Source organism: Rhodococcus sp. BP-349 (genome assembly GCF_019835845.1).
Classification (GTDB): domain Bacteria; phylum Actinomycetota; class Actinomycetes; order Mycobacteriales; family Mycobacteriaceae; genus Rhodococcoides.
Genome location: NZ_JABUDR010000003.1, coordinates 1 through 57,671, shown reverse-complemented (window position 1 = coordinate 57,671; position 57,671 = coordinate 1). Strand labels below are relative to the sequence as shown.

The 57,671-nt window shown below is 67.3% G+C and carries 48 protein-coding genes and 2 tRNA genes; 19 read left to right on the top strand and 31 right to left on the bottom strand.

Features of this window, described 5'->3' with window-relative positions; translation table 11 throughout:
• Nucleotides 1-591: 591 nt before the first annotated feature.
• Nucleotides 592-1,137, top strand: a complete 546-nt coding sequence (locus tag HQ325_RS16610; RefSeq protein WP_222631211.1) for a hypothetical protein — start codon at nucleotides 592-594, stop codon at nucleotides 1,135-1,137.
• Between the two features lie 76 nt (nucleotides 1,138-1,213).
• Here HQ325_RS16610 and HQ325_RS16605 read toward each other — a convergent pair whose 3' ends face one another.
• Nucleotides 1,214-1,816, bottom strand: coding sequence for an SMI1/KNR4 family protein (locus HQ325_RS16605; RefSeq protein ID WP_222631210.1), 603 nt, complete (start codon nucleotides 1,814-1,816; stop codon nucleotides 1,214-1,216).
• Nucleotides 1,817-2,133: 317 nt separating this feature from the next.
• Between HQ325_RS16605 and HQ325_RS16600 the strand changes: the two genes are divergently transcribed.
• Both HQ325_RS16600 and HQ325_RS16595 read left to right on the top strand, forming a co-directional pair.
• Entirely contained in the window at nucleotides 2,134-2,394 is a 261-nt protein-coding gene (locus HQ325_RS16600) for a hypothetical protein (protein ID WP_222631208.1), read from the top strand.
• A 476-nt stretch (nucleotides 2,395-2,870) separates the two neighbouring features.
• Complete coding sequence (locus tag HQ325_RS16595) at nucleotides 2,871-3,338, top strand: hypothetical protein (protein WP_222631206.1); 468 nt, start codon at nucleotides 2,871-2,873, stop codon at nucleotides 3,336-3,338.
• A gap of 824 nt (nucleotides 3,339-4,162) precedes the next feature.
• Here HQ325_RS16595 and HQ325_RS16590 read toward each other — a convergent pair.
• The 3 genes from HQ325_RS16590 to HQ325_RS16580 all read right to left on the bottom strand — a co-directional run bounded on the left by HQ325_RS16590 (nucleotide 4,163) and on the right by HQ325_RS16580 (nucleotide 7,209).
• Nucleotides 4,163-5,398 (bottom strand): SMI1/KNR4 family protein, encoded by a 1,236-nt coding sequence (locus tag HQ325_RS16590; protein ID WP_222631205.1) that lies wholly within the window; start codon nucleotides 5,396-5,398, stop codon nucleotides 4,163-4,165.
• Between the two features lie 844 nt (nucleotides 5,399-6,242).
• The gene (locus HQ325_RS16585; protein ID WP_222631204.1) at nucleotides 6,243-6,752 is read right to left on the bottom strand and encodes a hypothetical protein; all 510 of its coding nucleotides are present in this window, start codon (nucleotides 6,750-6,752) and stop codon (nucleotides 6,243-6,245) included.
• Nucleotides 6,745-7,209, bottom strand: a complete 465-nt coding sequence (locus HQ325_RS16580; RefSeq protein ID WP_222631203.1) for a hypothetical protein — start codon at nucleotides 7,207-7,209, stop codon at nucleotides 6,745-6,747. The genes HQ325_RS16585 and HQ325_RS16580 overlap by 8 nt, the downstream gene beginning before the upstream one ends.
• A gap of 360 nt (nucleotides 7,210-7,569) precedes the next feature.
• On the opposite strand from HQ325_RS16580, the gene HQ325_RS16575 reads away from it, so the two are divergent.
• Nucleotides 7,570-8,691 (top strand): hypothetical protein, encoded by a 1,122-nt coding sequence (locus HQ325_RS16575; RefSeq protein WP_222631202.1) that lies wholly within the window; start codon nucleotides 7,570-7,572, stop codon nucleotides 8,689-8,691.
• A gap of 757 nt (nucleotides 8,692-9,448) precedes the next feature.
• Here the strand turns inward: HQ325_RS16575 and HQ325_RS16565 are convergent.
• Nucleotides 9,449-9,652, bottom strand: coding sequence for a hypothetical protein (locus HQ325_RS16565; RefSeq protein WP_222631201.1), 204 nt, complete (start codon nucleotides 9,650-9,652; stop codon nucleotides 9,449-9,451).
• A 188-nt stretch (nucleotides 9,653-9,840) separates the two neighbouring features.
• The gene (locus HQ325_RS16560) at nucleotides 9,841-10,833 is read right to left on the bottom strand and encodes a barstar family protein (protein ID WP_222631200.1); all 993 of its coding nucleotides are present in this window, start codon (nucleotides 10,831-10,833) and stop codon (nucleotides 9,841-9,843) included.
• Between the two features lie 175 nt (nucleotides 10,834-11,008).
• On the opposite strand from HQ325_RS16560, the gene HQ325_RS16555 reads away from it, so the two are divergent.
• Both HQ325_RS16555 and HQ325_RS16550 read left to right on the top strand, forming a co-directional pair.
• A complete protein-coding gene (locus HQ325_RS16555) occupies nucleotides 11,009-11,632 on the top strand; it encodes a hypothetical protein (protein ID WP_261778467.1) in 624 nt (207 codons plus the stop codon).
• 126 nt (nucleotides 11,633-11,758) lie between these two features.
• Nucleotides 11,759-12,364: a hypothetical protein gene (locus tag HQ325_RS16550; protein ID WP_222632724.1), complete on the top strand. Its 606-nt coding sequence runs from the start codon at nucleotides 11,759-11,761 to the stop codon at nucleotides 12,362-12,364.
• A 22-nt stretch (nucleotides 12,365-12,386) separates the two neighbouring features.
• Here HQ325_RS16550 and HQ325_RS16545 read toward each other — a convergent pair whose 3' ends face one another.
• The 8 genes from HQ325_RS16545 to HQ325_RS16515 all read right to left on the bottom strand — a co-directional run bounded on the left by HQ325_RS16545 (nucleotide 12,387) and on the right by HQ325_RS16515 (nucleotide 18,635).
• On the bottom strand, nucleotides 12,387-13,403 hold the full coding sequence (locus HQ325_RS16545) for a hypothetical protein (RefSeq protein ID WP_222631199.1): 1,017 nt from the start codon (nucleotides 13,401-13,403) through the stop codon (nucleotides 12,387-12,389).
• Nucleotides 13,404-13,548: 145 nt separating this feature from the next.
• Nucleotides 13,549-13,977 carry a hypothetical protein gene (locus HQ325_RS16540; RefSeq protein WP_222631198.1) on the bottom strand — a complete coding sequence of 143 codons (429 nt, stop codon included), beginning with the start codon at nucleotides 13,975-13,977 and terminating at the stop codon, nucleotides 13,549-13,551.
• Between the two features lie 119 nt (nucleotides 13,978-14,096).
• Nucleotides 14,097-15,728, bottom strand: coding sequence for a hypothetical protein (locus HQ325_RS16535; RefSeq protein ID WP_222631196.1), 1,632 nt, complete (start codon nucleotides 15,726-15,728; stop codon nucleotides 14,097-14,099).
• Nucleotides 15,721-16,794, bottom strand: a complete 1,074-nt coding sequence (locus HQ325_RS16530; RefSeq protein ID WP_222631194.1) for a hypothetical protein — start codon at nucleotides 16,792-16,794, stop codon at nucleotides 15,721-15,723. The genes HQ325_RS16535 and HQ325_RS16530 overlap by 8 nt, the downstream gene beginning before the upstream one ends.
• Nucleotides 16,795-17,352: 558 nt before the next feature.
• Complete coding sequence (locus HQ325_RS22585) at nucleotides 17,353-17,484, bottom strand: hypothetical protein (protein WP_261778466.1); 132 nt, start codon at nucleotides 17,482-17,484, stop codon at nucleotides 17,353-17,355.
• A gap of 62 nt (nucleotides 17,485-17,546) precedes the next feature.
• Nucleotides 17,547-18,032 (bottom strand): hypothetical protein, encoded by a 486-nt coding sequence (locus HQ325_RS16525; protein WP_222631192.1) that lies wholly within the window; start codon nucleotides 18,030-18,032, stop codon nucleotides 17,547-17,549.
• Between the two features lie 216 nt (nucleotides 18,033-18,248).
• A tRNA-Lys gene (locus HQ325_RS16520) sits at nucleotides 18,249-18,321 on the bottom strand.
• 92 nt (nucleotides 18,322-18,413) lie between these two features.
• On the bottom strand, nucleotides 18,414-18,635 hold the full coding sequence (locus HQ325_RS16515) for a DUF3618 domain-containing protein (RefSeq protein WP_027505503.1): 222 nt from the start codon (nucleotides 18,633-18,635) through the stop codon (nucleotides 18,414-18,416).
• Between the two features lie 112 nt (nucleotides 18,636-18,747).
• Here HQ325_RS16515 and bcp point away from each other — a divergent pair, with 112 nt between their 5' ends.
• Nucleotides 18,748-19,221: a thioredoxin-dependent thiol peroxidase gene (gene bcp, locus HQ325_RS16510; protein WP_222631191.1), complete on the top strand. Its 474-nt coding sequence runs from the start codon at nucleotides 18,748-18,750 to the stop codon at nucleotides 19,219-19,221.
• Here bcp and HQ325_RS16505 read toward each other — a convergent pair.
• Together HQ325_RS16505 and HQ325_RS16500 are read right to left on the bottom strand one after the other, a co-directional pair.
• Complete coding sequence (locus HQ325_RS16505) at nucleotides 19,199-20,590, bottom strand: dipeptidase (protein ID WP_222631190.1); 1,392 nt, start codon at nucleotides 20,588-20,590, stop codon at nucleotides 19,199-19,201. The two genes, bcp and HQ325_RS16505, sit on opposite strands and share 23 nt — an antisense overlap.
• 31 nt (nucleotides 20,591-20,621) lie before the next feature.
• Nucleotides 20,622-21,911, bottom strand: coding sequence for a hypothetical protein (locus HQ325_RS16500; RefSeq protein WP_222631189.1), 1,290 nt, complete (start codon nucleotides 21,909-21,911; stop codon nucleotides 20,622-20,624).
• Between the two features lie 207 nt (nucleotides 21,912-22,118).
• Here HQ325_RS16500 and HQ325_RS16495 point away from each other — a divergent pair, with 207 nt between their 5' ends.
• A complete protein-coding gene (locus tag HQ325_RS16495) occupies nucleotides 22,119-22,871 on the top strand; it encodes a TetR/AcrR family transcriptional regulator (RefSeq protein ID WP_374107234.1) in 753 nt (250 codons plus the stop codon).
• 38 nt (nucleotides 22,872-22,909) lie between these two features.
• Here the strand turns inward: HQ325_RS16495 and HQ325_RS16490 are convergent, their stop codons facing one another.
• Together HQ325_RS16490 and HQ325_RS16485 are read right to left on the bottom strand one after the other, a co-directional pair.
• Nucleotides 22,910-23,302 carry a holo-ACP synthase gene (locus HQ325_RS16490; protein ID WP_027505498.1) on the bottom strand — a complete coding sequence of 131 codons (393 nt, stop codon included), beginning with the start codon at nucleotides 23,300-23,302 and terminating at the stop codon, nucleotides 22,910-22,912.
• Nucleotides 23,299-32,496, bottom strand: a complete 9,198-nt coding sequence (locus HQ325_RS16485; RefSeq protein WP_308014744.1) for a polyketide synthase — start codon at nucleotides 32,494-32,496, stop codon at nucleotides 23,299-23,301. Before HQ325_RS16485 ends, HQ325_RS16490 begins: the two co-directional genes overlap by 4 nt.
• A gap of 871 nt (nucleotides 32,497-33,367) precedes the next feature.
• Here HQ325_RS16485 and HQ325_RS16475 point away from each other — a divergent pair.
• The 3 genes from HQ325_RS16475 to HQ325_RS16465 all read left to right on the top strand — a co-directional run bounded on the left by HQ325_RS16475 (nucleotide 33,368) and on the right by HQ325_RS16465 (nucleotide 34,310).
• Nucleotides 33,368-33,452: transfer RNA gene (locus HQ325_RS16475), tRNA-Leu, on the top strand.
• Between the two features lie 70 nt (nucleotides 33,453-33,522).
• Complete coding sequence (locus tag HQ325_RS16470; protein ID WP_222631186.1) at nucleotides 33,523-33,936, top strand: transcriptional regulator; 414 nt, start codon at nucleotides 33,523-33,525, stop codon at nucleotides 33,934-33,936.
• Between the two features lie 59 nt (nucleotides 33,937-33,995).
• On the top strand, nucleotides 33,996-34,310 hold the full coding sequence (locus HQ325_RS16465; RefSeq protein ID WP_374107253.1) for a DUF3817 domain-containing protein: 315 nt from the start codon (nucleotides 33,996-33,998) through the stop codon (nucleotides 34,308-34,310).
• On the opposite strand, the gene rdgB is transcribed toward HQ325_RS16465, so the two are convergent.
• The 7 genes from rdgB to clpS form a co-directional block, all read right to left on the bottom strand.
• Nucleotides 34,300-34,911, bottom strand: coding sequence for an RdgB/HAM1 family non-canonical purine NTP pyrophosphatase (gene rdgB, locus HQ325_RS16460; protein WP_308014746.1), 612 nt, complete (start codon nucleotides 34,909-34,911; stop codon nucleotides 34,300-34,302). The genes HQ325_RS16465 and rdgB overlap by 11 nt on opposite strands.
• On the bottom strand, nucleotides 34,904-35,656 hold the full coding sequence (gene rph / locus HQ325_RS16455) for a ribonuclease PH (RefSeq protein ID WP_027505493.1): 753 nt from the start codon (nucleotides 35,654-35,656) through the stop codon (nucleotides 34,904-34,906). Before rph ends, rdgB begins: the two co-directional genes overlap by 8 nt.
• A 74-nt stretch (nucleotides 35,657-35,730) precedes the next feature.
• The gene (locus HQ325_RS16450; RefSeq protein WP_222631182.1) at nucleotides 35,731-36,489 is read right to left on the bottom strand and encodes a cyclic nucleotide-degrading phosphodiesterase; all 759 of its coding nucleotides are present in this window, start codon (nucleotides 36,487-36,489) and stop codon (nucleotides 35,731-35,733) included.
• A gap of 91 nt (nucleotides 36,490-36,580) precedes the next feature.
• The gene (locus HQ325_RS16445) at nucleotides 36,581-37,225 is read right to left on the bottom strand and encodes a rhomboid family intramembrane serine protease (RefSeq protein ID WP_222631179.1); all 645 of its coding nucleotides are present in this window, start codon (nucleotides 37,223-37,225) and stop codon (nucleotides 36,581-36,583) included.
• Nucleotides 37,226-37,292: 67 nt separating this feature from the next.
• Nucleotides 37,293-38,351: a P1 family peptidase gene (locus HQ325_RS16440; RefSeq protein ID WP_222631178.1), complete on the bottom strand. Its 1,059-nt coding sequence runs from the start codon at nucleotides 38,349-38,351 to the stop codon at nucleotides 37,293-37,295.
• Nucleotides 38,351-38,935, bottom strand: a complete 585-nt coding sequence (locus tag HQ325_RS16435; protein WP_056448931.1) for a DUF2017 domain-containing protein — start codon at nucleotides 38,933-38,935, stop codon at nucleotides 38,351-38,353. Before HQ325_RS16435 ends, HQ325_RS16440 begins: the two co-directional genes overlap by 1 nt.
• A 43-nt stretch (nucleotides 38,936-38,978) precedes the next feature.
• Nucleotides 38,979-39,290: an ATP-dependent Clp protease adapter ClpS gene (gene clpS / locus HQ325_RS16430; RefSeq protein WP_261778464.1), complete on the bottom strand. Its 312-nt coding sequence runs from the start codon at nucleotides 39,288-39,290 to the stop codon at nucleotides 38,979-38,981.
• 60 nt (nucleotides 39,291-39,350) lie between these two features.
• On the opposite strand from clpS, the gene HQ325_RS16425 reads away from it, so the two are divergent.
• From HQ325_RS16425 to HQ325_RS16415, 3 genes are read left to right on the top strand one after another with little or no spacing between them, the layout of a single operon-like run.
• Nucleotides 39,351-40,640, top strand: a complete 1,290-nt coding sequence (locus tag HQ325_RS16425; protein ID WP_307806248.1) for a nicotinate phosphoribosyltransferase — start codon at nucleotides 39,351-39,353, stop codon at nucleotides 40,638-40,640.
• A gap of 2 nt (nucleotides 40,641-40,642) precedes the next feature.
• Nucleotides 40,643-41,197: an isochorismatase family protein gene (locus tag HQ325_RS16420; protein WP_308014747.1), complete on the top strand. Its 555-nt coding sequence runs from the start codon at nucleotides 40,643-40,645 to the stop codon at nucleotides 41,195-41,197.
• Between the two features lie 42 nt (nucleotides 41,198-41,239).
• Complete coding sequence (locus HQ325_RS16415) at nucleotides 41,240-43,291, top strand: ATP-dependent DNA helicase (protein WP_308014748.1); 2,052 nt, start codon at nucleotides 41,240-41,242, stop codon at nucleotides 43,289-43,291.
• A gap of 36 nt (nucleotides 43,292-43,327) precedes the next feature.
• On the opposite strand, the gene glgP is transcribed toward HQ325_RS16415, so the two are convergent.
• Complete coding sequence (gene glgP, locus HQ325_RS16410) at nucleotides 43,328-45,907, bottom strand: alpha-glucan family phosphorylase (protein WP_222631177.1); 2,580 nt, start codon at nucleotides 45,905-45,907, stop codon at nucleotides 43,328-43,330.
• Nucleotides 45,908-46,145: 238 nt separating this feature from the next.
• Between glgP and HQ325_RS16405 the strand changes: the two genes are divergently transcribed.
• From HQ325_RS16405 to HQ325_RS16395, 3 genes are read left to right on the top strand one after another with little or no spacing between them, the layout of a single operon-like run.
• Entirely contained in the window at nucleotides 46,146-48,152 is a 2,007-nt protein-coding gene (locus HQ325_RS16405; RefSeq protein ID WP_222631176.1) for a maltotransferase domain-containing protein, read from the top strand.
• Nucleotides 48,149-50,365, top strand: coding sequence for a 1,4-alpha-glucan branching protein GlgB (gene glgB, locus HQ325_RS16400; RefSeq protein WP_222631175.1), 2,217 nt, complete (start codon nucleotides 48,149-48,151; stop codon nucleotides 50,363-50,365). The genes HQ325_RS16405 and glgB overlap by 4 nt, the downstream gene beginning before the upstream one ends.
• The gene (locus tag HQ325_RS16395; protein ID WP_308014749.1) at nucleotides 50,362-51,825 is read left to right on the top strand and encodes a metallopeptidase; all 1,464 of its coding nucleotides are present in this window, start codon (nucleotides 50,362-50,364) and stop codon (nucleotides 51,823-51,825) included. The genes glgB and HQ325_RS16395 overlap by 4 nt, the downstream gene beginning before the upstream one ends.
• Here the strand turns inward: HQ325_RS16395 and HQ325_RS16390 are convergent.
• Together HQ325_RS16390 and HQ325_RS16385 are read right to left on the bottom strand one after the other, a co-directional pair.
• Entirely contained in the window at nucleotides 51,822-52,703 is an 882-nt protein-coding gene (locus HQ325_RS16390) for a tetratricopeptide repeat protein (protein ID WP_222632480.1), read from the bottom strand. The two genes, HQ325_RS16395 and HQ325_RS16390, sit on opposite strands and share 4 nt — an antisense overlap.
• 69 nt (nucleotides 52,704-52,772) lie before the next feature.
• Entirely contained in the window at nucleotides 52,773-53,165 is a 393-nt protein-coding gene (locus tag HQ325_RS16385; protein ID WP_222631174.1) for a DUF3817 domain-containing protein, read from the bottom strand.
• A gap of 150 nt (nucleotides 53,166-53,315) precedes the next feature.
• Between HQ325_RS16385 and mce the strand changes: the two genes are divergently transcribed.
• Nucleotides 53,316-53,792, top strand: a complete 477-nt coding sequence (gene mce, locus HQ325_RS16380) for a methylmalonyl-CoA epimerase (RefSeq protein WP_222631173.1) — start codon at nucleotides 53,316-53,318, stop codon at nucleotides 53,790-53,792.
• A gap of 70 nt (nucleotides 53,793-53,862) precedes the next feature.
• Nucleotides 53,863-54,831 (top strand): hypothetical protein, encoded by a 969-nt coding sequence (locus HQ325_RS16375; protein WP_261778462.1) that lies wholly within the window; start codon nucleotides 53,863-53,865, stop codon nucleotides 54,829-54,831.
• A 3-nt stretch (nucleotides 54,832-54,834) separates the two neighbouring features.
• Here HQ325_RS16375 and HQ325_RS16370 read toward each other — a convergent pair whose 3' ends face one another.
• From HQ325_RS16370 to HQ325_RS16360, 3 genes are read right to left on the bottom strand one after another with little or no spacing between them, the layout of a single operon-like run.
• The gene (locus HQ325_RS16370; RefSeq protein ID WP_222631172.1) at nucleotides 54,835-55,155 is read right to left on the bottom strand and encodes an ATP/GTP-binding protein; all 321 of its coding nucleotides are present in this window, start codon (nucleotides 55,153-55,155) and stop codon (nucleotides 54,835-54,837) included.
• A gap of 23 nt (nucleotides 55,156-55,178) precedes the next feature.
• Nucleotides 55,179-55,883 carry an endonuclease NucS gene (gene nucS, locus HQ325_RS16365; RefSeq protein ID WP_222631171.1) on the bottom strand — a complete coding sequence of 235 codons (705 nt, stop codon included), beginning with the start codon at nucleotides 55,881-55,883 and terminating at the stop codon, nucleotides 55,179-55,181.
• A gap of 31 nt (nucleotides 55,884-55,914) precedes the next feature.
• Nucleotides 55,915-57,465 (bottom strand): adenylate/guanylate cyclase domain-containing protein, encoded by a 1,551-nt coding sequence (locus tag HQ325_RS16360; RefSeq protein ID WP_222631169.1) that lies wholly within the window; start codon nucleotides 57,463-57,465, stop codon nucleotides 55,915-55,917.
• Nucleotides 57,466-57,671: the final 206 nt, after the last annotated feature.

Genomic DNA, 57,671 nt, shown 5'->3' with positions numbered 1-57,671 from the left:
CGGCCGGGAACAGTACATAGGTAGTCGGAGCCGCACGCGGGTTGAGACATGACGCAAGGGTGCGAGACCAGGAGCCAAAATCGTTCCCGGCTCGACACGACGAATACGGCCACCTCACGAGGTGGGAAGGCCACCACAATCCTCCGCAGCGCCGTTCTGTGCCGTGACGATGCAGGCAGCGTGCTTGACTTGTGCGATGGTGCTGCAGCATTCGGTGGATTCGGCCCCGGCGGCCTTCATCACCGGGTAGAGCCGACGTCATGTGGGCTCTGGTTCGACGCACACGGCCATGACGGCGATCCCTTCGCGTCCGGCTCGCAGGAAGCGATTGTGGTGCATGTCGACCAAGATGAACTGCCGGGTTCCACGGGTGTCGTGTCACCGAGGGTGTATCGGGCGGCACACCACTGTCCATCTGCATTGCCGCCAAAAACGACGTCCAGCGAGCGCAGAACCGACTACTGAGGAAGCACAGACCTGTAGGCGTCCATAACATCGACATTGCAAAGTTGAAAGAAAGATCGTCGCGTGGTTGAGTGGCAGGAAAGGGGCGTAACAATCATTACTGGAAACGTTTGGATAGTTGACGCAATGATGACGGTTATCGACTCACCCGAAGTAGTCGACTATGACTTACCGCCCTTGCCGGGCGATGGTTTCTCGCTCGGAGCCACCCAGCCTGGTCTGCTGATCGTAAGGACCGGGATCCTGATGGGCCCGGTCGAACTCGAGATCCAGGTGTACACATCAACGCCGCCATTGGACTCGGGACCGTGGGAGGACGTTGAGGAACTGACAATGGAAACGTTGACAGGGGTGTTCACCGTATTCGATACGAACGGCCCCCCTTCAAATGACTTCGCACCGGTCCGGTTCGGTGCACCTTCCGAAGCGGTGCGCGTTCGGGTATCCAGCGCCGGCAGAGATGAGCGATCTCAAGAAATTGTCGACGAGGTGAAAGAGCGCTACCTGATTGAGGTGTGGCCGGGAAATCTGGATGAACAGCCGACGGTACTCCGTCACTCCAGTGAGTACGTGGCGACGACCTCGTTATCACCTGCGAATAAAGGCGGCTGGGCGTTAGTGACTGAAGACGGTGCGGTCCCGCAGCACGACCGGACACCGAACAGGGGCTGAACGAGTTGCGCGGGTAGTCGATAGCCGATCTTGCCGACGGCCTCGAACAGCGCCCTTCTGTCGTAATCAAGACACGTTACGGAGTGTCGAAAAGCCAGGTCAGCCGGCCCTCGACGACGGTGGGAACCTCCTCGAAAGCGTCCTCCCCGTCGACGACGGCGCTCACGATGCGCGAAAGCAGATCGTCAATCGAGTCCCAAACAGGCGTACCCACGGCGTCGCGCTCGACGGTCGTCCACGTCCGAACGCACCCTCTACTGTCGCCGGGTCGGCAGTCGACGAAGAGGAATCCGCCGTCGCCGTCACGCGCGACCGGGAGAAAAGACTGGAGCCATGACAGTGCCGGAGCGCCTGCCACATCTGGATCGCCCGCCGCCTCTACCGCGTGGCGAAGGGTGTCGGTGCGTTGGTTCGACTCGAACCTGTTCGTGTAAAAACGCCATTCATCCAGCAGCTCGGCGATCGACATGAACTGGTACCCGAGAAGTAGTCCCCACTGATCGTTACCGTCGGCTGAACGATACAACTGGACGAGTTGTGCGGGCCAGCCGAAGGCGGTTGCCTCCTGAGCGGCATCCAACTCGTCGGACGTCGCCGCCGATCGAAATCCCGCCGCTGTCGCGGGCGCTCTGGACACACACCACTGACGGATTCGTTCCAAGTTGCGCTCAACGGCCATGCGTTCAACGTTAGCGTGAGAGATCCGAGCGCGGCGTTGCGTAGGATCGGACGATGCGTCGGCGGGGTTTGGCAATCGCGTCGGTCCTCTTGGTTGTCGGTATCGTAGGCGTCCTGCACTGGCCAGGTCCGCGAGCGCCTGCGGCGCGGCTGTCCGAGCCGACATGCGTCGAGTCCCTGAACGGCGTTCCCGTGTATCCGGTTCTGGATCCCCAGCAGGGCACGGGCAGCCGCCCACCCGGTTTCGAGGCAGTCGCTGTCGTGCGGTGCCAACCGGTAGGCCAATCGATCCCATTGCAGGAGGTGTCCCTGGTGAGAATGACCACCTACACCGGGGACGTCGCAGCCCTGCAGTCGGCGGTCGACCGGCGGTCTCCCAAGGCCACATTCGACCGATTCTTCTTCTGCTCAGGCGATTACCCGGTGCCAGCGGTCGCTTTGTGGTTCGTCAACGACGACGGACTGGGATACCGGCCCGCACTACCACGTAACCGTTGCGGCAGAACGGATTACACCGTACTCGACACCGTCGACACGCTGGTCGTCGCCGACACCGTCGACATGGCGGTTCAGCAATGAGGGGTGAGGCGATTACACAACTCTGGTTCGTCCGTAGGGCGTTCTCGGTTCGATGTTCGCGGGCCACGGAAGGCTGGGGCGATGGCCCACGATGACCTCGACGCAGCATCGATAACGACCATTGTGACCCATGCTCGTGGAAGCGATGTCGACAATTTGCTGCCGTCGCCGGCTCCCACCTCGGTGGACGGCAATGGGCCAGCGTGTCATCCATCCTCGAAGCGAACCCGGGCATCACAGTCGTGGGCCGACAGGCGCGGACATCGCCGCATCCGAGAGGACGACGTGCCCCCGTGTACCCAAGAGCTGCCGGGATCTGTACCGCTGCGTCGAGCTGACCGTCGCGCAACGCGGTGTCGCTCTGATGCCACCCGGTTTTGAGCTTTTGGGACTGAATCAGTCGATGAGCAATCACCGACTGTGGGGCGGCTTCAACGCCAACCCGGCATTCGGGGGGCGATCTGAAGAGGTGCCCCGTGCCGACGTATACGAATCGGACTTCACTACTGAATGAGGAGGTGGGTGGCGTTCTTTACCCGATCGATGAGGTTTTCAGCGAGGGAACGCCGTCGGTGATTGCACGTGCATGTTGCACGGTAGGTCGAGATCTCATGGCCCGTCCACCCCTTTCCGGGGAGGACATCCTCCGGTGGGATGTAACCGAAGCTCCGGAAATCGGTGGCTGGATGGTTGGCCTGCGCATCAACAACACAGGACACTCAATCGGAATGAATGTGGATCAGGTAACAGCCTCTGAAGCAATCGTGAGGGTCGCCGAAGCCGCCCAGGATCTGCTCTTAGACGAGCGTGTGGAATGGCCGAACGAGGATGGCACATTCTTGGTTGCAAGCGGCATGAAGGACGTGAAAGGGGCATTCTGGACGGACAGGAGAACGGGACGCGCAGTCGCCGAGGTCGGTCACCTCGCACCTACTCCTGACTAATCGCAGAGGGTCAGTGCCGTCGGGTTGGAGCTGCGTTCAGGTCCTCTCGTTCGACCGTCACTTCGCACCGGCGCAGAGGGCATCGACAAAGGGGGTCCACGGTCGCGCTCTGCGTATCGACGAGGTGGCGTTACTGTCGCGGGTCCGCCCCATGGGGTGGCCCCGGCCGACTGGCCGGGTGCTTCTCTCGTTTCCGGGCACCACCGACTGAAGTCGGGGGCGGTGCGCATCTCCACCCGGCTGGTGGAGTGGGTTCGCTTTCAGACGTCGGGTGGTCGTCGTGCGGATACTCGGGCTCGTTCCGCCCTTCGTTCCTGACCCAGTCGTCGTCCTGGTCCTGGCCGTCGTCGGCCGGCCGCACACGTTCGGCCGGTATCGGCTGCTCGGCGTTGTCCGGTGAGGACTGAGATCATGGGTGCTTCTGCGAATCGAGTCGATGAATGCGGGACGCGCCGACAACGGAACGAAGCCGTCGGCCACAATGCGTCTGCACACGTCGAGTTCGACGTGAATCCGCTGGTGACGTACTCATCACCGATCGTGGACTTTGGAGAAGTGGTCGCCGGCGATTCTGCTTGCGCGCCGTAGGGTCCTGCGGGTTCGAGGCCCGTTCACTCCGGGGCGCCCATGAGAATTGCCAGCGTCGAGGCAATGTCGACCACCTGGTCCAAGGTCAGCACGTCGTTATCGGCGTTCACACGAGCCTAACCACTTGTGGACGGCCGCGAACGCGCTGACCGCGCAGAGCCCACTGTCGGAGGCGACGGGACATTGCACTCGCACCGCGCGCTCGACACCCGCTGCAGGTGAGGCGGTGCCCGACATCAACAGTCCCACTGCAGTCGACTGTCGACGACTGCGTGACGCCACCTCCCATCGAACGGATTTCCTGTTTCGAGACTGGTGGCGAGATCGTCGAGCAGTGCGCTGATGGACAGCCATTGCGGCCCAGCGTCGTCGGAGTCCACTTTGTCGAAGGTGGTGACGCAACCGTTCATCTCGCCAGGCCGAGTGTCGACGAACAGGTAGTTACCGTCCATTCCTGCAATCGGAATGAACTCGTCCAGGAAGGTCCACGCGGCTTCGCCGGCAGTCCGGGCGATCACCCGGTCCGGATCGTTCTCGGCATCGCTGGTCTGCCAGATGCCGGTCATCCGCGTCCGCTCGTCGAGCATCGCATCGACACCGAACAGTTCGTACATCGGGAACAGAGCCGTCCATGGCTCATGTGGAAGTCCGTCGACGCAGCGGAAGAGTTCGACGAGCTCGTTGGGCCATGCGACGCCGCTCCGGCTTTCGGCATCAGCGACGCGGGCCGCGTCCGCGCCGCGAATGACGACGTTCGGCAGATTGTTCTCGAACCACGCAGCGATCCGGCTCCATTGCTGCGTGACGCTCGACGGTCGCGTCGCATGCTTGACCGGCAGGCGTAATGCACCAGTGGCGGCAGCCGCCGCGCGCTCGACGGCAGTGCGCCGCTCACCCTCGATCGCCTCGAGGACCACCTGCTCGAGGTTCGATCTCGACAATGCCGGATCACCGAAACCCCTGACCCAGGCGAACTCCGCACCCAGCGACACGAAGATCGGCGACAGTGGCCCCGCGTCGGGAGTCTCACGTCGCAGGAGGCTCACGCCGGTGTCGACCACTGCGCGCAACGGCCCGGCCCTATCCGCCCCGTGCCCGTTGACCGTGACGGACGCGCCGAGTGTCGACGTGGGGCACGCGACTTCCCACTTCGAGGCATCGCCGGGGTTCGGTTCGGCGTTCTCCGTCCGGTCGATGCGCGCGGGCCGCCCTTTCGGGTCGAGCATCATCGCCGGCGTGAGTTCGAAGAGATGCTGTTCCAGGCCGGTATCGTCGCGAAACTTCCGAAGCATTCGGTACGTGATCTCGGAGGGAAGGATGATCTGTTCGAGATCGACGAATTCGTCGTGCGAGAGGCCGTCCGGGGTCTGCAGGCGCAATAGCGCTGCAGCAGTGAATGTCCCGGACGCCTCGAGCGTCCACCCATTCGGAACGTGATCGGTCGGCGGGCGATATACGACTTCGATGGACACTGTGACCTGACCGGGGCGCGCAGCACTGACGTTGACACCGAAATCCGATGCCGCCACGACTGATGACGGACTCGGAACTGCCCGCACCGAGCGGCCAGTCGACACAAGCGTGTACCAACCATCGGGAACAGCAACGTTTGCCGTGTTCACCCAGACCTCCCGTTCAGCCCGTTCATGCAGACGCCTGAGAATAGCCGGACATGAAACGAACCTCCGAGCCGAGCGTGAGTCGCAACAAACTCAGTAGACGTTTCGAATTCTGGGGGAGCATGCCTAGAAACCCGTCTCCGGAGTGCTCGGCGACCACCGCTCCGGATCGTGCGTCGACAACGAGAATCATTGACGGTTCCGGCACCCTGACGCCGTGGCGGGGTGCAAGCTCTACCGTGGACCGCGTTGGTCGTTGAAACGCAACACAATAGTCGCCCGCGGGACAGGCCGGGGCGCCGCCATCGGTTACCAGTGTCAGGCGGGTTCCCGGGGTCGAGTGTGTTTGACGTGAGCCAAGCGCCGGGGAGATGTGTTCGCCGGCCTCGCCCCCAGTACGTATCGCGTCGCCGGTGAGCCAGCAAATGGCGTTCGGGCACAATCCGGAACAGGCGGTACTTACTGTCGATTTTTCCTTGTCAGGTATCGACCCAAGCCGTATCCCAGAAGCAGTCCCAGGAAGGGAAAGGTAATGGCGAGCGCAAGGAAGCGCTCAGTAAGCGTCTCGCCGAGGTCGGTACTCGAAGAGCTGTCCTGCCCCGAGAAAGCATACGTCTCGCGAGACGGCCAGCTGATGATGGTGATCAACAGAAACGTCCACAACAAGCCGATTGTGCCTCCGAACAATGTCAGTGTCTTAGTGATGTGGTCCTCCTGGCAATGTGCGGAAATGGAGTGCGTGCGGCGGCGCCGCGCCGTCCAGAGCTTCGTTCAGTACGACACATTCAGCCGTGTCCCCTTGTCCGACACGGTCCAAGCGGATGCTGACATCGCCGCGCTTCGGAAGCGGGCTGAGGAACATGACGGCGACGGTCTCGGGATGCACGAACGTTGCCGCTTTCACCGCGAGTATGAGCGCAGAATCGGGCACCCGTGGGTCGCGCGGGTCTCCGCAGTTGTCCGACTGCCCGTCATCGGTCGTTATCGTCACTCTGATCAGGTGAGCATGGTTCGCGTCTTCGAAGCCGTCGAGAACCACCGGATCAGACACTTCTGACACCGCGTGAACCGTCAACTCTAACCCGCTCTCGTAGACCCGGACCGGCTCGGTCCACACCATCAGATCGGACGCTTCCACTACGAAGGCAGAGTTTTCGACGTACCGGGGCATCTCGGACGGCGACGACGGACCGTAGGGATCACGCATGGTCCCCGCCTCCGACGGTACGAACCAGGGCGCGATGCGCGGCGACCGATCCGGTGTCGATCGAATGGGTTGTCAGCGGGATCCCCATCTCGCGGTAGGAGTAAGACACGGTGAATTGCTCGGCATCGAGCGGAAATTCGATGGCGAAGTAGTTCGTCACTCGGCCGCCGTAATTGAATGACCGAATCGGGGCCACTGTTGCATTGAGTACGGTTTCCGAGCCGCGGACCGTAGCTGTGCAGAGAAGAGTCATGTGGGCTTCCGTGGCTCTACGCGTGGGTGCGAGAAACGGGCGATTCCTGCGGGTACTCGACAGGTCCGCCGCCTCGAAACGGAGAACGACGCAGTCGCTGTACACCTGAATCGGACCCAGGCTGATCGCCAGTTGCTCGGAGCTGGCAACCGGCAGATCGAGATGCAGGTGCGCGGGGATCTGATCGTGCGGAACGGTTGGCATCTGCCCTTCCCTCGCTATTGGGGTTCGGCGCTTCACCGTACAGGTGCGTTCTCCGGAGCCCGTCCGATGGAACGGCGATGGCAGCGTTCCGGTGACGAGCGTCGGATCCAACTCGACGGCGATCCGATCAGATTCGCCCGTCGGCGTACGAGTGACGCTCGACCGTCCTGCAGTCCGCTCGGTTGTCGGTGGGTCGTGTGGACGCCGACGTGACTCACGATGCACCCAGGGTTTCCGGTTCGACTCTGGCCGGCGGTTTCCGGCCCAACCACCTACGCGTCGACGAATGCGTGCCGGGTCATCAGCACCGCCACCAGATCCGGGACGGTTCGGTTCGGTTCGGTTCGTATACTCCCGTTCATGACGCATCCGACGAATGTGAATCAGGAATGCGACGGCATCGTGCAGGTCGATCACGACCAGTTTCTGTTCGCCGAAGAGGCTGCGGACACTCTGGACGTCGCCGCAAAGGGCTCACTGATCGAGGTGGGCCCGGGGTTTGTCTCGACCTTCACGGGTGTGTCCTACGGTCCGGCCCGAGTGAGCGTGCAGCTTCTTCGAGATGTGCCCGGCGAAGCGGCCGAGCACTGGGAAGTTGTCGAGCAGACAATGCTCGTGGCTAGCGGTCCGATCACAACACGCAATCTCGATGGCGAACCGGTCGCGGAGATGAGCGAACTGGAACCCAGGACGTATCACCTTCGGGCGTCCGCTCGCGGGCGTGATATCGCGACATCAACTGAAGTCTTCGAGCCGACTGAGGACTACCTGTTCGAGCTGTGGCCGGCCACAGAGGGAGAAGCTTCGGCAGAACCATTGGTCAGGACTATTCGCAAGAACGATCGAGCCTGGTCTGACGAGCTGGTGGACGAACCTGTCGCTCTCAAACCCGACTACTCGACGATCTGCGTCCGAGACGTCGGCGGTAACATTCTTCGGGTGGCGCCACAGTCGGATCTCGGACAGGCAGCGATCAGGATCACAAAGGAACATGGTGGGCGCCCGCTGGATGGTGCTCTCGCCGACCAGGTCTACGCGATGCAGGTTGCGTACGTGGACCGCCCGTTGGTCGACTGGTTGGCCATTCAAAGTCCGGGGCTTCTCAGTGACTTCAAAGCAGCCTGCGTCGAGTTGGCCTTCACCCGTGCAGGGTTGGATCAGTACTCCTGGTTGAACGAACTCGCGCAGAAGGCGGTCCGAGATCGGAGGTTGGACTACGACGAATGTCTCGACCTGCTGACTCGGGCGCACGACGACCCGGCTATCCGCCGGCGACTCGTTCCCGGAATCCCTGGTCGGTTCGAGTCGCTAGAACAATTCGAGGCAATCAACACTCTGAACGGATTCTTGGAACCCGCTGGCAGCGATGCCCTGTACCGCGCCCTGGAGACCTATTTATATGCGCTGAAAACCTTCGGAATGGAGGGTTACGAGGGCCTCGTCGCCACATTACGGCAGCGGTTCGCCATTCCGGCGAATTAACGCACAGGTGCCTGAACGCACCCGGTACTGGCGAGCGGCGGCCCCCGAACCCCTCTCCTGAGGCGAAGGCGACTTTGATGTTTGTCCGCTGAAGTTCTCGTCTTTGAGTCGGTACTGCAGCAGTGGGCGACGTCGGCTGTACCGCTTTCTCCGTCCAGGGCATCGCGTCGGTGATCGTGAGCCCGATCTCGTCTTTTGGACGAGTGAGGTCGATTCCTCGGCGGCCGAGGCCCGGTCGCGAAGGAGACGGCGTCGGCAGTTCGGTCTTGCATCCGCGAAGCCTCGAACCTTCAACTAACAGAACACGATTTATCGGCCTTGCTCAACGTTGTTTTCACCGTCAACTCGCAGGCGCGCGGCAAACTACGTGGTTGTGCCGAGCGTGTTCATCAGGCGCGGCCCGAACACGCAGTGTTTGTTCTCCATCAGGTGTCCGAATGTGCCTTCGCTGAGATCTGGCAGTAAGAAGGTGAGTAGTCACCGTCCGGATACACCGGAACTGCTAGGTGCTTTCGAAGGCGAGTTGCCTGGACCTGCCTAGCCCTTGGCTCAGGCCTGACGTTCCCCGCCTCAACCGTGGAGATCTTTCGAAACTCGGGCCGCACTGGCGCGACCCGCTGCCTCCTGGGGCGCTCGGTTCAATCAAGAACCTCGGATGGTAAGCCACGCACCTGGCGGTGAGCACGTCACGACGACGAAAGCGCCGACTCGGCCACGGTGATGAGTTCACCGTGGCCGAGAGCTGGCTGTTGGGCGACTAGGAACCAGACATCCATCCACCCTCGGTGACGGACACATCGGGGTCAACCGCGAACTCTTCGTCGGGATCTACACCAACCTGTGAGTCACGCACGTAGTCCTGTGCTGTCCGTGGTTCATCGCCTTCAATGATCGGCTCTTCAAGCTCGGCAATGCCGTCCAAGTTGGTGGGGTCAGGGTCATCCGGAATTTGCTCTGTCACGAAAGGCTCCTGAGTCTTGGTAGGTGCCACAGGCGACCCGGCAGCGATAGCGTTAGCGACACCCAAATTGACAGCAACGAACATGACGAACGAAGTCAGAGCAGCAGCATGGTGTCGGTTGAAGGAGGCACTCTTGTCGCGGCGTCCCGGTCATCGCTCGTTCCACGCTAGTCCTAGCGCCCGGACGATTACGCCTGGTGTGTGCTTCTGATGACGATCCCGTCGTCAACGGCTTCCGACAGGTTGAGCGCTGGGAACCGTGTCAGCGCGTCCTCGAGGTACTCGGTGCCGGCCGCGTGAACCAACATTCCCAGTTGCTCGAAGCGCACCCCCGCCTCATATGTCGCGGCAGCGAGTCGGGAGTCGAGGTCGTTGAGGTCGCCGGCACCGCGGATCCCGATACCGATCTCCCAGAGGCGCGTTCCCTCCTGTGGCGGTTTGGGTCGTTGCTCGGCCTTGATCGCCGCAGCTCGTTCAGATGCGGCGACGGGGGTGAGCATCTGCCATCGACCGAAAGTGGTCAGCATGTCGGCAAGGACGTCTCGCAGGGCGGCGGCGAACGCCGAGGCACCGGTGTCGTCGGCGTAGAACTGGTACGTCAGTTCGACCAGATCCCTCTCGCTGAAGGGGCACGGCGGGTCGGGTTCGGTGTCCCAGACGGGCCCTGAATACACCGAGCGGCCACCGACAGGGGGATAGTCCGTCACGATGGACTCGACCAGGCACAGCATCGGGTGCGCGTACAGCGCGGCCAGGCGTGCCTGGTGGGCGAAGACGTCGAGCATCAGATCGGCCGTGCGCCGATCGAGCCGAGTGACGGTGTCGTAGCCGGCGATCGCCACGACCGTGCCGGAACTGGCAGGGTCACTGCCGTACGCGAACTGGGCGACGTAGCTGAGAACGTCATCGAACGCGGGGACGCTACCTCCGTAGTAATCGGGGAACGACATCGCCGTAGCCAGAGCGGCATGCATATCGGCAACGGTCGACCAGTTCGCGGCGTCGAGGCGGTGCACGAGGTACCCGAGATCCCGGAGGCGGGCGCAGGCGCTGTCAAGTCCGAACGCGGTGTCGTACCGGTAGACGCAGCCGTTCTGCAGCATTGCCCAGTCGAAACGTTGTCTCTGTTGGTCGAACAGTTCGCGGTCCGTCGGATCGAATACTCCCCTGCTGCGCGGCATACCCCTGAGCGTAAGTCGTATCAGCACGACGAGTGAAGTGCGACCATTTCGCCGAGGCGCCGTGGTGGACATCCGGTCGATACGACGCCAAGGACACCGCGTGACGGAGTGACAGTTCTGTGGTGCGCTCGAGGAGGAACGATCGCACCGGGACCGAAGCACCTAGATTGTACGAATGGACTTCCCGCCATTTCCTCGCGAATCGGTGTACGCGGCACTCGTGGCTCCGCCGACCGTCGACGGGACCCGACCCCGCCGTCCCTCGGCCTGGTGGGAATCGTCGATCATCATCGTGACCGCGTTGGCAACCGCCGCTTGCGCCGTCATGCTGTACTCGTCCACTCCACCGGCGGTGATGATCCTGCTCTTCGCTGGAACAGTCTGGGCGCTCGGCATACTCGGTGCCGCCTGGCTCGTTCTCACCGTCGTCGGGTGGATCAAGTATCGAGCGTGGAAGTTAGCGTCCATCGCCGTTGCAATCGTCGCGGCGACCGCTGTCCTGGTGGTGTTGTCGGTTCCCTTCCGCGTGGCGTTCGCCGTCTCGAAAGGACCCCTCACGGATATTGCGACGGCCTGCAGCGCGACCCCGGCCGGCGGGTGGGCCGGGGCGTACGAACTCGACGGAGTAAGCGCAGTCGACGGCGGATGCCTGATCTACGTCGAGGGCGGATTCCTCGACCAAGTCGGATTCGCTTACATGCCGGACGGTGCACCCAAGTTGGGGCCGCCCGACGGTGAGCAACAGATCGGCTACGCCGGACTCGACGGTGACTGGTACACCTTCGTACACCGATTTTGACCACGAACCGCGGTGCCCGGGCTGCATTCGAGCGGTAATTTCAGCTGACGTGCTGACAACGCGGTCGGTAGCGTGTCGACAGTTGCAGCAAGGATTCATGATTCGGGACAGGACGTGAGGTCGGTGTTGACACTGATCAGAGACCCGGACGCTGCACTCTGGTTGGTGTCGCAGAATCGGGATTGGTGGGATCTGGTCGTACGCGGACCGTTGGGTTTCGCGGATTACGGCCGATTGCTGTTCATCCCCGACCCCGTCCGCCCGCACATGCGTGAAAGCGACGTCGCTGGCGTCCCCGGCCCGTCCGAAACCGAACAGATCGCAGGAGCGGTCCGGACGCTCGCTGCTCACACCACCACACCGGACGAGTGCTTCTTCCTGGTGTGGAACGGCTGGGGGAACAGCCCGGCGGCCGCACCGTACTCGGCGCCGCCGGTACGGGTTGTGCACCCGCCGTCCGGAAGTGCAGCCCGGGAGTACTACGTGCTGTCCGGCACTCTCGACGACATGTCCGCGTGGCACACCGCCGGAAGTGCATGGACCGACGCGCACGATGCACCGATCCCCGCGTACATCTGGCCCGCAGATCGGGCATGGTGCGTCACCAACGATGTCGACCCGCATTTCGCCACCATCGCAGGCACGACCGATGCGATCGACGAACTCATCGCTGCGCCAGGTTTCACCGTCGTGCGTGACGATCCGGACGAGGATCCCCCGCGTTACGAGTGACACTCGACTCCTGCAAACATGCTCAGTGACGTTTCGGGTTCAACGGCGGCGTACCGACCACTTCCTGGCCTGGATGAAGCAGGTTCTGCAGGTGCGCCACTGTTGCGTCCGTCAGACTGCCCGGTCCGAGATCCACAGCGCATGCCCAGTCGAACTCCTGCGTCGACCACGCTCGAATCGGAGTCGGGTATTGCCGTGTCCAGTTCACGGGAAGCAACCAGTCTTCGGAAGACCGCTCGCGCCGCCACAGCCGACCGGCGCCCTTCTCGAAGTCGGCCTCGAAGCTGCCGGGGTATTCGGGATGGCGTCGCACCTCTGTCGGCGTGAAGTCGACGAGGACATCAGCCTGAATACGCTCCGAGGTGATGGTGTCGCGAAACCATTGCATGGTGCGGTGCGATCGTTCCACCATGCGCGCTTGGTCTTCGGCGAACACGTTCCGGGGTCTTCTTACCGCGCCGGTCCACACGAAGGTCGAGTCGGGCACGTCCTCCGACACGACACAGTGGACGTACGCCGCACTACCTTCCTCGCCGCTTTGTCCCAGCACGGCTCCGGTCTCGCGGTCAATCGTCAGCACCATCGGTGAGCCACCGGCTCCGGTCTTCAATTCCACTCTCCAGGCACGCCGCCCGATGAACTCGGTTTCCTCGATGGGGCGTGTGGGGCGGGTAAATCCGGGCCGCGCCCAATGCTCGACCGGCCGCGACACGATCAGGTCCCGGCCAGGGTCGTGTATCCGAGTGTTGAGTTCGTTCGTCTCGATCGGATCGTCCTGACCTGCTTGAAACACCCAACACTTCTCGCCGTCGGCAATGAACAGCGGCTTCCCGTCGAGAGACTCCATGCGGGTCTTGCGGCCGAGCCGGAGCAGGCGGACCTCAGCGAGCCCGAAACCCACATACGACGGAACGATGCCGTAGTGCGCGTCGTAGACATGTCGCGGACCGGTGTCCGCGTGGATTGCGCGTACGACACCCGATACCGGCCGTTGCGGGCCGTCGACGATCTTCAGCAACACCTCGACCCAGTGCGTCATCAGGTCGAACGACCGGCGATACTCTCGCCGCTGTCTGCGTCGTTCTGACTGTTTGTCATCCTCGATGCCTCCTCATAGTCGGGTTCTGTTGCACTGCAAACTGAACGCCGCCTATGCGCAGCGATGGTCACCACGAATGCCCTCGTCATGGCCGGTGACGGGACGGTGACGGCTCAGGCGAATCGACCGCAATGACGTGGAGACTCCCGGCGGCTTGGGCACCGTGGTGCCAGTTCTTCTTCATCAGGAACGCTTCCACTCTGATCGTGCACTTCTCGGCGGTCAGACGTGCTCCGTCCAGAACCAGCGCGTACGACTTTGCGGGGGCGGAAAGTGCGGTATCGCCCGTCCAGCGGAAGGTCACGATGACGGCGGGTGGTGCGTACGCCACGTGCACGTCCGACACCCCGATCCAGGGCGGACTCGCAACCCGTGGTGCGGACGGGGAATGTACGTACCAACCGTCACCGTCCGGCAAGTCCGCATCCGGTGGTGCCGGCAGGTCGGACATGGACCGGAAATACGACTCGACCTCATCGATGAAGGCGCTCGCCGAGAGGTCGAGTTCATCCATGCTGGACACAGTCCTTCGCTGACGTAACCGGGCACGCTCCGCGACGACGGTGCGATCGTCGCCACCGGCCCCCCTCACCGGGCCCTTGTCCCGTATCTGTTCTACAGGTTGATCTGTGGTCATTCGCGTACATCCTTCTGTGTTGGTTGATCATTCACATCGGCAATAGGACGCAGCTCCTCGCGCGAACGATCAAGCAGCGCTGCCACATCGAGCGTTGCCGGCGATGTCATCACCGGAAGATCTGTGGGGAACGTCGTGATGCCGCGGTCGACGACGAGGACGGTGCCCGAGTCGTCGATAGTCACACTCGGCTCCGGGTCGTGCATGGGCACGCTCGTGAGCGGGGTGAGCGTGCGAGAGTCGTACAGCGTGAACACTGTTCGAGGTGATCGCAGCATCTCGGTGGCCCGATCGAAGGCCGACCGATCGGGTAACGGCCACCAGTCGCGCGGCGATGAAGCGTCGTGGCCGAGGAAGCCCAGGCTCCACCCGTAATCACCGACCGTTCCGCCGTGAAACTGGCGGCGACCGAGACGTTCGCCGTCGTCGCGGACACCAAGGTCGGGCTCGATGACACCGACGTCGACGTGACTGATCAGGCGCAGCGGATCGCCGGCCAAGAAGAAGTCGCGCCACCACCGTCTACGTTGTCCCGGTTCGGGATCCGCGGAGATGTCGGGCCCGACCTGCGCTGTCCCGACCAGAGGGACCCGCACCAGTCGTGTTCCCGACCCGTGCCGGCGGACCACCGCTACGAAACCGTCATCGTGCGCGACGACGGCGAAGGTGTGACCCGCTGCCGGGGACACATCGACATCGACCGGTTCGGTGCCGGGCCGGTACATCCGCCACAGGGAATCGTCGGTGCATCCGAGAAGAACGTCCCCGTGCACGGCGCCCGCGTGCACAGAGCGGTCATCGACCCGAACGGGGTTCCCGCCGTGGGGGATCCAGAAGGTTCCGTCCTCGCCGGCGACCCAGCACCCACCGGGAGTCGCCCACAGCAACCGTGACACTCCGGTCCTGCCGGGCAGAAGATATTCGGTGACGGTGTCGCCGCCGGAGACGGCTACCACCAGGGGCAGTTCGGAGTCGATCACCCACACCGTTGCCGCTGCTGCGGACACTCCACCGGGGACGATGCTCGGACGCGGCGGTAGCGGCGGGACGTCGTCGAGGTCGAGATCGACGATGACGAGCGTGTCGAGGTCGACGTGATCGCCCCCGACCTCGGGAGACCCGCCGCGGCCGACGACGGTGCCGTCGGTGCGGTCGACGTCGCGTAGGGACCGGCGCCCCGGGGTCGGTAGCAACTGCCCGTCGGTGTGTCTGTGGTGGCGTTCGGAGACCACCTGAATACGGGTGACGCGGCCGCGGACGGTGCCGTCGGTGGCGTAGTCGAAGCCGCCTGCGAAGTGCCCGGTGATCTCGACCTGGCCTGTGCGCGGAGTGAACCCGAGCCATCGCGCGGTCCACCCGTCACCCCGCAAGAAACCGGACCAGACCCACCGCGGCGGTGTCCCGGCCGGAACGCAAAGCCACCGGGGACCGTCGTCGGACGGGGTCAGATGCCCTCGAATGGTGGCCGCGTCACCGTCGGTGGGTGGGTTCTCATGGAAGTCCAGCGGGCCGCAGACGATCCCCCCGATCTCCGGCGGCCTGAAAGACCGGTCCTCGACCATGAAGGCCGGGATGTGAACCGTGATCGTCCGCCCGGCACGATGATCGGGTGTGTCGCGGCTAGTCATCGGCGGTTGGTCCCGACAGGTGCAGGGCGCCGACGGGCGTCCTCGTTGCACCTCGATGACGGCGAAGGCCGGTTCGGAGGTCCTCTTGCCATCCCACCAGCGCTTCTCCGACGATGGCACCCGGCGAGTCCCACGGTGGCCCTCGCAGGTCGCTGTCCGTCTGTGGTGGACGCAGTGTCAGCACATAGGTTTCGGGGTCGCCTTCCCATCGGAAGTACACCCACAGAAGGGTGGGGTCGATGTGTACGCGCAGCGGTACGAAATGTGTATCGATGGCCCCGCGGATGCGAACGCCTCGAATCAGGTGGTGCGCTGTGGCATTTGCCAGGGGTACGAGTTCGGCGCGGTCCGGTCCGGTGACGTGGATGCGCCACCTTCCGTCCTTGTCGGTCCGAGGATCCCGAATCGCCTCGGTGTTCGCGTAAGGCCCGTCGCGCCTGATGCGTTCGGTCAACGTCGATGATCGCGGCGGGACCTTCCGACCGGAGTCCACGCGCAGCCAAATTCGTTCGAAGGCGAAGTTGTCGGGTGCGAGCATCGGCTGTGCGTGCTGATCGAGGAGGAGTACGTACACCCGTTGCGCAGTGAGTGCGCGTGTGGTCCGGCGATTGTCCTCGTTCTTCTGCAGGCGCAGTTCGTAGCTGTGGTCGGCCCAGTGGTCACCGAGTAGCGCCCGTGCCCATCCGTCACTTTCGGCATCCGACAGGGTGTCCAGAAGTTGTCCGTGGGCCGCTGCGCGGGTGGGAAACATCGCCGAGAACGCCTGGACGTGGATGCGGAGGGCGAGGACTTCGGCGCCGGGAGGGAACGAGCCGAGGTCAACACCGTCCTGGTAGCTGTGCAGTACTCGTACCCTCAAACCCGGGTCGAGCAGCGAGATGCCTTCGAGCGGATTGTCCTCCACCGGCCAACGCGGGTCGGGAAAATTGATATGCCGTTGCGCTGCAGTGTGTTTCAGCAGGTCTCGATACACGGCAACGGTGCCGGCGTAGCGGGCTTCGATACGGGCAGCGAGATCGAGGACATCCTCGCCCGGGCCGCCGTCGGTCTCAGTGCGCGGTGACATTCTTTCGACGTGGTGTCAGCATGCCGCCCACAGTAGGCCATCACCGCCGACGAAGCCCAACTTTCAGCCGCTCCCTCGCCGTCGACGTGGTGTGTCACTGTGCGGAGGACGAGCTGATTCGACGGGAGCCAGGTGTCGTCGACGAGATGGAATTAGGTGGCATCGTCCTCGATGCGTATCGCGTCGCGGGTGAGCCAGTAGGCGGCGTCGGGTCCCATCCGAACAAGACTGCCACGCTCTGCAACGTACCACTACGTCAAGCAGGACAACGGATTTCATGTCGCGCCGTCACCGCAAACCCTTGGATACTCAGACCATCCGGACGCGCATGGGGGTACACATTTGGACCGAGTCGCGACAGAATTGTCAACGTTGCCGTGTGAACCGCACACCGGCTACAGCGAATGGTGCCGCAAGAATTACACCAGCACCCGCACCGACGAGTGGGTAGTGCCACCACGGCAACGCCGACCAAGTCCACCAAGTCGACGGCCGCGCAGCCGAGATGGAAAGTTCCGCCGAAAGAGCGGAGTCGTATCCAGTCGAGAAATCCACGCCTCACATCGGCTCGTAGCCCCCGTCGAAGACCACACCGGCCAGCTCCCGATGCACGCTCCAGCACTCGGCGCCGAAGACCACAATCCCGACGAGAGCGCCCGCGAGCGCGACCCACGACACCAGCTTCGTCATGCGCGCCAGCCAACCACACACCGAGGCGCAGCATCGACGGCGTCATCGGTGTAGGACTCGGCTCAGACCCGACGGTTCCAGTCGAACGGCTCCGGCACCTCGGCGAACAGGTCCCGCGCATAGAAGGCCGCTGCCAACGACGCGACACCACCGATCCCGGACGCGAACCACCACGTCGACGTCCCGGTGTCACCTCCGACGGCCCCGATGACGAGCATCGTCACCGTTGTCTCGCCGACCCCGGTCACCAGGGCGAGCACCGCGGTACGCACGATTACCGGCGCACTCGGCGCAAGCGCCCTGACCAGAGTGCGCACGGTCAGAGCAATTACGATCGCGAGCCCACCGAACGCGACAACGGACACCACCACCGCAATGGGCACCCACACCAACAACCCGAGCGATTCCGCCGAGGACGCGAACAACCCACTCAAAGCAAGGAAGAGACCGAACCCGAGAACGGCGACAAGAGAGCACACCGCCGGCCACAACAACGCCTGTCGACGCCAACTCACCGAAGAGCGGTCGTCATCCTCGCTGGCGGGCACCGGTGCAGCATCGCATAGTCGACCTGGCACGAAGGTTGCTCGAATCGCGGGATGTCGGCGGACCAACCCTGGGGTCGCAGCAACCAGGCGACGTACCACCGGTCGATCCTGGACATCCACCCCCGCTCACCGGTGGCTAGGGTCCACAATCAGGGCCATCACACCCCTGGACAACAAAAAATGCTCCCGACCACGAATGGCCGGGAGCATTGATTGTGCGCCCACAGGGACTCGAACCCCGGACCCAGTGATTAAGAGTCACTTGCTCTACCAACTGAGCTATAGGCGCATGGTCGGAGCGGCTCGCGCTCCTCGGTGCGTGAAAGACATTAACACCTGGCGCGCAGGGAGTGAAATCGAGTCACTGACCTGCGCAGATGCTCAGCTGACGATCTTGCGAATCACCAGGATGGCGACGACGGCACCGACGCCGATGAGCGAGAACTTCACGGCGGGCTCGTTGAGGGTGCCCACGACGCTGCGCTTGGTGTTCTCGACCAGCCGCTTCGGGTTGGCGCGCACGCTGAGCTCGTCCAGCGTCGACGCGAGCTGGTCGCGTGCGGCCTCGATGTCGCGCTCGATGTTGTCTGTGTTGCGTGCCACGAAAGCCCTCCCGGCTGGACGAAGATGCAGAACTTCTGCGGTCGCCTCAGAGCCTAGAGCACGACGACCGGCGCGCCTGCCCGGCTCGGACGAGTCGGCTAAGTTTGGCGTCGTGACCACGACCTCGAGACTGTCCGCAGGCGATGCTGCTCCCGCCCTGACCCTCCCCGACGCCGACGGCGACACCGTCTCGCTGGCGGACTACGCCGGCCGCCGCGTGGTCGTCTACTTCTACCCCGCCGCGGCGACGCCGGGGTGCACGAAGCAGGCGTGCGACTTCCGAGACAGTTTGGCGCAGCTCAACGATGCGGGTCTCGAGGTGATCGGGGTATCGCCGGACAAGCCGGCCAAGCTTGCGAAGTTCCGCGACGACGAGGGCCTGACGTTCCCCCTGCTCTCCGATCCGGAGAAGTCGACGCTGCAGGCGTGGGGTGCGTTCGGTGAGAAGTCCATGTACGGCAAGACCGTCACCGGCGTCATCCGCTCGACGTTCGTGATCGGTGCGGACGGGAACGTGGAGGTGGCCCAGTACAACGTGAAGGCCACCGGCCACGTCGCCAAGCTCATCCGCGATCTGAAGCTCTGAGCCGCCACTGCTCGGGCAGACGGCTCAGGAACGCGGCCTCGGCCACCGCGATGGTCTCGATCTCACTGGGGTCGACGCTCTCGTTCGGCGCATGAATGGTCGACAGCGGCTCCTCGACGCCCATGAGCACGATCTCCGCGTCGGGCACGGCGCGCTGCAGCGCGGTGCACAGCGGGATGGAACCTCCCTGGCCGGCGAACTGCACGGGCTCGCCGTAGGCGTCGCTGAGCGCGGTCATGAGCGTGCCGTACGCGGGACCGTCCGTGGACGCGGCGAAGGGTGATCCGACCGCATCCGGCGTGACCGTCACCCGCGCAGACCACGGCGCCGCATTCGTCAGGTGAGTGACGAGCAGATCGCGCGTCTTCTCGGCGTCCATGCCGGGCGGTACGCGCAGTCCGATGCGCGCGGACGCGCGAGGCACCACGGCGGCGGAGCTTCCCACCACGGGCGGGCAGTCGATGCCCATGACGGTGACGGACGGCCGGGCCCAGAGATGGTCCGCGATGGACCCGCTCCCGGTGAGCTCCACGCCGTCCAACACGCCCGCATCCGTCCGGAAACGCTCGACCGGATACTCGGCACCGCCCCACACGCCGGAACCGTCCACCCCGTCGATGGTGGTGTCGCCGTTGACGTCGTGCAGCGTGGCGAGCATCGCCACGAGGGCCACCAGTGCGTCGGGCGCGGGCCCGCCGTACATCCCGGAATGCACTGCGCCGCGAAGTGTCTCGACGTCGACGCGCACGATCGCCATGCCGCGCAGCGACGTCGTCAGCGTCGGCGTTCCGACAGCGATGTTGCCCGTGTCGCCGATGACGATCACATCTGCGGCGAACAGCTCGGGACGGTCGCGCACCAAGTCCTCGAGGCCACCGGTCCCGGTCTCCTCCGAGCCCTCGCACACCACCACGATGCCCACCTCCGAGTCGGAGCCGAGCGCACGGAGCGCCGCGAGGTGCATCAGCACGTTGCCCTTGCAATCGGCCGAACCGCGGCCGAACCAGCGACCGTCCCGATCAGTCAACTCGAAAGGCGCGCTCTCCCAGAGAGACTCCTCGCCCGCAGGCTGGACGTCGTAGTGCGAGTACAGCAGCACCGTCGGAGCACCGTCCGCGGCAGGACGCCGACCGATGACGGCCGCCGATCCGTCGGACGTCTCGTACAACTCCGTGTCCGTCACGCCGGCGTCGCGGAACGCGTCCCGCACCCACTCCGCGGCGGAGCGGCACTCGGACGGCGGCGCCTGCTCGGGATCGGCGATGGAGCGAAAGGCGACGAGGTCGGCCAGTTCGGCGCGCACTCGCGGCATGCTCGAGCGCACGCGGTCTCGGAGGTCGGACAACTGCGCATCGGTACCAGAGGTCATGGAAAATAGTCTGGCACCTCGACGCGTCGACCTACTGCGGGAACTCCTGGTTCAGCCACTGCCCGGTCTGCTGCCAGTGCTTCGCCCACGCCTCGTCCTGCAGCTGCTGCGGGGACTTGTTCGGATCCTGCTCGGGTACCGGGACGGTGAACTGCGGAGCGGGAACCGCACTGGGTGAGGACAGCTGCTGCTGCGGCGTCGTGGTCCACGGCGCCGGTGCAGCGGCGGACGGAGACCAGGGCGCTGCAGACGGCGCAGTCCAGTCGGACGCAGCGTCGTCGGACGCAGCATCGTCGGTCGGAACCGGTGCCGCCGGCAGAGCGGCCGCCGGCGCAGCGGGCGCGGCCGGTGCGACGGCCGCGGGAGCATCTCCCACCGGCGACGCGGAGCCGCCGTTCGCGGCCTGCTGCTCCGCAGCGGTGTTCTGGGGCACGCTGTCCGATCCACCCGACGTCACGGCGGCGGTACCGATGGCCGCCGCGACCAGCGCCGCAGCGGCAGCAGCGCCGGCGATCCCGACGAAGCGCCGCGAGCGACGGCCGGTGGGAGCCACGGACGCCGCAGTCACCACGGGGATGGCCTCGGTTCGAGCATCGTCGAACGAGTCGACGACAACAGGGGCGGAGACAGCCGGCGCCACGACGGCGGGGAACACCTCGGTGTCACTGTCGGACGACCTCACAGGAGGAACAGCCTCGTCGGTGGACACGATCCGGGGACGAGCAGCCGCGGCAGCAGAAGCGGCCACACCGGTACCTGTCGAGATCGGCGACGCAGACACGCTGTTCTCACCCGCACCGACAGCAGACCGGCGGGCCGGCGCGGCCGGGACGGGTCGCGTGGCGCGCAGAGGTGGGCGGGCCGCTGCAGCAGCGGCGGCGACTGCAGAGGGCGTGGTCCGCTGCCACGGTGCGACATCGTCAACGGCAGGAGTGGCATCGTCGACGGGGGCCGCAGCGGCGGGAGCCGTGTCCGCAGCCATCGGGGTGGGAGAATCGAAGACAGGCACGCCGAACGCGAGTTCGAGGATGGGCGGCGCGACGTCGATGTCAGCGGCAGCGCCGGAGGTCACGACGGACATGACGCACGCGTCGGCGACGTCGACCAGGTCCCACAGCATCGGTACCGTCAGCCCGATCTGCTCGGGCGAGAAGTTCTCGAGGTCGATCGACTCGGCGACGCCGAGGTCCGAACCGTCGATGGGAGACAGCAGAGACGCCGTCACCGTGGACCCGTCCAGGTGGTACAGCAGTACGGCGGAGACCACGGTGGTGTCACCACGGGTCTCGGATGCGCTGCTGTTGCGGGGGGTGTCGTTCATGATGTGCCTCCTCTTCTCGAAGACGAACCGGAAGTCGACACAGCCGTCGTGACTCCCCCGAGACCGGCCTGAACGATCGACTACGTACTCCGTCAGTGAACGATGCGTCTTGTAACAGTCTCTAAACATACCGTAAGTTCATATTGAATGGAGCGGAACGGTGGCGCCGTGTTCGTGAGCAGCGGACGGCCCGATACTGTTGACTCTGTGGAGTCGACCGACGGAGCACCGGGGCGCAGCACCCCGATCACCGAGGAGACGGCGTCGGATCACGGCGTTCACGACGAGACCGACGTCCGCGACGGGGCCGACACCAGCGAGAACTCCGACGAGAACGAGCCCGTCGAACTGCTCCCCCGCCGGCGACCCACCCAGGAACGCAGCAAACGGAAGTTCGACGCACTGCTGACGGCGTCGCGCGAACTGTTGACCGACGTGGGGTTCGAGTCGTTCACGTGCGAGGAGGTCGCGGCCCGCGCAGGTCTGCCCATCGGCACGCTGTACCAGTTCTTCGCCAACAAGTACGTCATCGTGTGCGAACTGGGTCGCCAGGATCTCGCGGGTGTTCGCCAGGAGTTCGCCGACTTCGACGGCGAGGTTCCGTCGCTCGACTGGCTACGCTTCCTCGACGACTTCCTGGACCATCTCTCCAGCCTGTGGACGTCGGATCCGTCCCGACGCGAGGTGTGGCTGGCGATGCAGTCCACCCCGGCCACACGAGCCACCGGCATGATCCACGAGAAGGCGTTCGCGGCCCAGGTGGAGCGGGTGCTCGCACCGCTCACGCCCCGCACCCCGCGTGCCCGCCGCAACCTCATGGCCGAGGTGCTCGTGCACGTCGTCTACTCGATGCTCAACTTCTCGGTGCAGGACGGCCAGAGCCATGCCGACGCCGTCGCCGAGCTCAAGCGTCTGATGGGCGCCTACCTGCTGGTGGCAGAAAAGGAGAGCCGACGCTGATCGCGTCGGCTCTCCTTCGTTCCGTCATTCGTCGACGATCACTCCTCGAGGATCGCCACGGCTCCTGCCATGTCGCCGTCGTGGGTCAACGACAGGTGGATCTTCACCGTCGGCAGGAACTCCGCGGCCATGCCGTGAAGCTTGATCGACGGGCGTCCCCACGCGTCGTTGACGACCTCGATAAGCGGGTACGGGTTGTCGCCGATCTGAGGCGCACGAGCGAAACGTGATGCGGCCCATGCCTTCAGCACCGCTTCCTTCGCGGCCCACCGCGCGGCGTAGTGCCGCGCGGGATCCGCACTGCGCGTGGCGGCGTGGCGGCGCTCGCCGGCAGTGAAGCTGTCGCGGACCATGGTGGTCCCGACTTTCTCCATCTGCTCGGCGAACTCCGAGACCGACACCAGATCCAGACCGACTCCCAGGATGCTCACTCGGCCACCGTACGGTAGACGTCGTCCGCGCCGAGGCGAGAATCTTCGCTCAGCAGCAGATCGATCTCGAGCTCGTGCTTCGCATCGCTCGACGTACCGTCGTGGCCCAATCGTCGATCCTCCGGACGCTCGTACAGCGAGGATCCGCCGCACATCGCCTCCATCAGGCGCCGCTTGCCTGCCACCACACGTGCCTGCGCCTTCGCCGTGTACTCCTCGCGCTGCGCGGCCGGAACCGCCTCGAGGAACGCCTGCGGGTGCACCACGGCGATGAGGCCGGACACGTGGCCGAAGCCGAGGCTGGTCAGCAGACCGGCCTTGAAAGGCAACCTCTCGCCGAAGCGCAGCGGCTCGCGCACCCAGACCAGGTTCTCGAACTCGGTCATCGTGTCGTCGACACAGTCGAGACTGCGGTTCGGCGGCACGACGCCCTCGGCCAGCACCTGGCAGAGACCGATCAGTTGGAAGGCGGCAGCGCCGCCCTTGCTGTGTCCGGTCAGCGACTTCTGCGAGACCACGAAGAGGGGGTTGCCCTCCGTGCGGCCCAGCGCCCGGGCGAGACGCGTGTGCATCTCCGCCTCGTTCGGATCGTTCGCGTTGGTCGACGTGTCGTGCTTGGAGACGATCGCGATGTCGTCCGCGGAGACGCCGAGTGCGCTGAGCGACAACGCCATCGCCGAGTCCTGACCACCGCGCGCAGCACCGAGAGCGCCGAGACCGGGAGCCGGGATCGACGTGTGCACGCCGTCACCGAAGGACTGCGCCCATCCGACGACACCGAGAACCGGCAGTCCCATCTCCAGAGCGAGGTCACCGCGAGCCAGCAGAACCGTTCCGCCGCCGTGCGACTCGACGAAGCCGCCGCGTCGACGGTCGTTGGCCCGGGAGAACCGGCGATCCGAGATGCCCTTCGCGTGCATCGCCGAGGCCTCCGCCGTCGCCGACATGTCGCCGAAGCCGATGATGCCCTCGGTGCTGAGGTCGTCGAACCCGCCGGCCACGACGAACGTCGCCTTGCCGAGCCGGATCTTGTCCACGCCCTCCTCGACCGAGACCGCCGCCGTGGCGCAGGCCGCGACCGGGTGGATCATCGCGCCGTAGGACCCGACGTACGACTGCACCACATGCGCTGCAACGACGTTCGGCAGAGCTTCCTGCAGGATGTCGTTCGCGCGAGCGTCGCCCAGCAGGGTGTCGATGTACAGCGATCGCATCGACTCCATACCGCCCATGCCGGTGCCCTGCGTGTTGGCGACCAGCGAGGGGTGCGTCCAGCGCATGAGCTCCGACGGGGTGAAGCCGCTGGTGATGAACGCGTCGACCGTGCAGACGATGTTCCACAGCGCGACCCGGTCGATGGAGCTCGCCATGTCCGGCGAGATGCCCCACTTGGTGGCGTCGAATCCCGTCGGAATCTGGCCACCGACCGTGCGGGTCAGCTTCATCTGACGCGGCACGCGGATTTCGGTGCCCGCCTTACGTGTGACCTGCCAGTCACCCTCCGCGTTCTGGTTCACGACCGTCCGCTCGGGATCGGCACCGACGAAGGCGCGTGCCTCCGCCTCGCTACCGACGACGAACGTCAGGTCGTTGTCCAGGAACACCGAGGTGAGCAGCGGCGCGGTGTTGTTCACCATCGCGCCGTCGTCCTCGTACTGCCGGATACCGCAGCGCTCGACGACCGTGTCGTGGTACCGGTCGGCGATCTCCGCCTCGGGCACCAGATCGCCGGACTCGGCGTCGTACCACCCCGGCTTGGGATCGTTCTCCCAGACCACCAGTCCGGTGTTCCACGCGAGTTCGAGAACGCCTGCCGCCGAGAGCTTCTCGTCGACCTCCATCTCGAAGCGGGTGCGTGCACTGCCGTACGGCCCGAGCTCACCCGTGCCGACGATGACGACCATCTCGGACGGCTCGATGTCCAGTGCCGTCCACTCGGGTGCGGCGGGCTGCTCGTCGAGCCGCGGCGGCGCGGGAAGCGCCTCGACGGTGGCCAGTGCTTCGGCGACTGCCTCGTCCGCGACTGCCTCGTCGGCCGCCTGCTTGGCGAGTGCGGCCAGATCGAGGCCCGCCTCGGCGAGACCGCCGGTGAGATCGACCTCGAGCGGTGCCTGCGCGGCGGCGGTCCGGGACTCCTCGTCGCAGGTGGCGAGCAGCTGCTCTGCCATCTCCGCCGTGGACCAGGTGCGCACACCGGCTGCCTCGGCAGCCTTGGCCACCGGGTCGTTGTGACCCATGAGGCCGGTACCGCGGACCCATCCGATACGGGCGTGCACCAACGTGACTCGCTCGGCCCAGGTGCGCTCCGCCTTCCAGCGGTTCACCACGGCGTCGAGCGCTGCCTTGGACTCGCCGTAGGCGCCGTCGCCACCGAACAGTCCACGGTTCGGTGAACCGGGGAGGGTCACGTGCAGGCGGGTGTCGACGTCACGGTCGTGACCGATCTTCGACAGACCACCGATGAGACGCTCGACCGACCAGAGCAGGACGCGCATCTCCATCTCGGCGCGGGCACCGGCGTCGGACAGCTCGCCGGCGACCCGCGGTGCCGCGAAGGGAAACAGCATCGTCGGGGTGACGGCGGGCTTGACCAGCTTCTTCGCGCCACCGGCCGAATCGATCTGGTCGCTGCCGATCCACTCGATCAGCGCATCGACGTCGGCGTACGAGGCCATGTTCGCCGGGACCACCCAGAGGGCTGCTCCCGCAGTGGCATTCGTGCGGTAGAGCTCCCGGTAGAACCCGACTCGGCTCTCGTCGAGACGCGAGGTGGTGAGGAAGACGGTCGCACCACCGGCGAGCAGTTCTCCGGTCACCGCAGCGGCGATCGAGTTCTTGCTCGCGCCGGTGACGACCGCGACCTGTCCGGTCCAGCGAGTCGATGCCTCGGTCGACTGCGCAGCAGCCGACGCGATCGCGCCGTAGGTGGCCGCCAGGTCACCGCGACCCTGGGCGTCGGCCTTGCGCTGCCACCAGCTCGCCTGGGACGCGACAGCCGTGCCGGTTCCGGCGAAGGTGTCGACAGCGAGTGCCTGTGCCTTCTCGTTCCCCAGCCACAGCCGGGCGAGATCCTCACGCGCACTGGCCCAACGGTCGTCGATCAGCACCGCCTTGCGGGCGTCGAACGACGGAGCGACCAGACGCGGCCAGTCGGTGCCGAGCTCGGTGGACACCAGGTCGACCAGCTCGGCCTCGCTCGCGTCCGCCTCGGGCAGGGTGAGGTTCTCGGCGAATCCGAGCTGCTCGAGAACCAGTCGAGCCGCCGAGGCCAGCACTCCGCTGCGCCCGGTGATGTTCTCGGTGAACTCGCCGAGTGCGGCCGCGTCGACGGTGCCACCGCCGCCGCTGCCCCCACTGGAAGGCATGGACACCTGGATGCCGCGTCGCTGACCGACCGCCGTCACGGCGGCGTCGATGACCGCGTCGACCGCGGCACCGTCGGCGACGGCACCGTCCGCGAGACCACCGAGGTCGCCGCCGCGGATCGACGCGCCGTCCCTCGTACCGAGAGCGACCTCGGCGGTGACGTGGTGGGCCCATCCGTCACCGAGCTGCCAGACCTTGGCGACGCGCTCCGCGATGGAGCCGGGGCGACGTCCCGACGGTCCGAACACCTTGCGCAGGTGATCGTTCACCGAGTCGCTGAGCACCGGCCCGAACGGACGGTAGGTGCGCGCAAGCTTGTTGACTGTGCCGGCGAGGGCACCCATGTCGGCGTCGGCCGCGCCGTCGATCGCGCCGAGCGACAGCTCGGAACCGAGGTCGACGAGCAGCTGGTTACGCCGGGACGAGACGCCGTCGCACAGTGCCTCGATGGTGTCGGCGGGGCCGATCTGATCGATGCGGAGCTTGGTCCACAGGGCGATCAGCACGGTCGTGGCGTCCGACGCCGTGAACGCGATGTCGTCGGGACGAGGCCCACCGGCCGGCGCCGCGGGAGCGGCGACCGGCGCGGCGACGGCCGCGGGGGCAGCCGGATCCGCAGCAGGCATGTCGGACTCGGGCTCGTCCACCATCTCCGGATCGGTGTCCGTGGAGAAGACGACGGCCGCGTCGCGCTCGATGTTGAGCACCTCGACGGGGTGGCCGATACGACCGGGGAGCTTGAGCGTGTTCGACGCGAGGTTGGCCACCGTCGGAACGGATCCCAGGCCCACCTCGACGAAACGCTCCATGCCCAGTCCGCCGTCGGACTCGTCCGCGAACAGCAGGTCCTGTGTCTCGATCCACCGGACCGGGCTGGCGAACTGCCAGGCCAGCAATTCGGTCAGGATCACGCGGCACAGATCGGACGGGCGGGCCGCCCAGTCGTCCCACTCGCCGAGGACGTCGGCCAGCGGCGCGGACGGCACCAGATCGGCGATCTCCTGGACGAAGTCACGATCGAGCGTGAACAGGCGCGGAACCAGGTTCGGAATGTAGCGACCGACGAGGATCGACGGGTCGATCGTCTCCGGGAGCAGCTCGAGGAGTCGAGCCCGGAAGTCGTCCACGCCGCCGCGAAGGACCGTGGAGTGGAACGGGACATCGATGCCGGGAACCAGGATGAAGGCACGCTTGCCACCGAATTCCGCACGGCGACGGTCGATCTCGCGCTCGAGCTCCTCGAGGCCCGCGACGGTGCCGGCGATGGCGTACTGGGAGCCACGCAGGTTGAGGTTGACCACCTGCAGGAACTCGCCGGTGCGCTCACCGATGGACTCGACGAATCCGATGACGTCGTCGTCGGCGAGGCCGACCTGGGACGGACGGATGGCGGCCATGCGGTACTGGCTGCGGCCCTTCTCATCACGCGGGACCAGCTGGTGCATGGCGGAGCCGCGCTGGAAGACCACTTCGAGGACGGCCTCGAGCGGCAGGACCCCGGCGACGGCGGCGAGAGCGTTGTACTCACCGACGGAGTGGCCGGCGAGGAACGAGTCCTCGACGAAGGCACCGGACTCGCGGAGCTCGGCCACCTGGGCGACACCGAGCACGGCCATCGCGACCTGGGTGAACTGGGTGAGGTGCAGGACGCCGTCGGGATGACGGTGGGTCACTCCCCTGGCCCGCAGCTCGGTCGGGTTGTCCCGCACGACAGCGAGGATGGAGAAGCCGAGCGCGGCGCGGGTGTGCTTGTCCGCACGCTCCCAGATCTCGCGAGCGGCCTTCGACCGAGCCCGCGCGTCGAGACCCATGCCGGGCTGCTGGATGCCCTGACCCGGGAAGGCGTAGACGGTCTTCGGCGCGGCGATGCGGCCGGTGGCCATCATGACCATGTCGCCGTCGACCTTGCAGGAGACCTCGACGACCTCGGAACCGGCCTCGTAGCCGACACGGTCGACGCGGACGTCGATCGAGGCGCCGGGGCGCACCATGCCGAGGAAGCGCGTGGTCCACGCCGTGAGGCGACGCGGCGGGGTGGTCGCGGCCGGATCGACGGCGGTGACCACCTGCTGCGCGGCGGCCGAGAGCCACATGCCGTGCACGATGGGGTCGCCGAGACCGGCGAGACGCGCTGCGGCATCCGAGGTGTGGATCGGGTTGTGGTCGCCGGAGACCTGGGCGAACGCACCCATGTGACGCGGAGCCGTGATGGTGGTGTCGCGGCGACGACGGCGCGGGGTCTCGACCAGCGCGTCGGTGACCGACCCGCCGGCGCGCGGCGGATCCGACAGCGTGCCGGTGCCCGTGCGGCCACGGATGGCGAACCGCTCGACGAGGGTGGCGACGACGGGGGCGTCGAGGCCCTCGCCCAGCATGGCGCCGATCTCGACGGAGACCTCGACGACGCGGCCGAGATCGGTGTCGACGACCTCACCCGACTGTGCCTTCACCACGAGGATGCTGTGGTGATCGGGCAGCGTGCCCACGAGATCGATGCGGTGGTCGAGGTGGACCAGGTCGAGCATGCCCTCGATGACGGAGCCGGCGTCGGCGGTGCGCGCGGAGCCGAGCACAGCGAACACGGCCGGCCAGCACGCTCCGACGAGGACGTCGGGCACGGCCGAGTGGCCCACGCCGTAGTCAGCGGGGAGGCCGGAGCCGGTGACGCCCGCATGGTCGGCGACGAGGTCGGGCGACCACGCGATGTTGAGGCGAGCGGACCCACCCTTGACAGTCGGAAGATCCTGTCCTGCAGCGACTCCGAGGAGCGCGGACATCGACGACTCCGCGTCCTCGTCGGTGACGAGCGGCGCTCCGCCGTCTACCGCCGAGGCGGGGACGGTGATGCGGATGTCGACGCTCTTGCCGGGCGAGAGAGGGACCGAGAGGAGCACCTGGTCCGAGCCGGCGACGGTCAGCGTGGCGCCGGTACGAGCATGGGTGGCGGCCTCGTCGGACACGACGTCCCACTCGGACAATGCACCGAGGCGACGAACGGGGTTGGGCGCGAGGCGCGATGCCCAGGTGATGTCCGGAGCGGCGAGGACCATGCCCACCAGACCACCCGCGATGTCGGGATGGCGGCGCGTGGCGACGGCGACGGAATCCGCGCCGGAGCCGAGCAGCCGATCCGCGGTGGCCTTCTCGAAGCGGTTCAGCAGGTCGCCGACCGGCTCGTTCAGCCGGTCGATGCCGGCGACGGCCACGGTGCCCGGGATGACGCAGACCTGGTCGGCCGAGTACCGCGCGTCGTGGGCCTGCCACAGCGAGTCACTGCGCCACCAACGGCGGACGTCCTTGTCCACGACGGGAACGAAGTTGACCGGCTTGCCGGGGATGCGGCACAGCGAGATGAAGAACGGCACGTCGGCCGGGTGCAGCTCGACCGTCGAGGCGTCGGGGTAGGCCGCGACGAGTGCGCGGAGAGCGTCGGCGGGGCGGTCGAGGATGTCGTCCTCGGCGAAGAGGGTGGGAACGGGTCCACGGTCGACGGGGTGAAGGCGAGCCTCGGCACGCTGGAGCATGTCGCGGAAGCGCACGCGCCACGTGACGTCGAGCCACGGAGTGTCGGTGTCGATGTCGTGCCCGACAGCCAGCTCGACGTACCGCTCGAGCCACTGCAGGTAGGTCATGGACGCGACGTCACCGAAGTACGGCTTGGCGGTGGCGTCGAGCGCAGCGATGATCTCCTGGCGACGTGCCGCGACGGCCTCGTCGTCGCCGGCGACCTCGTCGAGCAGACGACCGGTCCGCGACGCGGCATTGTCGATCTCGTGGATGTCCGCGCCGAGCTGGCTGCGGCCCGAGGCCATGCCGCCGATAGCGGTGCCGGCACCGACCCAGTCGGGAGTTCCGGGGGTGTCGACGAGGAGCTGCTTGACCTCGGGTGACGTGGTCGCCTCGAGAGTGGCCATCGCGGCGGTGCCGACCAGGATGCCGTCGAGCGGCATGGCCGGGAATCCGGCGGCCTTCGACCAACGTCCGGTGAGGTAGTCCGCTGCGCGCTCGGGAGTTCCGATACCGCCGCCGACGCAGATGACGATGTTGTCGTGCGACCGCAGCTCCGCGTAGGTGGCGACCAGCAGGTCGTCGAGGTCCTCCCACGAATGGTGGCCACCGGCGCGGCCGCCCTCGATGTGGACGATGACCGGGTAGTCCGGAACCTCGTTGGCGATGCGGATCACCGCGCGGATCTGCGCCACCGTGCCCGGCTTGAAGCAGACGTGGCTGATGCCGACCTCGGTCAGCTCCTCGATGAGCGCGACGGCCTCGTCGAGCTCGGGGATGCCGGCAGTGACGACGACGCCGTCGAACGGTGCACCCGCCGTGCGGGCCTTCTGCACGAGGCGCTTGCCGCCGAGCTGCAGCTTCCACAGGTAGGGGTCGAGGAAGAGCGAGTTGAACTGCACGGACCGGCCCGGCTCGAGGAGCTCCTGCAGCTCGGCGACGTGGCCGGCGAAGATCTCCTCGGTGACCTGTCCGCCACCGGCGAGCTCGGCCCAGTGGCCGGCGTTGGTCGCGGCGGCGACGATCTTCGGGTCGACGGTGGTCGGGGTCATGCCCGCGAGCAGGATCGGCGACCGGCCCGTCAGCTTGGTGAAGGACGTCTCGACGGCGGTGTACCCGTTCGGGAGGGTGACCACGGACGGGGCGAAGTCGCTCCACGGGCGGTCCACCTCGGGTGCGGCGCCGGGAGTGAGGAGGTTGCGGTGCCCGGTGCGGGTCGACGCGGCGACGACGCCGACGCCGTGGCCACTGATGTTCGAGGCGGTCAGGCGGGTGAGGGCGTCACCGGGACCGAGGTCGAGGATCCACGACGCGCCCGCGGTGACCACGGACTCGGTCGCGGCGACCCAGTCGACCGGATCGACCAGGATGGCCTGCGCGAGTGCGCGGGCACGGGGAACGTCGACGCCACACCGCTCCGCCCACTGGCCGACGACGTCGACGGCCTCGCCCATCTGCGGGTGGTGGAAGCCGACCTCGATGTCGAGGGGTTCGAAGACGGGAGCGAAGATCGCGCCGCCGCGCTTCTTGGCGTCACGCTCGCGGGTCTCGGTGGCTGAGATCTCCTCGCAGCGCTGCTGCACGCGAACGAGCTTGGTGTACGGACCGCTGAGGACGACGCGGCGGCGACCGTTGCGGATCGCGACGACGGCGGACGTCGTGGCGTCGTCGCCCGCGACCTCGTCGACGACGGCCTGCAGACGGACGGGGTCGACGGCGGAGACGGCGATCATCGGAGCGCGCTCACCCGAGCCGATGAGGGCACGGCGGCGGCCGACGAGTCCGGCTGCGGCACCGATGAGCTGCGCGACGGCCAGCAGTTCGGCGTCACTGCGTCCGAGATCGGCGACTGCCGCCTCGGCGAGGACACCCTGCGAGTGCCCGATGACGGCGGAGGGCGGAGTGGCGGTCCAGTCCAGTCCCTGCACCGACAGCGCGCGCAGTGCGGCGATCTGGGTGAGGAGGACGCCGGGGACGGAGACGGCCGCGGAGGCGAGGGCTGCGGTGGACGGACCGGCCGACGGATCGTCGGCGAGCTCCTGCTCCAGCATCCAGGCGATGGGATCGAAGCCGAGGGGCCGCACGACCAGGAGCTCCTGCGCCACGGGTGCGAGGATGTCGGACGCGGTGTTGACGAGATCGGTGATCTGCGGCTCGAGTGCACAGTCCCGGGTCAGCTCGTCGAGGGTGGGCAACCAGGGCGCACCCTGGCCACCGAAGGCGAACGCGTACGGCTCACCCGCGACGAACCGCTCCGCGAGCGACTCCGCCCGATCGGTGGAGCGCTGGCGGTTGGGGGGAGTGCTCTCGTTGATGGTCACGCGTGCGTGTCCTCTCCTACCTCGGATCGCGAGGTGCTGGGGCTGGGGCTGGGCTGTTCGACGGGGCTGGGCCACCGGCGGACGAGACTCCGGGAGCCCGAGACGGTGGGCAGTCGTCATCGACGGACCACTCGCATCTCGTGGGCTCAAGGATGACACGGAATCATGAGGAATTCCTCACGTTCTGTTTGACGTCCTAGTGCTACCCGCGGGTACGTCGTGACCGTGGCCAGAGCCGGCGGCTGAACTGACCCGAAAGTAGGGTCGATCGCCGCAGACCAGGGCGATTTCTGCGGGCGCGGAACCTGAGGGATTCCTCGTGTTCATCGTTACCAATTCGTTATACGAGCGGACGGGCGGTTCCTGTCGGACTCGGTTGCGCGACGCGGTCGCGCGCTCAGTCAGCGTCGCCGGGGTGCTTCGGCACCTCGGCATCACACCGGCGGGCGGTTCCCACGCTCACATCTCCCGACGTATCAGGAGACTCGGTATCGACACCGCGCACTTCACCGGACAAGCCCACCGTCGTGGGCGGTCGGCGGCGAACCGCCACTCTGCGGCCGACATTCTCGTCATCCGCCCGAGGGGCGCCGCGCGGGCGAAGCCTCATCACCTACGTCGGGCGTTGAGAGAGTCGGGGGTGCCCGAGTCGTGTGCGGGCTGTGGGCTCGGCGGAACGTGGAACGGCGCGCCCCTGCGACTCCACGTCGACCACATCGATGGAAACAACCTCGATTGTCGACTCGTCAATTTGCGGTTCCTGTGCCCCAACTGCCACAGCCAGACCTCGACGTGGGCCTCACGCACGCCCGTCTACGGCGACGACTTCTCGACTGTGGCCCGCACCGAGGTCGTCTAGACTCACCTGCACGCGCGAGTGGCGGAATGGCAGACGCGCCACACTTAGGATGTGGTGTCCGACGGACGTGGGGGTTCAAGTCCCCCCTCGCGCACCAGCAGGTGAGTCCCACCACGACCCCTACGACGCGGTGTCGTTGACCGTGCGCGGTCCGGTACCGTCGTGGTGTGGATCAGAGCCGGGACACCACCTCCAGGACACGCCGACCAGCACTCATCGTGCTGGTCGTCGTCGCTGCCTGCGGATGCCTGGCGCTCGGGTACTGGCAGTGGGAACGATTCGAATCGTCGTCCGGCACGGGTCAGAATCTCGGCTACGCCTTCCAGTGGCCCCTCTTCGCCGCCTTCGTCGTGTTCGCCTACCGACGGTTCGTCCAACTCGAGGACACCGTGGACGAACCGGTGGAGTCCACGGTGATCACCGAGATCCCCACCGATCTCCTCCCGCAGCGCCCGCCCGCTCGGGCGACCCGCGTGTCCGACGACACTGCCGACGACGAGGAGACTCGTCAACTGCGGGAGTACAACAGCTATCTCGCGGAGTTGGACGCCGGCCGCGAGAACGACAGGAGCACTTCGTGAGCACCGCAGAACCTCGTCCCGCCGCTCGAACCACCGGGGGTCGGCCGACCGACCGGCGGATCGAGCCCGCACTTCTGCGCTATCGCGTTCTCGCCTACGCCACCGGCGTCTGGCTGCTGGTGCTGACCGCGGAGATGGTGGCCAAGTACATCTTCGGCGTCGAGAACCTGCCCGGGTGGATCGCGATCGTGCACGGCTGGGTCTACTTCGCGTACCTGATCGTCACGCTCGATCTCGCCGTGAAGGTGCGCTGGCCCGTCGGCCGCACCATCGGCACGCTCCTCGCCGGCACCGTGCCGTTCCTGTCTTTCGTCATCGAGCACCGCCGCACCCAGCAGGTGAAGCGGGACTTCGCCGTCCGACCTACTGCGTGAGCGCGGTGATCTCCGGGAGCAACCGGCGCAGCGCGACACCGCGATGGGACGACGCGTCCTTCTCCGCAGGCGTCATCTCGGCAGCGGACTGCCCGGCACCGTCCGGAACGAAGATCGGGTCGTAACCGAATCCACCGCTTCCGGCACGGGTTCTCGACACACTCCCCCGCCACTCGCCGCGGACCACGTGCTCACGTCCGTCAGGCATCACCAGCGCGCAGGCGGAGACGAAGGCCGCACCGCGTCGCTCGTCCGGCACGTCGGCCAGTTGCGCCAGCACCAGCGCGGTGTTCGCGTCGTCCTGGCCGTGCTGCCCCGACCATCGCGCCGACAGCACTCCGGGCATACCGTTCAGTGCGTCGATGGCGATCCCCGAATCGTCTGCCACACAGGGCATTCCGGTCGCGGCGGCACCGTCTCGAGCCTTGATCAGAGCGTTCTCTTCGAAGGTCGCCCCCGTCTCGGGAGTCTCCGGGTACTCGGCGACCTCGTCGAGCCCCACCAGTTCCACGCCGCCGACGTGCGCGGCATCGAGCACCCGCCGCAGTTCGGCGAGCTTCTTCGCGTTGCGGCTGGCGACGAGGAGCCGGACGTCAGGCACCGGGCAGCTCACCGGGGTAAGGGGCCGCGAGTGCTTCCTTCTGGATCGCGAAGATGCGCTCGCAGCCGGCGAGGGCATTGTCGAGCATGGCGTCGAGGGTGGACCGCGGGAAGGTCGCGCCCTCGCCGGTGCCCTGGATCTCGACGAGTGTTCCGGTGTCGGTGGCCACGACGTTCATGTCCACCTCGGCGCGCGAGTCCTCCTCGTACGGCAGGTCCAACCGGACGCGACCGTCCACGACGCCGACCGACACGGCCGCGATGGCGCAGGAGATGGGCTGCGGATCGGCGAGCTTGCCGTGAGCAGCGAGGTAGGTGACGGCGTCGGACAGTGCCACGAAGGCCCCCGTGATCGCCGCGGTGCGCGTCCCGCCGTCGGCCTGCAGCACGTCGCAGTCGAGGGCGATGGTGTTCTCACCGAGAGCGGCGAGATCGATGCAGGCCCGCAGCGAGCGCCCGATGAGGCGGCTGATCTCGGACGTGCGTCCGCTGACCTTGCCCTTCACCGATTCGCGGCTGTTGCGGGTGTGCGTCGCGCCGGGAAGCATGGCGTACTCGGCGGTGAGCCAGCCGAGCCCGGATCCCTTGCGCCACCGCGGTACCCCCTCCTCCACGCTGGCCGTGCACATCACCCGGGTGTTGCCGAATTCGACCAGCACCGATCCTGCCGGGTGCGAGGTGAAACCGCGGGTGATGGTGATGGTGCGGAGTTCGTCGTCTGCTCTGCCGTCTTCACGTGTGGACACCCCTGCCACCCTAGTCGGGTCACCGACACAGCCCGGGGACGGACTGCCGCGCCCCCGAAGGGACCTGCGAGCGGTCAGACCTCGACGACGTAGCCGGGTGAGACGGCGTGCACCGGACCACCGAACTCTGCCTTCGCCTCCGCGACGACGTCCTCGCGTGACGTCCACGGCGGGATGTGGGTGAGCAGCAGTTCCGAGACCTCTGCCATCGCCGCCAACCGTCCGGCCTCGGTGCCCGAGAGATGCACGCCCTGAGGACGATCCGCGGCGTGTGTCCACGACGCCTCGGCCAGGAGCACATCGGCCCCGGTCGACAGTTCGACCACTGCGTCGCACATTCCGGTGTCGCCGGTGTAGGCGAGGACGGTGCCACTCTCGGTGGTGATGCGCATGCCGTAGGACTCCGGCGGGTGGTACACCCGTCGCGGCTCGATGGTCAGCGCACCGAACGTCACCACGGAACCGTCCCGGAGGTAGCGCAGATCGAGGGTGTCCGACATGTCGTCGATCCGGCCACCGCTCTCCGCGGACGCCACGCCCAGTCGGAACGCCATGTCCGACGGCCCGAGGACCACGGCACGACCCCTCACCGCAGTGGGGCCGTACCGGCGCCAGACCAGCAGTCCGGGGACGTCGAGGCAGTGATCGGCGTGCAGGTGCGAGAGCAGCACGTGCACGTCGGCGGGGTTCACGTACTTCTGCAGGGCACCGAGAACACCGGGGCCGAAGTCCATGACGAGCGGAGCGGTGTCGGGCGCCTCGATGAGATATCCCGATGCCGGCGAGTCCGGACCCGAGACACTGCCCGAACAACCCAGAACCGTGAGACGCATGGGTGTCATGCTGCCACGCGCGGTGAGAGGTCCGAGAGAGTTCGGCGACACACCGTGTCGTGAGATGTCCGAAGGGTCCGCACGGCTCCTGTCACCGGTGCAGTGTGGGCGACGGCGGGAGCGTGCGCGCGGCGCGTTCCCGGCGTGCCGCACCGGCGAACATCCAGGCCGCCAGCACTCCCGCCAGCGCACCGAACAGGTGGCCCTGCCAAGACACGTCCTCCTGCGTCGGGAGCACCCCCCACAACGCGCTGCCGTAGACGAGCAGAACCAGGACCCCGACGAGCAACTGGCCGAGATCGCGCGCGAAGACGCCGCGCACGATGAGGTACGACAACCATCCGAACACGATGATCGAGGCGCCGACGTGCAGGGAGGCGGTCTCGCCCGTCAGCCAGGTGCCCAGCCCTCCCCCGATCCACACCACCGCGGTGACGGCCAGACCGCGCCCGATGCCCGAGAGCATCAGCACGAATCCCAACACCAGCAGCGGAACGGTGTTGGCGAACAGGTGGTCCCACCCGTGGTGGAGCAGGGGGGCGAACGCGACGCCCTGGAGGCCGTCGACCGATCGGGGGCCGATGCCGTGCCGATCGAGGGCGAGACCGGACGCCACGTCCACCGCCTCGATGACATACAGAACGGCGACGAAGCCGCCGATCACCATGGCGGCGCTCGCCCAGCGCGAGCGTCGCGGCTGCGTGGCCGGCTGCGCGCCGGATGTTCCGAGGGTCATGGCGTCCCCGATCGTGAGGCGAGAGGTGGTGTCCGGTTTCGACGATACTCGAGAGCGCGCGTCGGGCTCACGCGCCGGAACTCGGGAACACGTCCCGATAGGGGGGAACCCCGGCCACCGCCGTCGCGGCGAGGATCGCCCGCGCGATGGCGCGCTCGACCACCGGAGCGACCGCCGCGCACACCCCGTCGAGCACGGCCAGATCGGGCATCATCATCGGCATGTCCACCTCGGCGGGGCGGGCGGCCGCACGTCCCGTCGCGATGGCGAAGATGGTGTCGCCGTCGAGCGGCGAGTGCGCCGGTCGGATCGCGCGTGCGAGCCCGTCGTGTGCGGCGACGGCCACCCGCCGGCACGCGGACTCGGTGAGCCGCGCATCCGTGGCGACGACGCCGATGGTCGTGTTAAGCGACGTGTCCTTCGGCGCGAGCTCGGCGGCCGCCCGCACGTCGTCCGCACTCGGGGTTCGCAGGCCCGCCTCCGGAACGGACGCCGCACTCCACAGGACACCCGTGTCGGGGTCGAAGACCGATCCGACCGGATTGACCACCATCAACGCGCTGACCACCAGCCCCGCCGCGGCGCCCGTCTCGATCCGTGTCGACGCGCTGCCGACGCCGCCTTTCAGGAGACCGGCGCGCGCGCCCGTCCCCGCGCCGACGCATCCGAGCGCGAAGTCGGCGGACGCGGCGGCCGCAGCTGCTCTCCCGAACTCCGCGTCCGGGCGCACGGACCAGTCCCCCATCGGCAGATCGAAGATCACGGCGCCCGGCACGATCGGGACGACACGGTCGTCTCGGCCCATCCGCACGCCGCGCCGATGGTCCTCGAGATGGCGCATGACCCCGTCCGCCGCCGCGAGACCGTAGGCGGATCCGCCTGTCAGCAGCACCGCGTCGATCTGCTGCACGGTGTGGGACGGATCCAGCAGGTCGGTCTCGCGGGTCCCCGGCCCGCCTCCGCGGACGTCGACGGCCGCGGTGACCGGCGCGTCCGTCATGACGACGGTGCAACCGGTCGCGCGCCCGGTGCCGTCGTGGTGCTCGCCGGACAACGTGACCTCGGGATCCAGCACGTGGTGGTGTCCGACGGTCAGTCCGGCGACGTCCGACAGCAGGTCGCGCATCACGGCATGAGTACCTGGACCAGCGAGTCCTGCATCCAGGTGAGCCAGTGGTAGACGTCCAGGTGCGGTGCTCGCGGATCGTCCTCCTCGAGTTGGTCGGGAGTGTCCGCGTCGATGCCGAGGGTGGTGCCGAGGGCCAGCCGGACGTCGTTCAGACCGGTCAGCCAGGAGTCGGCCTGCTCGCGGGTGAGAACGATCTTGCCGCCGCCGTTCGGCAGCGTCGACAGGATGGTCGCGCCGGCGGCGCGCTTGATGTCGATGATGTCCGGCTCGTACAGGCTGCGGAGGGCGCCGTTGAGGTCGGCCTGCTCGGCGAGCGCGTCGGACTCGGCCGTGTCGGCGCCCTCGGGCCGGTGGAAGTCGGGAAGCAACCGCGCGAGCGTGGGGTCCTCGGGAGCGGAGGTGTTGCCGGATCGCATGCCGGTGAGCTCGGCCAGGTCGTCGGTCGGCGCCTCGGCGCCCCGTCGCTCCAGCAGACCCACGACCGACTCGACGAGCGACCGCAACACGGCCACCTCGCGGCCGTCCATCTCCGACTTGAACTTGACGCCGCCCAGCGCGTTCTTCCGGGTCCACATGCGCACGACGACGGTCCTTCCAGAGTGGGTGAGACGAAGTGTTCGGGAATCAGACGTCGTGCTGCATGGTGGCCCACAGGCCCGCCGCGTGCAGCTTCTGCACGTCGATCTCCATCTTGTCGCGGGGCCCGCTCGAGACGACGGCCTTGCCTTCCGAGTGCACCTGCATCATCAGCTCCGTCGCCTTGTCCTTGCTGTAGCCGAACAGCTTCTGGAAGACGTAGGTGACGTAGTGCATCAGGTTGACCGGGTCGTCCCAGACGATGGTGACCCAGGGTGTGTCCGCCGAGGTGTCCTCGGACACCTCCACAGCCTCGTCGGGCGTGGCCTGCGGAAGTGTCGCGGTGAGATCCGAAGCCATGGCGCCCAGGATACGGCGTACATCGGTCGCCCCGTGACACGGTGACCGCTCTAGGGTGCAGTGGTGACCTCCACTGCGCTGTTCACCGATCAGTACGAGCTGACCATGCTGTCGGCCGCCCTCCGCGACGGTTCGGCGCATCGCGCCTGCACCTTCGAGGTGTTCGCCCGGCGGCTTCCCGACGGACGGCGCTACGGCGTCGTCGCGGGCACGGGCCGCTTCCTCGATGCTCTCCGCGACTTCCGCTTCGGCGAGGACGAACTCGCGTCGTTGTCGTTCCTCGAGGCGGACACCCTCGACTGGCTCCGGAACTACCGGTTCGGCGGCGACATCGACGGTTACCGCGAGGGCGAACTGTTCTTCCCCGGCTCCCCCATTCTGTCCGTGCGCGGCACCTTCGCCGAGTGCGTGATCCTCGAGACGCTCGCACTGTCGATCTACAACCACGACAGCGCCATCGCCGCCGCGGCCACCCGCATGGTCTCCGCGTCCGACGGCCGGCCGCTCATCGAGATGGGCTCTCGACGCGCCCACGAGGAAGCGGCGGTGGCCTCGTCGCGCGTCGCGTACATCTGCGGTTTCGCGGCCACGTCCAACCTCGAAGCGGTCCGCCGCCACGGCATCCCGGGCGCCGGAACCAGTGCGCACGCCTTCACGCTGCTGCACACGGGCGTCGACGGACCGGACGAGGCAGCGGCGTTCCGCTCGCAGATCGCCGCCCTCGGTGTGGGCACCACGCTGTTGGTGGACACCTACGACATCACCGCCGGCGTCGCGACGGCCATCGAGGTGGCCGGGCCCGAGCTCGGCGGCGTGCGCATCGACTCGGGCGATCTCGGTGTCCTGGCGCGGCAGGTCCGTCGGCAGCTCGACGACCTCGGCGCAACGCGCACCCGCATCGTCGTCTCGGGCGATCTGGACGAGTACGCCATCGCCTCGCTGCGGGCCGAGCCCGTGGACACCTACGGCGTCGGCACGTCCGTCGTCACGGGATCGGGCGCACCGACCGCCGGCATGGTCTACAAACTGGTCGAGGTCGACGGCATCCCCGTGGCCAAGCGCAGTTCGCACAAGGAGTCGCGCGGTGGACGCAAGCGCGCCGTCCGTCTGGCCCGCAGCACGGGCACCGTCGTCGAAGAGCTGGTGACGAAGGCCGGCGCGCCGTTGCCCGCGACCGATCCATACACGGTGCGGGAGCTGTCCGTACCCATGGTGCGCGGGGGCGAGATCGTGCACACCGCCACGGTCGAGGACGCACGCACGCTGGTCGCGGAGGGCCTGCGATCACTGCCCTGGGAGGGACTCGGTCTGTCCCAGGGAGATCCGGCCGTGCCGACGGTATTCTCCTGACCGTGGCCACCGCACTCGTCGTCGTCGACGTCCAGAACGATTTCTGTGAGGGCGGCTCACTGGCCGTCGAGGGCGGGGCGCGGGTCGCCGCCGCCGTCACCACGCTCGTCGCCGGCGCGAGCTACGACGCCGTCGTCGCGACACGTGATCACCACATCGACCCCGGCGCCCACTTCTCCGAGACCCCGGACTACGTCGACAGCTGGCCGCGGCACTGCGTCGTCGGCACACCCGGCTGCGACTTCCACCCCGATCTCGACCTCACCCCGATCGAGGCGATCTTCTCGAAGGGCGAGTACGACGCGGCCTACTCCGGTTTCGAAGGTGCCGACGAGTCCGGCACAGGCCTCGCGGACTGGCTCCGCGCTCGCGGCATCGATGCCGTCCACGTCGTCGGCCTGGCCACCGATCACTGCGTTCGCGCCACGGCCCGCGACGCCGCGCGCGCCGGCTTCGAGACGACGGTGCTGCTGGACTACTGCGCCGCGGTGAGCCCCACGACGGTGCCGGCGGTCCTCGCCGAACTCGCCGACGAGGGTGTACACGCCGACCGCTGACCGAGAGCCCGACGCGTCGGCACCCCGGCGTAACCTCGCACGGTGCCGCCGAAGTCGAAGTCCGAGTTGCCCACCGTTCCGAGTCTGCTCAGCACCGCGGTGACGGCGCTCGGCGGCACCGAGCGCACGGCCCAGCTCACCATGGCCTCCGCCGTCGCGCACAGCATCGACACCGGCGAGCACCTCGCGGTGCAGGCGGGCACCGGCACCGGCAAATCGCTCGCCTACCTGGTTCCGTCGCTGCGGCACGCCGTGACGTCGGGCAAGACCGTCGTCGTGTCCACCGCGACCATCGCGCTGCAGCGTCAGCTGGTCGACCGCGACCTGCCGCGGCTGTCGAAGGCCCTCACCACGGCCCTCGCGCACGAACCGAAGTTCGCGATCCTCAAGGGCCGCGGCAACTACCTGTGCCTCAACAAACTGCACGGCGCACCGTCCGACGCTCCCGAGGAGGAGCTGTTCGACGCCTTCGCCGTGTCGCGGCTCGGCCGTGAGGTCAAGCGCATCACCGAGTGGTCCTCGGACACCGAGACCGGTGACCGCGACGAGCTGAACCCGGGCGTGTCCGATCAGGCCTGGCGGCAGATGAGCGTGACCTCCCGCGAGTGTCTCGGGAAGTCGCGCTGCCCCTACGGCGAGGACTGCTTCGCCGAGCTCGCCCGCGTGGACGCGGCGCGCGCCGACGTCGTGGTCACCAATCACGCGATGCTCGCCATCGACGCCATCACCGGCATCTCGGTGCTGCCCGAACACGACGTCGTCGTGGTGGACGAGGCGCACGAGCTCGTGGACCGGGTGACGTCCGCCGCGACGGCGGAGATGTCCGCGACCGCGATCGGCGCCGCCATGCGTCGCTGCGGGAAGCTCGTGGAGGACGAGATCCTCGACCGATTGGCCGGTGCTGCAGAGGGTTTCGCCGCGTTGCTCGACGAACTCGAGGGCGGACGCTGGGAGGAGTTGCCCCCCGGCGCGTCCCAGACGATCGCGAGCATCCGCGACGCCGCGTGGGCCGTGCGCACGGCCATCGGACCGGCCAAGCAGGGCGGCGCCGCCGCGGACCCCGACGCGGCGGCCGCGCGGACCGCGGCTCTCGCTGCCATCGACGACGTGCACGACACCGCGGTGCGCATTCTCGAGACGTACGAGGAGAGCGATCCCGCGAAGCGGCGGGACGTGGTGTGGTTGGCCGTCGACGAGTTCCGCGGCGTCGTGAAGCGCGTGGTCCGGGTGGCACCGCTGTCCGTCGGCGGACTGCTCCGGACCCGGCTGTTCGCGGAGTCGACCGTGGTCCTCACCTCCGCGACGCTCACCGTGGGCGGCTCGTTCGACGGTCTCGCCGTCAACTGGGGTCTGCCGGCCGCCAACCCCACCCGCGTCGACGCGGCCCTCGCGACCGGCACCGAGGCACCGTCCGACGCGGACACGTTCCGGTGGAACTCGCTCGACGTGGGGTCGCCGTTCGACCACGGCAGGGCCGGCATCCTCTACATCGCCAAGCACCTCACCGCACCGGGGCGCGACGGTACGTCGCCGAGTCAGCTCGACGAGATCGCGGGGCTCGTGCGCGCCGCGGGTGGCCGCACTCTGGGACTGTTCTCGTCGATGCGCGCGGCGAAGGCCGCGGCGGCCGAGATGCGCGAACGGCTGGACACCCCCGTGCTGTGCCAGGGCGACGACGCCACCGGCGCCCTGGTCGAGCGCTTCGCACAGGACGAGGCCACGTCACTGTTCGGCACGCTCTCCCTGTGGCAGGGCGTCGACGTCCCCGGTCGGTCACTGACCCTCGTGATCGTCGACCGCATCCCGTTCCCGCGACCCGACGATCCGCTGCTGGTGGCGCGGCAGCGCGCCGTCGAGTCGCGCGGAGGAAACGGGTTCCTCGCCGTCGCCGCGAACCACGCGGCGCTACTGCTGGCCCAGGGTGTCGGCCGACTGCTCCGCAGCGTCGACGACAAGGGCGTCGTCGCCGTGCTCGACTCCCGCCTGGCCACGGCGCGGTACGGCGGCTACCTCCGGGCGTCGCTCCCACCGTTCTGGGAGACGACGGACCCGGAGATCGTGCGCAAAGCGTTGACGCGCCTCACCGCCACCTAGACCTGGACCTGGACCTGGACCTGGACCCGCAGGGACCTACATCGGGGACGGACCTGCGACCCGACCGAGCTCGGCGTCGCCCGCGAGCAGCGGATGGTGCGGCAGGACCCGCACCGTGTACCCGACCGACCCGGAGAGCGGCAGCGTCGTGTCGGCGAGGAATTGCTCGCCACCCGCGGCCGATCCCTGGTGCAGCATCGGAACCGTCACGACGTCGCCGAGCTGCTCGTCCTGGTCGACGTGGCCGAACACGGCCTGCACGGACACGTCCGACGGGCCGAGTCCGCCGAGACCCACCGTCGCGGACAGGGTGAGTGTCGACCCCAGCACCGGGGTGTCCGGCAGCCCGTCCGCCTCGACGTCGGTCACCGTGACCGCGGGCCACGCCGCATCGACACGGCGCCGATAGTCGGCCATCGCCTTCGCACCGGCGTAGTCGTCGGAGATCGACGCCGCACCCGCTCGGGTGGCGGGACCGTAGTACTGCTGCGTGTAGTCGCGAACCATCCTCGACGCCAACACCTTCGGGCCCGTGACCGTCAGGGTGTGCCGCACCATCTCGACCCAGCGCGCCGGCAACCCGTCGTCGCCCCGGTCGTAGAACTTGGGGAGCACCGACTTCTCGAGCAACTCGTACAGCGCCGCGGCCTCGAGATCGTCGCGGCGGTTCTCGTCGACGACGCCGTCGGCGGTGGGGATCGCCCAGCCGTTCTCCCCGTCGTACATCTCGTCCCACCATCCGTCTCGGATGGAGAGGTTCAGTCCGCCGTTGAGAGCGGACTTCATGCCCGAGGTGCCGCACGCCTCGAGTGGCCGCAACGGGTTGTTGAGCCAGACGTCGCATCCCCAGTAGAGGTAGCGGGCCATCGACATGTCGTAGTCGGGCAGGAAGACGATGCGGTGCCGTACGTCGTGCTGATCGGCGAATCGCACGATCTGCTGGATCAGGGCCTTGCCACCGTCGTCGGCGGGGTGCGACTTGCCGGCCACCACCAGCTGTACCGGGCGGACCGGATCGAGCAGCATGGCGCGCAGGCGCTCCGGTTGCCGCAGCATCAACGTCAGTCGCTTGTAGGTGGGAACACGGCGCGCGAATCCGACCGTGAGCACCGACGGGTCGAACACGTCGTCCGTCCACGCCAGTTCGGCATCGGTGGATCCGCGCTCGAGGGCCGAGTTGCGCACGCGGCGGCGCACTTCCGTGACCAGCTCGGACCGCAACGCGGAGCGCGTCTCCCACAGGTCCGCCGCGGAGACCTCGGCCAGCTGCTCCCAGCCCTGCGCCTCCTCCATGGTGTGGGTTCCCACCGTGCGCGCCGCGAGGTCGAGCCACCGCTGCGACGCCCAGGTCGGTGCGTGCACACCGTTGGTGACCGAGCCGATGGGGACGTCGGACGCGTCGAATCCCGGCCACAGTTCGTCGAACATGCCGCGGCTGACGATGCCGTGGAGCTTGGAGACGCCGTTCGCGCGCTGCGCCGACCGCAGCCCCATGTGCGCCATGTTGAAGACTGCGGGGTCGCTCTCGCGGCCGAGTTCGAGGATGCGTTCCATCTCGATGCCGGGCAACAGCGACGACTCGGCCGTGCCGTCGCCGAAGTAGAGGCGCACCAGATCCGCGGGGAAGCGGTCGATACCTGCGGGCACGGGAGTGTGCGTCGTGAAGACGGTGGAGGCACGCACCGCGGCGAGCGCGGAATCGAAGTCCAGCCCGCCCGCGTGCAGTTCTCGGATGCGCTCGAGACCGAGGAACCCGGCGTGGCCCTCGTTCATGTGGAAGACGCTGGGCGCGGGAAGCGCGTGGTACTCGGTGTAGGCACGCACGGCGCGGACACCGCCGACCCCGGCCAGAATCTCCTGCTTCACCCGGTGGTCCTGATCACCGCCGTACAGGCGATCGGTCACGCCGCGCAGCTCGGGATCGTTGTCCGCGATGTCGGAGTCCAGCAGCAACAGCGGGATGCGTCCGACCTGGGCGATCCAGATGCGCGCACGCAGCACACGGTCGCCCGGCATCGCGACGTGGACGAGCACGGGGGAATCGGACTCGTCGGTGAGCAGTCGCAGCGGCAGACCCTGCGGGTCGAGGGACGGATACCGCTCGGCCTGCCAGCCGTCGGCCGTCAGCGACTGGCGGAAGTACCCGGAGCGGTACAGCAGGCCCACGCCGATGAGGGGCAACCCCAGATCGGACGCGGCTTTGAGGTGATCGCCGGCGAGGATGCCGAGACCACCGGAGTAGTTGGGCAGCACCTCGGAGACGCCGAACTCCATCGAGAAGTACGCGATACCCACCGGCAGATCCGCACCGGAGTCGACCTGCTGCTGGAACCATCGGGGTTGGGCCAGGTAGAGGTGCAGATCGGCGACGAGATCGTCGACGCGCTGCACGAACGCGTCGTCGTTCGCCAGGTCCTCGAGGCGGGACGAGCGCACCTCGCCCAGGATGCGCACCGGATCGCGGTCACCACTGACCCACAGGTCCGGATCGATGCTCTCGAACAGCTCCAGGGTCGGCGGATGCCACGACCATCGCAGGTTGACGGACAGTTCGGCGAGTCCGGAGAGACGGGCCGGGAGCTGCGCGCGGACGGTGAATCTGCGGAGTGCTTTCACGATTCCGAAGACTACTGCGGGCGACCGCGGCGCACCGTGGTTCTGCGTTTGCCGAGGAGCCGTTCGGGTACTTCTCCCGGTGGCGTCCGAGACTGCCGCGTGCCTCGTCCGCAGGTCGCGTCGGTGCTCTCGGTCGGTTTCGAGAAAGACCGGGGCATCTCGTCTACGGTTGACTTCGAGCTCAGCCCGACAACCCGACATCGACAGAACTGCGACAACCAGCAGAAAAGGGGCTTCGGTGACAGGCCGTATCGGCATCGACGACGTACTACCCAACACATCGTCCGGTAAGTATCCCGCCAAGGCCGTTGTGGGAGAAACATTCCCGATCACGGCCGCGGTGTGGCGCGAGGGGCACGACGCCGTCAACGCGACGTTGGCGGTCCGCGGGCCCGGCCAGGGCAAGTCGGTTCACATCCCGATGGTCCCCGGCGAGCAGCCGGACATCTTCCACGGTGTGTTCACTCCCGACACCGAAGGCTTCTGGATCGCGCGCATCGAGGGCTGGGGCGATCCGATCGCCACCTGGATGCATGCCGTCGAGGCGAAACTCGGCGTGGGCCAGGGACCGGCCGAACTGGCCAACGATCTCGAGACCGGCGCACGCCTGTTCGAACGCGCGGCCAAGAACGTCGGTCGCTCGGAGAAGCCACTGCTCGAGAACGTCGTCACGGCGCTGCGGAGCGACGCACCGCTGCCGTCGCGCGTCGCACCGGCGTTCACGCCCGAGGTCCGCGAGGTCCTGCACGAGGCGCCGCTGCGCGAGCTCGTCACGCGCGGCGAGGCCATCAACGTCTGGGTCGACCGCCGCGAGGCACTCGTCGGCTCGTGGTACGAACTCTTCCCGCGCTCCACGGGCGGCTGGAACGAGGACGGCACTCCTCGCCACGGCACGTTCGAGACGACCATCGGGGCACTCCCCCGCGTGGCGGCCATGGGCTTCGACGTCGTCTACTTCCCGCCCATCCACCCGATCGGCAAGGTCAATCGCAAGGGCCGCAACAACACTCTGACTCCGGGACCCACCGACGTGGGCTCGCCGTGGGCCATCGGCTCGTCCGAGGGCGGCCACGACGCGGTGCATCCCGAGTTGGGGACGGTCAAGGAGTTCCGCGCACTCGTCACGGCCGCACGCAAGCTCGGCCTCGAGATCGCTCTGGACCTCGCCCTGCAGTGCGCACCGGACCACCCCTGGGCCGCCGCACATCCCGACTGGTTCACCGTGCTCCCCGACGGCACCATCGCCTATGCGGAGAACCCTCCCAAGAAGTACCAGGACATCTACCCGGTCAATTTCGACAACGATCGCAAGGGCATCTACGCGGAGGTGCTGCGCGTCGTCAAGTTCTGGATCAGCCAGGGAGTCAAGATCTTTCGGGTCGACAACCCGCACACCAAGCCACCGGACTTCTGGGAGTGGCTCATCGCCGAGGTGAAGAAGACGCACCCCGACGTGCTCTTCCTCGCCGAGGCGTTCACGCGCCCCGCGCGGCTCTACGGTCTCGCGCGACGCGGTTTCACGCAGTCCTACACGTACTTCACGTGGCGCACGGCCAAGTGGGAGCTCACGGAGTTCGGACAGGAGATCGCCGCCAAGGCCGATCTGGGTCGACCCAACCTGTTCGTCAACACGCCGGACATCCTCCACGAGAGCCTGCAGAAGGGCGGCCCGGGCATGTTCGCGCTGCGTGCCGCTCTCGCCGCCACCCTGTCCCCCACGTGGGGCGTGTACTCCGGATACGAACTCTACGAACACCTCCCGGTGCGCGAAGGCAGCGAGGAGTACCTCGACACGGAGAAGTTCGAGTTGCGCCCCCGCGACTTCGAGGGCGCACGTGCTCGCGGCGAATCGCTCGAGCCGTGGTTGACCACGCTCAACGCCGTCCGCAAGGCGCACCCGGCGTTGCAGCAGTTGCGCAACATCCACTTCCACCATGTCGACAACGACGCGATCATCGCCTACTCGAAGTTCGACGCGGTGACCGGTGACGCGGTGCTGGTCGTGATCAACCTGAACCCGTTCGGCGCCGAGGAAGGCACCGTCTGGCTCGACATGCCGCAGATCGGCCGCGACTGGCAGGAGCACCTGACGGTGACCGACGAGGTGAGCGGCCAGCAGTTCCAGTGGGGCCAGGCCAACTACGTCAAGCTCGAGCCGTGGCGATCGGTCGCCCACATCCTGGCGCTGCCGCCCGTCCCGTTCCCCGCCCGCACCGAACTCGCCTTCCGGAAGGAGATCTCATGACGGAACGCACCACACCCGGCGCGAGCACGGACACCCTCGCTGCTCCCGGCGACCACGACCTCTCGCTGCTCGCCCGCGGGCAGCACCACGACCCCCACTCGGTCCTCGGCGCGCACCCGATGCCGGGCGGCACCGCCATCCGAGCCCTGCGTCCCAACGCCCTCGGCGTCACCGCAGTCATCGGTGGGAAGGACCACGAGCTCACTCACGTCGCCCACGGCGTGTTCTCGGCCCTGGTGCCGGTGGAGGATCTCTCGGACTACCGGCTCCGCGTCGAGTATCCGGGTGGTCACCAGGTGACCGTCGCCGACGGCTATCGGTTCCTGCCGACACTCGGCGAACTCGACCTCCATCTCTTCGGGGAAGGGCGCCACGAACGACTCTGGGACATCCTCGGAGCGCATCTGCAGAGCTACACGACGCCCGACGGACCGGTGAACGGCACCTCGTTCGCGGTGTGGGCGCCGGGCGCCGTCGGCGTCACCGTCGTCGGCGAGTTCGACGGCTGGGGCGGTCAGACCTGGCCGATGCGCGTGCTCGGCACCACCGGTGTGTGGGAGCTGTTCGTCCCCGACATCGGCGCCGGCACGCTCTACAAGTTCCGGGTGCACGGCAGGGACGGCTCGGTGAAGGACAAGGCCGACCCGATGGCCTTCGCGACCGAGGTCCCGCCGTCGACGGCGTCGGTCGTGAACCAGTCGTCGTACGAGTGGTCGGACAGTGACTGGATCACCGCCCGTGCCGAGCTCGAACCGCACCGGGCGCCGATGAGCGTGTACGAGGTGCATCTCGCGTCCTGGCGCCCCGGACTGAACTATCGCGAACTCGCGGAACAGCTCTCGGCTCACGTCCGCGAGACCGGCTTCACGCACGTCGAGCTGCTGCCCGTCGCCGAACACCCCTTCGGTGGATCGTGGGGATACCAGGTCACCTCGTACTACGCACCGACGTCGCGCTTCGGCTCCCCCGACGACTTCCGCGCCTTCGTCGACCTCCTGCACCGTGACGGCATCGGCGTCATCGTCGACTGGGTCCCGGCGCACTTCCCCAAGGACGACTGGGCCCTCGCGCGGTTCGACGGCTCCCCGCTCTACGAGCACGGGGACCCGCAGCGCGGCGAGCAGTTGGACTGGGGCACCTACGTCTTCGACTTCGGTCGTACCGAGGTGCGCAACTTCCTCGTCGCCAACGCGCTGTACTGGATCGAGGAGTTCCACATCGACGGGCTCCGCGTCGACGCGGTCGCGTCGATGCTCTACCTGGACTACTCGCGCCCCGAGGGCGGGTGGAGCCCCAACATCTACGGCGGTCGCGAGAATCTCGAGGCCGTGGCGTTCCTGCAGGAGATGAACGCGACCGTGCACAAGCTGCACCGCGGCGTGGTCACCGTGGCCGAGGAGTCGACGTCGTGGCCCGGCGTCACGCGTCCCACCAGCGTGGGCGGCCTCGGCTTCTCCATGAAGTGGAACATGGGCTGGATGCACGACACGCTCGGGTACATCGGGCGCGATCCGATCCACCGCGCGTACCACCACCACGAGGTCACGTTCTCCCTGGTCTACGCCTGGAGCGAGAACTTCGTCCTGCCCATCAGCCACGACGAGGTCGTGCACGGCAAGGGCACGCTCTGGTCCCGCATGCCAGGTGACGACTGGGCGAAGGCCGCGGGTCTGCGCGGCATGCTCGCCTACATGTGGGCGCATCCCGGCAAGCAGCTGCTGTTCATGGGCCAGGAGTTCGGCCAGACGGCCGAGTGGTCCGACGAGCGCGGTCTCGACTGGTGGGAGATCGGCGACGAGGGAAGCGGCTCGCTGCACCGCGGTGTGCAGCAACTGGTCGGCGACCTCAACCGCACCTACGTCGCAGGCCCGGAGTTCTGGACACAGGACGGCTCGCCCAGCGGCTTCTCGTGGATCGACGCCAACGACACCGCGAACAACGTGCTGAGCTTCCTGCGCTTCGGCGACGACGGCTCCGTCACGGCCTGCCTGTTCAACTTCTCCGGTTCCCCGCACGGCGACTATCGTGTTGGATTACCCGAGCCGGGCCGATGGGTCGAGATCCTCAACACCGACGCGGAGGTCTACGGCGGTTCGGGAGTGGGCAACCTCGGTGAGGTCACCGCGACCGAGCACTCGTGGCACGGTCGTCCGGCATCCGCTCGGGTCGCCCTTCCGCCCTACGGAGCGATCTGGCTCAGACTGGAGAGATGATGCGCGGGGCTCGCGTCCGGTTCGGCTGGTCCGCGAGCCTCCTCGCACTCGCCGTCACCACTGCGCTCACCTCGTGTGGCGCGGTGGTGACGGGCTCCCCCGTCTCCATCTACGACGACCCCTTCACCGTCGCCGGTCTCCCCGTCACGGACGGCCCGTCCGGACCGAGACCTGGTGTCTCCCATGCCCAGCTCGACGTGGACGGCGCAGCCGGAACGGACGTCGACCTGCTCGCGACGGATGCCGTGGACGACATCCAGAAGTTCTGGCGCACCACGTACTCGACGCTGTTCCGCGGGTCCTTCCAGCCCGTCCGGTCCCTGGTGTCCTGGGACGCCACCGCCGCCGCCGGCGAGGGTCCGCTCTTCTGCAGCGAACCGACGGACGGTCTCGCCAACGCCGGATACTGCTCGCTCGACGACAGCATCGGCTGGGACCGCGGGCTGCTCATGCCGGCCATGATCGACGCGTTCGGACCCATGTCGGTGGTCATGGTGCTCGCCCACGAGTACGGCCACGCCGTGCAGACGCAGTCCGGCCTCGTCGGGGACGACGACCCGACCATCGTCGCCGAGCAACAGGCAGACTGCTTCGCGGGCGCCTTCATGCGCCATGTCGCCGAGGGCGACTCGACCCACTTCACGCTCGACACCTCGGACGGGTTGAACGACGTCCTCGCGGCCACCGTGGCCGTCCGCGACGTCGACCCCGGTGATCCCGACTCGGTGCACGGCTCCGCGTTCGAACGAGTCACCGCCGCCCAGATCGGCTTCACCGACGGCGCCGGGGCCTGCACGCGCATCGACGAGAAGGAGGTCGAGTCGCGGCGCTCGACCCTTCCCCAACAGTTCGACAGCCCTCTCGACACCGGCGAGCTCCCCGTCACGCAGGACTCGCTCGAGCAGTTCGCCGCGACGTTCGAACAGGTGATGCCCACCGCGGATCCCCCGACGGTCGACTACTCCGGCGCCGACACCGGGTGCGCGGACGCGCTCACCACCGAACCGGTCTCCTACTGCCCCTCCACGAACACGATCGGTATCTCGGTCGACGCGCTGGCCGATCGCGGACGTCCCACCGAGGTGAGCGAGGACGACATCGTGCCTCTCGACGTCACCGGCGACTACGGCGCCTATGTCCTCTTCGTCTCCCGGTACGTGCTGGCCGTGCAGAACGAGGCCGGCCAGGGCCTGACGGACGCCCGAGCTGCGCTCCGGTCGGCGTGCCTGTCGGGAGTGGTCACCGCAGCGCTGAGTCCTTCCGACACGGCCGCGGCGCAGAGGTCGACGGTGACACTGTCACCGGGCGACCTCGACGAGGCGGTGTCGGGTCTGTTGTCGGACGGGCTCGCCGCGAGCGACGTGGACGGTCGCACGGTCCCCAGCGGCTTCGCGCGCGTCGACGCGTTCCGCTGGGGCGTGCTCGGCGGCCGTGAGGCGTGTGACGGCCGCTACTCCTAGTAGAGGGCCGACGCCAGCTTGCGTCGAGCAGAGACCACCAGCGGATCCGCCGGGTCGAAGAGCTCGAACAATTCCAGCAGCCGGGCGCGAGCACGGGCGCGGTCGTCCTCGCGCGTGCGCCGGACCAGGTCCACGATGCGCGCGAACGAGTCCTCGGTGCGCTGCTGATACAGCAACGCATCGGCTGCCTGGAGTCCGAGATCGACGTCGTCCGGCTGCGCGTCGGCCTGCTCGACGATGTCGTCCGGCAGCCCCTGCACGCGCGCCAGGAATCGAACCTGACGCACGCCGTTCACTGCCTGCTTGTTGGCCGGCTCGGCATCCACGATCTCCTGGAACGCCGCCTCGGCGCCCGCGAGGTCGCCCTCGGCGAGCGCTGCCTCGGCCGCGTCGAAGCGCGGGTCCTCTGGCTCGGGGGCCGGTTCGTCGGCGTTCGGGACACCGGTCAGCTTGCCCTCGACGGCGCGGGCGATGGCCGCCAACCACTCACGCAGGCTCTCCTCGGGCTGCAGACCCTGCAGATCGGCGAGCGGCTGCCCTGCGGCGACGGCGACCAGCGTGGGAACGGCCTGCACGCCGAAGGCCTGCGCGACGCGCGGGTTGACGTCGACATCGACGTTGGCCAGCACCCACGTGCCGTCCCCCTCGACCGCGAGTGCCTCGAGAGTCTGCGTCAGCTGCAGCGACTGTGGAGAGCGTGGCGACAGCAGATTGACGATGACGGGGACCTGGCTCGAACGCACCAACACCTCGGCCTCGAAGTCCACCTCCGTCACCGTGACGGAAACCGCGAGACCGTTGGCCGCGGTGGGAGCCGGCGGCGCGGACGCGGCCTGTGCCTTGGCCTTGAGCGCCGAGAGGTCGACCGCGCCGGACATGGCGGCGGCTGCCGCGGCCGACGGACGTACTGGTGGGCGGGATCCTGGTCGAGTCACGACACTATTTTGTCACTTCGCCGCGGGCAGCGGTGATGCGGCTCCGGCCGGTCGAACCAGACGTCCGGTCCTCGACGCCCACACCTCGAAGACGATGGTGCCGAAGGGCGGGATGCTCGCCAGCAGCGCCAGCACCGTGACGCCCTTGCTCCATCGCAGAGCGAGAGCGGTCAGCACGGTGATCACGAGGTAAAGGACGAAGACCGCGCCGTGCAGCATGCCCGGGATCCGGACGCCACTGTCGATGTTGGGATCGGGGACGTACTTGACGGCCATGCCGATCAGCAGGGCGACCCAGGTGACGGCTTCCGCCACGGCCACGACGCGGAACCACCGGACTATCGACGGCTGCGAAGCGGAAGTGGTCGCGGCGGATACGGTGCTGGACAGCTGGTTGTCGGCCATGTGTCCATTCTGCCGCAGTCCGTGAACGGCCCTCGACCACCGACGGCGTCATCTTGGCCACACGGCGTTGGCGGTCGTCCAGAGATGCCGGCGATCGATTGTGACTCAGACCACGCCCGAACCGCGGCGAAAAAGGTCTAACGTCAAAGTATGACGAGCATCGACGAGCACACCACGGCGACCGCGGACGCGGTGACGGCAGGCCTCGTGACGGCCATCGACCACGTGGGGATCGCGGTGGCCGACCTCGATGTCGCCATAGAGTTCTACCGGACGCACTTCGGAATGGCGGTGACCCATCGCGAGGTCAACGAGAGCCAGGGCGTCGTCGAGGCGATGATCGCCGTTCCCGGCGCGGCCGACGGTGCGGCGCAGATCCAGCTCCTCGCTCCCCTCGACGAGACGTCGACCATCGCCAAGTTTCTCGACCGCAACGGCCCCGGCCTGCAGCAGCTCGCCTTCCGAGTCCGCGACGTCGAGGAGACCGCAGAATTCCTGCGCGAGCGCGGTGCTCGGTTGCTGTACGACGCTCCACGTCGTGGCACCGCAGATTCACGCATCAATTTCGTCCACCCCAAGGACGCCGGCGGCGTGCTCGTCGAGCTGGTCGAACCCGCCGCGCGCTGAACCCTCACCGGGACCCGTCGTGAACTGCACCCGACGGCCGAAACGGGGCGCGTGACGGTAGGTTGTCCGCATGGCACCAGAGAACGTCAGCGGTAGCAGCTCCCTGCCCTTCAGCGTGGTCCGCAAGGGTTACGACAAGGACGAGGTCCAGCGGTACTTCGAGCGGTTCGATGCCGAGCTCCGCGTCATCGCCACCGACCGCGACGCGGCAGCCGCTCAGTCCCGCGATCTGGCGGTCCAGCTCGAGGACGCCCGCGACGACATCGACGATCTCCGCAAGGACATCGATCGGTTGTCGGTCCCCCCGACCACCGCCGAGGGCATGAGCGATCGCATCTCCCGCATGCTGCGGCTCGCCTCGGACGAGGCGTCCGAGGTGCGTGCCAAGGCCGAGGCCGACGCGGCCGAACTCGTGTCCGTGGCCGAGCAGGACGCCACCCGCATGCGCGGCGAGTACGAGGGTCTGGTCGCGGAGCTGAAGGACCGAAGGTCCGCACTCGAGACCGAGCACGAGCAGACCATGGCCGAGGCGCGCACCGCCGCCGCCCGCATCGTCGAGGAGGCGCAGGCCGAGCGTGATCGCCTCGCCGCCGAGGCGGAGAAGAAGCGCGCTGCGGTCCAGGAAGACTTCGAGATCACGATGGCCGATCGCCGTACGAAGGTGATGAGCGCTGTCGACGAACTCGAAGCCGACTCGAAGGCCGAGGCGGATCGTCGCCTCGCCGATGCCACTGCCGAGGCCAAGCGTCGCCTGCAGGCTGCCACCGAGCAGTCCGAGCGCCGCATCGCCCACGCCAAGGAACTCGCCGAGGAACTGCGGGTCCTGCGCGGCCGGGTGCTCGCTCAGCTGCTCGGCATCCGCGGCCAACTGGACTCCGTGCCGGCCATGCTCGCCTCCGTCAACCGGGAGAGCGAACTTCTCGACGCGCCGCTGGCACCGGACGACCTCGAGATCGACGAGACACTGCTCGACGAATCCCCGGCGGAGACGTCGAACGAGCGCTCCTCCAACGGCCAGTCCAGCTCGGCTCAGTCCTGAGAGTCAGGACCATCTGCGGGTGAGTCCGCGGCTGCCGCGGCCGGACCAGCATCCGGTGTGCCAGTGCCGCCTGTCGTCGGGTCCGCCGAGCTTCTCGGCGGGCCAGACGACCACGTGGGCCACACCGGGCACGATCTCGTGGTCGCAGCCGGGGCACCGATAGGTCTTGGTCGCCCGAGCGCCGGGAATCGGCCGGACGACGTACTCCTCGTCGCCGTCGAACGACGGGCCCCGCTCCACTCGCGCCGTGGCGTCACCGAACGTCGGCGCGGGGCGTCCCGGTCGGCCCGACCGGCCGGCTCGTTGGTTGTTGCGTCTCGGCACTCGACCGATGGTAGGCGACCGCGTCAGAAGAGCGTGAACGCGGACGATTCGATACCGCGAAGGGAATCGTAGTCCAATGTGAGGCAACGAATTCCGCGATCCTCCGCGAGCGTCTTCGCCTGCGGCTTGATCTGCTGTGCCGCGAACACGCCCCGCACCGGGGCCAGGAGCGGATCGCGGTTCAACAGTTCGAGATAGCGAGTCAGCTGTTCGACACCGTCGATGTCGCCTCGACGCTTGATCTCCACCGCGACCGTCGCACCGTCCTCGGCGCGACACAGAAGGTCCACGGGGCCGATGGCCGTCGGATACTCCCGGCGCACCAGCGTGTATCCGTCTCCTAGGGTGTGCACGTGCTCGGCGAGCAGTTCCTGAAGGTGCGACTCGACGCCGTCCTTGGTGAGACCGGGATCGATTCCGAGCTCGTGGCTGGTGTCGAGCTCGACGTCCTCGATGGTGATGCGCAGTTCTTCACCGGCCTTGTTGGTCACGACCCACAGCTGCCGGTCTACCGGCACCACGTCGCCGTCCGCAGGGAGCGCCTCTGCGGGGTTCTCGACCAGCCAGCACGGCGGCGTCATCCAGTTGAGCGGCTTGTAGGCCCGATCGTCCGCGTGGACGCTCACCGATCCGTCGGACTTGACGAGCAGTAGACGCTTCGCCCACGGCAGATGGGCCGTCAAACGACCGACGTAATCGACCTGACACCGAGCAATGACCAGACGCACCGGGCAACCCTATCGACCGGGTGGGGCAGAGTCAGGCAGGGGTCGCGAGCTGTGTCTCCTCCGACCGTCCCCTCAGGGTCACACTCCTGCCGAACGACCACTCCTCGCTCGACTGGTCGTGTGCGTGCTCCACCGTGCGCGCCGACGCCACCAGACGCCCGTCCGCGGTCTTGGCGAGCTCGGACAGCCGTGCAGCCTCGTTGACCGGATCGCCGATGACCGTGTACTCGAACCGCTGCTTCGCGCCGATGTTGCCCGCCACGGCGCGGCCCGACGCGATACCGATGGCTGCCTGGCAATCCGGGACCTCGTGCTCGAGGCGCCGCATGATGGCGCGTGCCGCATTCAGCGCCTCACCGCAGTGATCGTCGAGATCACCGGGTGCACCGAAGATGGCCAGTGCCGCATCACCCTCGAACTTGTTGACGAACCCGTGGTGCTTGTCCACCTCGTCGACGACGACGTCGAAGAAGCGGTTCAGCAGGTCGACCACCTGAGCCGGCGGCTGCGACGACGCCAGCTCGGTGGATCCGATCAGATCGATGAAGAAGACGGCGATGTCCCGCTCCTCCCCGCCGAGCTCCGGATTGCTCTTGAGCGCCGCCTCCGCGACCTCCATGCCGACATGACGGCCGAAGAGGTCCCGAATCTTGTCGCGCTCCGCGAGCCCCTCGGCCATCCGGTTGAAACCGCTCTGCAGTTCTCCGAGTTCCGTGCCGTCGTACACGGACACCCGAGCGTCGAGATTGCCGCGTTCGACCTCGACCATCGCCGAGCGCACGTTGTCGATGGGCGCCGTCGTCGCCAGGCCGCCGAGCAGTGTCAGTGCGAAGCCGAACAGGAACGTGATCCCGCCGAGCGCCAGGATCGCGACGGCGAACTGATCGGCCGTCGTGTCGTCACGGATGAAGGACGCGATCGCGATCACCATCAGACCCGCCACCGGGACACCGGTACCCAGAAGCCAGGACAGCAGCGATCGGCCCATGACGCCCGCGATACGGATGCGACGGAGATCGCCGGCCTCGAGCGCACGCGCCGCGGCAGGGCGTAGCGCGAACTCGGTGAGGAGGTAGCTGAACGCACACACGGTCGCACCACCGAACGCGATGGTGAAGGCGACCTTGGGAATGGAGTTCGGATCGATGATGCCGTCGGCCGTCGTCACGATCGCGAGCCCCGCGATCCACAGACCGATCTGCAATCGGGTGAGCCGCCACGGCATCGCCAGCGTGCGCTTCTGTTCCTTGCGCGTGGGCACGCGATCCTCGATGGCCCAGCGGAGCCCGTTGACCGTACGCCTGGTTCCCCAGACCACCCCGATGACGAAGGCCACCAGCAGGTAACACGGGATCAGGATGAAGTTGACCCACCAGTACTCGCGCGGCGTGACGACGTCAGGCCCCGGGACCACCACGCTGATGAGAGCACCGACGATGACGGCACCTATCGCGTTGGCGCCGAGAAGAAAGACCGTGAGCAGGATCTGCACTCGGATACGCCGGCGGCGGGGTGACTCCTCGGTGTGCCCGAGCAGCGGGGAGCCCAGGGGCGATATCGAGCGTCGTGGTTTCTGCGGCATGGTGGGTAAGAGACTATCCCGGCGTGAACACGACGGGACTCGGCTTGATCGGACTGCGTCCGGACACCGATGCCCATGCTGCTTTACCCGTGAATGCAGAAAGCCCCCCGACCTGTGGTCGGGGGGCTTTCTGGGAAGGGTTGTTCGGCGGTGTCCTACTCTCCCACACCCTGTCGGGTGCAGTACCATCGGCGCTGGAGGGCTTA

What these genes read in the sequence shown, in the direction of transcription:
- HQ325_RS16610 (WP_222631211.1), top strand. Translation starts at nt 592, where the DNA reads ATGATGACGGTTATCGACTCACCCGAAGTAGTCGACTATGACTTACCG.
- HQ325_RS16605 (WP_222631210.1), bottom strand. Translation starts at nt 1,816, where the DNA reads ATGGCCGTTGAGCGCAACTTGGAACGAATCCGTCAGTGGTGTGTGTCC.
- HQ325_RS16600 (WP_222631208.1), top strand. Translation starts at nt 2,134, where the DNA reads ATGACCACCTACACCGGGGACGTCGCAGCCCTGCAGTCGGCGGTCGAC.
- HQ325_RS16585 (WP_222631204.1), bottom strand. Translation starts at nt 6,752, where the DNA reads ATGCGTGATCCCTACGGTCCGTCGTCGCCGTCCGAGATGCCCCGGTAC.
- HQ325_RS16580 (WP_222631203.1), bottom strand. Translation starts at nt 7,209, where the DNA reads ATGCCAACCGTTCCGCACGATCAGATCCCCGCGCACCTGCATCTCGAT.
- HQ325_RS16575 (WP_222631202.1), top strand. Translation starts at nt 7,570, where the DNA reads ATGACGCATCCGACGAATGTGAATCAGGAATGCGACGGCATCGTGCAG.
- HQ325_RS16560 (WP_222631200.1), bottom strand. Translation starts at nt 10,833, where the DNA reads ATGCCGCGCAGCAGGGGAGTATTCGATCCGACGGACCGCGAACTGTTC.
- HQ325_RS16555 (WP_261778467.1), top strand. Translation starts at nt 11,009, where the DNA reads ATGGACTTCCCGCCATTTCCTCGCGAATCGGTGTACGCGGCACTCGTG.
- HQ325_RS16545 (WP_222631199.1), bottom strand. Translation starts at nt 13,403, where the DNA reads ATGACGCACTGGGTCGAGGTGTTGCTGAAGATCGTCGACGGCCCGCAA.
- HQ325_RS16540 (WP_222631198.1), bottom strand. Translation starts at nt 13,977, where the DNA reads ATGGATGAACTCGACCTCTCGGCGAGCGCCTTCATCGATGAGGTCGAG.
- HQ325_RS16535 (WP_222631196.1), bottom strand. Translation starts at nt 15,728, where the DNA reads ATGACTAGCCGCGACACACCCGATCATCGTGCCGGGCGGACGATCACG.
- HQ325_RS16530 (WP_222631194.1), bottom strand. Translation starts at nt 16,794, where the DNA reads ATGTCACCGCGCACTGAGACCGACGGCGGCCCGGGCGAGGATGTCCTC.
- HQ325_RS22585 (WP_261778466.1), bottom strand. Translation starts at nt 17,484, where the DNA reads ATGACGAAGCTGGTGTCGTGGGTCGCGCTCGCGGGCGCTCTCGTCGGG.
- HQ325_RS16505 (WP_222631190.1), bottom strand. Translation starts at nt 20,590, where the DNA reads ATGACCTCTGGTACCGATGCGCAGTTGTCCGACCTCCGAGACCGCGTG.
- HQ325_RS16500 (WP_222631189.1), bottom strand. Translation starts at nt 21,911, where the DNA reads ATGAACGACACCCCCCGCAACAGCAGCGCATCCGAGACCCGTGGTGAC.
- HQ325_RS16450 (WP_222631182.1), bottom strand. Translation starts at nt 36,489, where the DNA reads ATGCGTCTCACGGTTCTGGGTTGTTCGGGCAGTGTCTCGGGTCCGGAC.
- HQ325_RS16445 (WP_222631179.1), bottom strand. Translation starts at nt 37,225, where the DNA reads ATGACCCTCGGAACATCCGGCGCGCAGCCGGCCACGCAGCCGCGACGC.
- HQ325_RS16440 (WP_222631178.1), bottom strand. Translation starts at nt 38,351, where the DNA reads ATGCGCGACCTGCTGTCGGACGTCGCCGGACTGACCGTCGGACACCAC.
- clpS (WP_261778464.1), bottom strand. Translation starts at nt 39,290, where the DNA reads ATGGCTTCGGATCTCACCGCGACACTTCCGCAGGCCACGCCCGACGAG.
- glgB (WP_222631175.1), top strand. Translation starts at nt 48,149, where the DNA reads ATGACGGAACGCACCACACCCGGCGCGAGCACGGACACCCTCGCTGCT.
- HQ325_RS16395 (WP_308014749.1), top strand. Translation starts at nt 50,362, where the DNA reads ATGATGCGCGGGGCTCGCGTCCGGTTCGGCTGGTCCGCGAGCCTCCTC.
- HQ325_RS16390 (WP_222632480.1), bottom strand. Translation starts at nt 52,703, where the DNA reads ATGTCCGGCGCGGTCGACCTCTCGGCGCTCAAGGCCAAGGCACAGGCC.
- HQ325_RS16385 (WP_222631174.1), bottom strand. Translation starts at nt 53,165, where the DNA reads ATGGCCGACAACCAGCTGTCCAGCACCGTATCCGCCGCGACCACTTCC.
- mce (WP_222631173.1), top strand. Translation starts at nt 53,316, where the DNA reads ATGACGAGCATCGACGAGCACACCACGGCGACCGCGGACGCGGTGACG.
- HQ325_RS16375 (WP_261778462.1), top strand. Translation starts at nt 53,863, where the DNA reads ATGGCACCAGAGAACGTCAGCGGTAGCAGCTCCCTGCCCTTCAGCGTG.
- HQ325_RS16360 (WP_222631169.1), bottom strand. Translation starts at nt 57,465, where the DNA reads ATGCCGCAGAAACCACGACGCTCGATATCGCCCCTGGGCTCCCCGCTG.